The 57,671-nt window shown below is 68.3% G+C and carries 45 protein-coding genes and 3 pseudogenes (1 of these 48 only partly in view); 17 read left to right on the top strand and 31 right to left on the bottom strand.

What is annotated here, in order from left to right:
• Window positions 1-836, top strand: a pseudogene (locus CY652_RS08220) (hypothetical protein); it begins 203 nt to the left of the window's first position.
• A gap of 43 nt (window positions 837-879) precedes the next feature.
• Here CY652_RS08220 and CY652_RS08215 read toward each other — a convergent pair.
• Both CY652_RS08215 and CY652_RS08210 read right to left on the bottom strand, forming a co-directional pair.
• Window positions 880-1,764 carry a LysR family transcriptional regulator gene (locus CY652_RS08215; RefSeq protein ID WP_258002235.1) on the bottom strand — a complete coding sequence of 295 codons (885 nt, stop codon included), beginning with the start codon at window positions 1,762-1,764 and terminating at the stop codon, window positions 880-882.
• Window positions 1,765-1,896: 132 nt separating this feature from the next.
• Window positions 1,897-2,790, bottom strand: a complete 894-nt coding sequence (locus CY652_RS08210) for an amidohydrolase family protein (RefSeq protein ID WP_102130221.1) — start codon at window positions 2,788-2,790, stop codon at window positions 1,897-1,899.
• Window positions 2,791-3,134: 344 nt separating this feature from the next.
• On the opposite strand from CY652_RS08210, the gene CY652_RS08205 reads away from it, so the two are divergent.
• The 4 genes from CY652_RS08205 (at window position 3,135) to CY652_RS08190 (ending at window position 7,833) form a co-directional block, all read left to right on the top strand.
• Window positions 3,135-4,148: a D-2-hydroxyacid dehydrogenase gene (locus CY652_RS08205; RefSeq protein ID WP_258002234.1), complete on the top strand. Its 1,014-nt coding sequence runs from the start codon at window positions 3,135-3,137 to the stop codon at window positions 4,146-4,148.
• Between the two features lie 51 nt (window positions 4,149-4,199).
• Window positions 4,200-5,561, top strand: coding sequence for an MFS transporter (locus CY652_RS08200; RefSeq protein ID WP_102130219.1), 1,362 nt, complete (start codon window positions 4,200-4,202; stop codon window positions 5,559-5,561).
• A 72-nt stretch (window positions 5,562-5,633) separates the two neighbouring features.
• Window positions 5,634-6,959 carry an MFS transporter gene (locus CY652_RS08195; protein ID WP_102130218.1) on the top strand — a complete coding sequence of 442 codons (1,326 nt, stop codon included), beginning with the start codon at window positions 5,634-5,636 and terminating at the stop codon, window positions 6,957-6,959.
• Between the two features lie 85 nt (window positions 6,960-7,044).
• Window positions 7,045-7,833: a class II aldolase/adducin family protein gene (locus tag CY652_RS08190; RefSeq protein ID WP_102130217.1), complete on the top strand. Its 789-nt coding sequence runs from the start codon at window positions 7,045-7,047 to the stop codon at window positions 7,831-7,833.
• Between the two features lie 105 nt (window positions 7,834-7,938).
• Here CY652_RS08190 and CY652_RS08185 read toward each other — a convergent pair whose 3' ends face one another.
• The 4 genes from CY652_RS08185 to CY652_RS08170 form a co-directional block, all read right to left on the bottom strand.
• Complete coding sequence (locus CY652_RS08185) at window positions 7,939-9,231, bottom strand: MFS transporter (RefSeq protein ID WP_102130216.1); 1,293 nt, start codon at window positions 9,229-9,231, stop codon at window positions 7,939-7,941.
• Window positions 9,232-9,464: 233 nt separating this feature from the next.
• A complete protein-coding gene (locus CY652_RS08180) occupies window positions 9,465-12,497 on the bottom strand; it encodes an FAD-binding and (Fe-S)-binding domain-containing protein (protein ID WP_102130215.1) in 3,033 nt (1,010 codons plus the stop codon).
• A 26-nt stretch (window positions 12,498-12,523) separates the two neighbouring features.
• Window positions 12,524-13,315 carry a 2-keto-4-pentenoate hydratase gene (locus tag CY652_RS08175; RefSeq protein WP_102130214.1) on the bottom strand — a complete coding sequence of 264 codons (792 nt, stop codon included), beginning with the start codon at window positions 13,313-13,315 and terminating at the stop codon, window positions 12,524-12,526.
• Window positions 13,315-14,535 (bottom strand): pyridoxal-phosphate-dependent aminotransferase family protein, encoded by a 1,221-nt coding sequence (locus CY652_RS08170; protein ID WP_102130213.1) that lies wholly within the window; start codon window positions 14,533-14,535, stop codon window positions 13,315-13,317. Before CY652_RS08170 ends, CY652_RS08175 begins: the two co-directional genes overlap by 1 nt.
• A 161-nt stretch (window positions 14,536-14,696) precedes the next feature.
• On the opposite strand from CY652_RS08170, the gene CY652_RS08165 reads away from it, so the two are divergent.
• Window positions 14,697-15,425, top strand: coding sequence for a GntR family transcriptional regulator (locus CY652_RS08165; RefSeq protein ID WP_102130212.1), 729 nt, complete (start codon window positions 14,697-14,699; stop codon window positions 15,423-15,425).
• A 143-nt stretch (window positions 15,426-15,568) separates the two neighbouring features.
• On the opposite strand, the gene CY652_RS08160 is transcribed toward CY652_RS08165, so the two are convergent.
• Both CY652_RS08160 and CY652_RS08155 read right to left on the bottom strand, forming a co-directional pair.
• Window positions 15,569-15,820, bottom strand: a complete 252-nt coding sequence (locus tag CY652_RS08160) for a BrnA antitoxin family protein (protein ID WP_102130211.1) — start codon at window positions 15,818-15,820, stop codon at window positions 15,569-15,571.
• A 34-nt stretch (window positions 15,821-15,854) separates the two neighbouring features.
• Window positions 15,855-16,115 (bottom strand): annotated as a pseudogene (locus CY652_RS08155) (BrnT family toxin); the annotation flags it as partial.
• A gap of 325 nt (window positions 16,116-16,440) precedes the next feature.
• Here CY652_RS08155 and CY652_RS08150 point away from each other — a divergent pair.
• The gene (locus CY652_RS08150; RefSeq protein WP_102130209.1) at window positions 16,441-16,965 is read left to right on the top strand and encodes a hypothetical protein; all 525 of its coding nucleotides are present in this window, start codon (window positions 16,441-16,443) and stop codon (window positions 16,963-16,965) included.
• Window positions 16,966-17,112: 147 nt separating this feature from the next.
• Here CY652_RS08150 and CY652_RS08145 read toward each other — a convergent pair whose 3' ends face one another.
• The 4 genes from CY652_RS08145 to CY652_RS08130 all read right to left on the bottom strand — a co-directional run bounded on the left by CY652_RS08145 (window position 17,113) and on the right by CY652_RS08130 (window position 20,949).
• A complete protein-coding gene (locus CY652_RS08145) occupies window positions 17,113-18,045 on the bottom strand; it encodes an acetamidase/formamidase family protein (RefSeq protein ID WP_102130208.1) in 933 nt (310 codons plus the stop codon).
• Between the two features lie 101 nt (window positions 18,046-18,146).
• A complete protein-coding gene (locus tag CY652_RS08140; protein WP_102130207.1) occupies window positions 18,147-19,016 on the bottom strand; it encodes an ABC transporter permease in 870 nt (289 codons plus the stop codon).
• Between the two features lie 17 nt (window positions 19,017-19,033).
• Entirely contained in the window at window positions 19,034-19,888 is an 855-nt protein-coding gene (locus CY652_RS08135; RefSeq protein WP_102130206.1) for an ABC transporter ATP-binding protein, read from the bottom strand.
• Between the two features lie 11 nt (window positions 19,889-19,899).
• A complete protein-coding gene (locus CY652_RS08130) occupies window positions 19,900-20,949 on the bottom strand; it encodes an ABC transporter substrate-binding protein (RefSeq protein WP_102130205.1) in 1,050 nt (349 codons plus the stop codon).
• 518 nt (window positions 20,950-21,467) lie between these two features.
• Here CY652_RS08130 and CY652_RS08125 point away from each other — a divergent pair.
• The 3 genes from CY652_RS08125 (at window position 21,468) to CY652_RS08115 (ending at window position 26,074) form a co-directional block, all read left to right on the top strand.
• Complete coding sequence (locus tag CY652_RS08125; RefSeq protein WP_102130316.1) at window positions 21,468-23,864, top strand: acetamidase/formamidase family protein; 2,397 nt, start codon at window positions 21,468-21,470, stop codon at window positions 23,862-23,864.
• A 223-nt stretch (window positions 23,865-24,087) separates the two neighbouring features.
• Window positions 24,088-25,704, top strand: a complete 1,617-nt coding sequence (locus CY652_RS08120) for a methyl-accepting chemotaxis protein (protein ID WP_308410378.1) — start codon at window positions 24,088-24,090, stop codon at window positions 25,702-25,704.
• A gap of 175 nt (window positions 25,705-25,879) precedes the next feature.
• Window positions 25,880-26,074 (top strand): hypothetical protein, encoded by a 195-nt coding sequence (locus tag CY652_RS08115; protein ID WP_102130204.1) that lies wholly within the window; start codon window positions 25,880-25,882, stop codon window positions 26,072-26,074.
• A 109-nt stretch (window positions 26,075-26,183) separates the two neighbouring features.
• Here the strand turns inward: CY652_RS08115 and CY652_RS08110 are convergent, their stop codons facing one another.
• Both CY652_RS08110 and CY652_RS08105 read right to left on the bottom strand, forming a co-directional pair.
• The gene (locus tag CY652_RS08110) at window positions 26,184-27,554 is read right to left on the bottom strand and encodes an MFS transporter (RefSeq protein WP_102130203.1); all 1,371 of its coding nucleotides are present in this window, start codon (window positions 27,552-27,554) and stop codon (window positions 26,184-26,186) included.
• Between the two features lie 435 nt (window positions 27,555-27,989).
• Window positions 27,990-29,690 carry an MFS transporter gene (locus tag CY652_RS08105; protein ID WP_102130202.1) on the bottom strand — a complete coding sequence of 567 codons (1,701 nt, stop codon included), beginning with the start codon at window positions 29,688-29,690 and terminating at the stop codon, window positions 27,990-27,992.
• A gap of 96 nt (window positions 29,691-29,786) precedes the next feature.
• Here CY652_RS08105 and CY652_RS08100 point away from each other — a divergent pair, with 96 nt between their 5' ends.
• Both CY652_RS08100 and CY652_RS08095 read left to right on the top strand, forming a co-directional pair.
• Window positions 29,787-30,731 (top strand): LysR family transcriptional regulator, encoded by a 945-nt coding sequence (locus CY652_RS08100; RefSeq protein WP_102130201.1) that lies wholly within the window; start codon window positions 29,787-29,789, stop codon window positions 30,729-30,731.
• 82 nt (window positions 30,732-30,813) lie between these two features.
• Entirely contained in the window at window positions 30,814-31,506 is a 693-nt protein-coding gene (locus CY652_RS08095; protein WP_102130200.1) for an aspartyl/asparaginyl beta-hydroxylase domain-containing protein, read from the top strand.
• Between the two features lie 49 nt (window positions 31,507-31,555).
• Here CY652_RS08095 and CY652_RS08090 read toward each other — a convergent pair whose 3' ends face one another.
• From CY652_RS08090 to CY652_RS08080, 3 genes are all read right to left on the bottom strand, one after another.
• A complete protein-coding gene (locus CY652_RS08090) occupies window positions 31,556-32,521 on the bottom strand; it encodes a D-2-hydroxyacid dehydrogenase family protein (protein ID WP_219723714.1) in 966 nt (321 codons plus the stop codon).
• Window positions 32,522-32,646: 125 nt separating this feature from the next.
• Window positions 32,647-33,633, bottom strand: coding sequence for an L-threonate dehydrogenase (gene ltnD, locus CY652_RS08085; protein ID WP_258002231.1), 987 nt, complete (start codon window positions 33,631-33,633; stop codon window positions 32,647-32,649).
• Window positions 33,634-33,812: 179 nt separating this feature from the next.
• Window positions 33,813-35,156 (bottom strand): MFS transporter, encoded by a 1,344-nt coding sequence (locus CY652_RS08080; protein WP_180970475.1) that lies wholly within the window; start codon window positions 35,154-35,156, stop codon window positions 33,813-33,815.
• A gap of 374 nt (window positions 35,157-35,530) precedes the next feature.
• Here CY652_RS08080 and CY652_RS08075 point away from each other — a divergent pair, with 374 nt between their 5' ends.
• The 3 genes from CY652_RS08075 (at window position 35,531) to CY652_RS08065 (ending at window position 38,521) form a co-directional block, all read left to right on the top strand.
• Window positions 35,531-36,400, top strand: coding sequence for a TauD/TfdA dioxygenase family protein (locus CY652_RS08075; protein WP_102130197.1), 870 nt, complete (start codon window positions 35,531-35,533; stop codon window positions 36,398-36,400).
• Between the two features lie 222 nt (window positions 36,401-36,622).
• Entirely contained in the window at window positions 36,623-37,693 is a 1,071-nt protein-coding gene (locus CY652_RS08070) for a LacI family DNA-binding transcriptional regulator (RefSeq protein WP_102130196.1), read from the top strand.
• Between the two features lie 540 nt (window positions 37,694-38,233).
• Window positions 38,234-38,521, top strand: coding sequence for a hypothetical protein (locus tag CY652_RS08065; RefSeq protein ID WP_146010046.1), 288 nt, complete (start codon window positions 38,234-38,236; stop codon window positions 38,519-38,521).
• Between the two features lie 111 nt (window positions 38,522-38,632).
• Here the strand turns inward: CY652_RS08065 and CY652_RS08060 are convergent, their stop codons facing one another.
• From CY652_RS08060 to CY652_RS25085, 7 genes and pseudogenes are all read right to left on the bottom strand, one after another.
• Window positions 38,633-39,934: an alkaline phosphatase family protein gene (locus CY652_RS08060; protein ID WP_102130194.1), complete on the bottom strand. Its 1,302-nt coding sequence runs from the start codon at window positions 39,932-39,934 to the stop codon at window positions 38,633-38,635.
• A complete protein-coding gene (phnA, locus tag CY652_RS08055) occupies window positions 39,931-41,154 on the bottom strand; it encodes a phosphonoacetate hydrolase (protein ID WP_102130193.1) in 1,224 nt (407 codons plus the stop codon). The genes CY652_RS08060 and phnA overlap by 4 nt, the downstream gene beginning before the upstream one ends.
• A gap of 29 nt (window positions 41,155-41,183) precedes the next feature.
• Entirely contained in the window at window positions 41,184-42,476 is a 1,293-nt protein-coding gene (locus CY652_RS08050; protein ID WP_219723713.1) for an ABC transporter substrate-binding protein, read from the bottom strand.
• An 85-nt stretch (window positions 42,477-42,561) separates the two neighbouring features.
• Window positions 42,562-43,407 (bottom strand): carbohydrate ABC transporter permease, encoded by an 846-nt coding sequence (locus CY652_RS08045; RefSeq protein WP_102130191.1) that lies wholly within the window; start codon window positions 43,405-43,407, stop codon window positions 42,562-42,564.
• The gene (locus CY652_RS08040) at window positions 43,404-44,315 is read right to left on the bottom strand and encodes a carbohydrate ABC transporter permease (protein WP_102130190.1); all 912 of its coding nucleotides are present in this window, start codon (window positions 44,313-44,315) and stop codon (window positions 43,404-43,406) included. Before CY652_RS08040 ends, CY652_RS08045 begins: the two co-directional genes overlap by 4 nt.
• A complete protein-coding gene (locus tag CY652_RS25090) occupies window positions 44,308-44,814 on the bottom strand; it encodes a TOBE domain-containing protein (RefSeq protein ID WP_374703638.1) in 507 nt (168 codons plus the stop codon). Before CY652_RS25090 ends, CY652_RS08040 begins: the two co-directional genes overlap by 8 nt.
• A gap of 195 nt (window positions 44,815-45,009) precedes the next feature.
• A pseudogene (locus CY652_RS25085) lies at window positions 45,010-45,402 on the bottom strand (ATP-binding cassette domain-containing protein); the annotation flags it as partial.
• Between the two features lie 340 nt (window positions 45,403-45,742).
• Here CY652_RS25085 and CY652_RS08030 point away from each other — a divergent pair.
• Window positions 45,743-46,708: a sugar-binding transcriptional regulator gene (locus tag CY652_RS08030; protein WP_102130188.1), complete on the top strand. Its 966-nt coding sequence runs from the start codon at window positions 45,743-45,745 to the stop codon at window positions 46,706-46,708.
• Window positions 46,709-46,732: 24 nt separating this feature from the next.
• Here the strand turns inward: CY652_RS08030 and CY652_RS08025 are convergent, their stop codons facing one another.
• From CY652_RS08025 to CY652_RS08005, 5 genes are all read right to left on the bottom strand, one after another.
• Complete coding sequence (locus CY652_RS08025; RefSeq protein WP_102130187.1) at window positions 46,733-47,530, bottom strand: molybdate ABC transporter permease subunit; 798 nt, start codon at window positions 47,528-47,530, stop codon at window positions 46,733-46,735.
• A gap of 1 nt (window position 47,531) precedes the next feature.
• Window positions 47,532-48,470 (bottom strand): extracellular solute-binding protein, encoded by a 939-nt coding sequence (locus CY652_RS08020; protein ID WP_102130186.1) that lies wholly within the window; start codon window positions 48,468-48,470, stop codon window positions 47,532-47,534.
• Between the two features lie 145 nt (window positions 48,471-48,615).
• Window positions 48,616-49,791, bottom strand: coding sequence for a porin (locus CY652_RS08015; RefSeq protein ID WP_102130185.1), 1,176 nt, complete (start codon window positions 49,789-49,791; stop codon window positions 48,616-48,618).
• 369 nt (window positions 49,792-50,160) lie between these two features.
• A complete protein-coding gene (gene katG / locus CY652_RS08010; protein WP_102130184.1) occupies window positions 50,161-52,338 on the bottom strand; it encodes a catalase/peroxidase HPI in 2,178 nt (725 codons plus the stop codon).
• A 397-nt stretch (window positions 52,339-52,735) separates the two neighbouring features.
• Window positions 52,736-53,590 carry an SDR family NAD(P)-dependent oxidoreductase gene (locus CY652_RS08005; RefSeq protein ID WP_102130183.1) on the bottom strand — a complete coding sequence of 285 codons (855 nt, stop codon included), beginning with the start codon at window positions 53,588-53,590 and terminating at the stop codon, window positions 52,736-52,738.
• 109 nt (window positions 53,591-53,699) lie between these two features.
• On the opposite strand from CY652_RS08005, the gene CY652_RS08000 reads away from it, so the two are divergent.
• Window positions 53,700-54,164, top strand: a complete 465-nt coding sequence (locus CY652_RS08000) for a winged helix-turn-helix transcriptional regulator (RefSeq protein ID WP_102130313.1) — start codon at window positions 53,700-53,702, stop codon at window positions 54,162-54,164.
• On the opposite strand, the gene CY652_RS07995 is transcribed toward CY652_RS08000, so the two are convergent.
• On the bottom strand, window positions 54,151-55,701 hold the full coding sequence (locus tag CY652_RS07995; protein WP_102130182.1) for a methyl-accepting chemotaxis protein: 1,551 nt from the start codon (window positions 55,699-55,701) through the stop codon (window positions 54,151-54,153). The two genes, CY652_RS08000 and CY652_RS07995, sit on opposite strands and share 14 nt — an antisense overlap.
• 563 nt (window positions 55,702-56,264) lie before the next feature.
• Window positions 56,265-57,617, bottom strand: a complete 1,353-nt coding sequence (locus tag CY652_RS07990; RefSeq protein WP_102130181.1) for an MFS transporter — start codon at window positions 57,615-57,617, stop codon at window positions 56,265-56,267.
• Between the last annotated feature and the right edge of the window lie 54 nt (window positions 57,618-57,671).

Raw genomic sequence — 57,671 nt, 5'->3', positions numbered from 1 at the left:
CGGCGGCCCGACGCTGAACGCCGGCTCGCGCACGGTCGGCAGCTATGCCGAGGCCGCGGGCACCGTTTCCTACGGGAACCATCCGACCTTCACGTTCACGCCGACGACAGGCGAAGCCTACGCGAGCGCCTACATCCGGCCGCTGTCGCCCACGCTCGTGCTGCCGCTCGCGGACAGCGGCATCCCCATCGATTTGCTGCTGCGGCTGTCGGTGCAGTCCATCGGCGGGCTGCAGAACGACACGCCGCTCGGCGGCCCCGACAGCAACGGCTCGCCCGGCTTCTTCGAGCTGCTGCGACTGCTGCGGGAACTGCAGCTTGCCGGCAAGCTCACGTTCCGCTACACGCAGAACGCCCAGCATGACGAACAGATCTTCCTCGTCATGGGCGGGCAGTCGGGCAACGACGCCACGCAGTCGAACGCCGACATGGCGCGCGTGCGCCGCCTGCTGCATCTGTCGGCGAACAGGAGCGAATACGAAATCGACTACGGCGAGCGGGCAGGACCGCGTACCGCTCGTCACGCGCTCGATCCTCGGCATGCTGAGCAACCTGGGCTCGCAGATCGAAGTGCCGCAGGTCGACATCGACAGCGGCTCGACGAAGCCGACCGTGCAGCTCGTCGGCGGCGAGACGCGCCCGACGGTCGTCGTCCGCGTCGGCCGCCAGGCGCCCGACGACGCCTACGTGACGATCCCCTACGACGGCTGGCAATACTGGATCGGGCGCACCGACTTCGATTCGAAATACGCGTTCACGGTGCTGCAAAACCTGATCGCGCTCGCGGAAGCCGACCAGGACGCGAAGGCGCCCATCGTCACGATTCCGGCGGGCTGAGCCGACGTCCTGACGGACGGGCAAAGCAAAAGCGGCGATACGTTCACGCGGCCAACAGATGCGCCATGAACGCGGCGAGCTCGGGGCCGACCTCGCCGCGGCCGCGCGTGCAGAGAAAGAACTGCCGGACGGCCCAGTCGTCGAGCAGGCGGATGGCCTTGAGCCCGTAGCGGGCGAGATAGGAGGCCGCGATGAGCTCCGGCATGATGCCGATGCCGATGCCCTCGCGAATCATGCGGCAGCGCGCTTCGTAGTTCGACACCTCGATGCGCACGTTCAGCGGCCGCGAAAGCCCCGCCTCGGCCAGCGAAAGAAAGGCCTCGTAGGAATGGCGCGGAAAGTAGCCGACGAACGGATAGTCGTTGGCCGCTTCGAGCGTCGTCTCGTCGCGGCGGGCGAGCGGATGGTCGAGCGGCACGACGAGCACCACGCGGTCCTGCTGCCAGGGAACCGAGTGGACGCCCGGCGCCGGCGTCGTCGCGTGGTAGATGCCGAGGTCCGCCTCGGCGTCGATGACGAGCCGCGGAATGTCGTAGCTGTACCGTTCCTGCAGCTCGATCTGCGCGCCGGGCTCGCTCGAGAAATAGCGGCTCAGCGCGGCCGGCAAGAACTGGATGATCGACGAGCGGTTGGCGGCGAGCCGGATCTTCGGCATGCCGCCCGAGCCGAACTCGGCCACGCAGTGCTGCGCGAGCTCGACGCTGCGCAGGATGGCCTTGGCGCGGTGATAGAGCGCGACGCCCGCCGGCGTCGGCTCGACGCCCCGGCCGTGGCGCACGAGCAGCACGGCGCCGAGGCGACGCTCCAGTTCGGTGATCCGCTTGCTGGCCGCCGAGGTGGCCAGGTTTTCGCGATCCGCGGCCTTCGAGAGGCTCTTCGACTCGATGGCGGCCACCAGCATCTGGAGACCGGGTAAATCCATTTTCATGCGCGCAGCCATCCGTGACGGGGCGGGGTCGGACGAGCGGGACAGTCCGCGCATCGTCGCGGACTCATGATACGCGAGGCCCCGCGCTCGCTCGCCGACGCGCCGCAGCCGCCAGGAACGCCTGGCGCCGGTTCAGACGGGAAAATCGTAGAGCCGGGCCGGGTTGTGCACGAGCACGGCTTCGCGCCGCGCGGCATCGGGCACCGCGCGCACGAAGTGCGCGAAGAGCGCGCCGTCGTCGGGCATCCGGGCAGCCTCGAAATAATTGACGTGCGGCCAGTCGCTGCCCCACACCACCTGCTCCGGATTGGCCGCGAGAATCGCCGCCTCGAAGTCCGTCACGTCGTCGTAGGGCGCGCCGGCTTCCGAGACGCGGTCCGCGCCCGATACCTTGGCCCAGGCCGAGCCGTCGGCCAGCATCGACAGCAGGCACTGAAAACCGGCGTCGGCCGTGCCGCGCGCCACGCTCATGCGGCCCATATGGTCGATCACGAGCCCGATCGAAAGCGCGCGCAAGACCGGCGCGAGTTCGGGCAGATCGGGCGCGTGCACCCAGATCTGCGCGTGCCAGCCGCGTGCCGCGAGGCGCGGCGCGAGCGCGCGCAGATCGTCGAGCCCCGAGCCGTTGCGATAGACGTTGCGGCCGTCGCGCCGGTACAGATTGAAGCGCGCGCCGCGCACGCCGCATTGCGTGAGACGGTCGAGTTCGGCCTCGGGCGTGTCGCCGGCCAGCACGGCCACGCCGCGCAACCGCGCCGGATAGCGTTGCAACGCATCGACGAGCGAACGGTTGTCGGTGCCGTAGACGCTCGCCGTCACCGCCACGCCGCGCGCGAAGCCCATCGCGTCGAGCTGGGCGACGAAGCGCGCCGGCGGATTCTCGGGCGGCGTATAGCTGCGCTCGTCGGCCAGCGGGAAAAACCCGTAGGGACCGAATACGTGCGCGTGGCAATCGCACGCAAGCGGCGGCACCGCGAACGGCACGGCGGCGGGAGGAGGAAGCGGGCCGAGGCAGGGTCTAGTCATCGTGAACGGGTATTCAGTTGAATTGAACGAACGGCAAAAACGCTTCGTACAGACTACAACGTAAGCATGCGGGCATGCAGCGCGGCGCGCCGGACCGGTTCCCGCGTGCACGGCAGGCCACGACGGCCACGCCGGGCACGACCGTCGAAACGCCGCCTGCGCAACGGACCGTATGCAGGCATGGTAAGGACCGTTTGCCCGGCGAGCGTTCTCCAAATGGAAACGCTGCATTCGCCAAAATGCGCAGCGGCCCCGTGCGGAGGCGCCACAATTTGCGCAGGGGGGGTCTGCTTTTCCCGGCAGAGATACCCCACGATTCGAACAAGATACGGAGACAACAGGCCTTGGACATTCTGCTCTCGCGAGCGGCGGCCGAGCGCTTCGGCGACGCGGTCGCGAACGTGCTCGGCGATACCCCGCACCGGATCTTCACGCCCGGCGACGGGCCCGACCGGCAGGCCGACATCGCGTTCATCAGCCGCGACGTGACGGGCCGCTCGACCAAGGCCGCGCCCAGCGACGAACTGCTCGCCTTCTACGCCGTGCTGCGCCGCTCGACGCGCCTTCGCTGGGTGCAGGCGCACTCGGCCGGCACGGACCGGCCGATCTTCGCGGAGTTGCTGCAACGCGGCGTGACGGTGACGACGTCCTCGGGCGCCAACGCGGGGGCCGTCGCGCAATCGGCGCTCGGCGGCCTGCTCGCACTCGCGCGCCGCTTCGTCCCGCTGTACGAGGCCCAGCGCCGCCACGCCTGGCAACCGAACTTCGGCGAGGACACGCCGCGCGATCTGGCGGGCCAACACGCGCTCGTCGTCGGCTACGGCCCGATCGGCCAGCGGCTCGCCCGCCTGCTCGGCGCGCTGGAGATGAACGTGACCGTCGTGCGCCGCGAAGCGCCCCCGCCAGCGCCGGCACCGGCCGGCGAAGCGCGGCCCCCTGCGTTCGTTACGTTCGCGCAATTCGACGAGGCGTTGCCGCAAACGGACTGGCTGATCCTGGCCTGCCCGCTCACGCCGCTCACGGCCCGCCTCGTCGACGCGCGCCGTCTCGCGCGACTGCCGGCGCGCGCGCATCTCGTCAACGTGGCGCGCGGCGAAGTGGTCGTCGAAGCGGCGCTCGCCGACGCGCTCTCGCGCGGCGCGCTCGCGGGCGCCTGGCTCGACGTGTTCGAGCGCGAACCGCTCGATGCCGCGTCGCCGCTCTGGGACCTGCCGGGCGTGCTGATTTCCCCGCACACGGCGGGACATTCCGACAGCTACTACGACGCCGTCGGCCGCATCTGGCTCGACAACCTCGCCCGCTGGAAGCGCGGCGTGCCGCTCGTCAACGCGGTGCCCCCGCAACCGGCCGCAGCCTGAACAAAACGGACCACCCCCACAAAACAAGCCAATAAAACCGGAGACACCCCCATGGCGTTCAGCATCGACTCGCCTCCCGCTCCCCCCCAGGGCGCGAGCATCGGCCCGGCCGCCGCCGAGGCCGAATACGAACGCGCGCTGTACCGCAAGGTGGCGCTGCGCATCCTGCCGCTGCTGGTGTTCGGCTACATCCTCAACTACCTCGACCGCATCAACATCGGCATCGCGCAACTCGAGTTCAAGTCCGACCTCGGCTTCAGCGACGCCGCCTACGGTCTCGGCGCGGGCCTGCTGTTCGTCGGCTACGTGCTGTTCGAGATTCCGAGCAACCTGATGCTCGACCGCATCGGCGTGCGCAAGACCTTCCTGCGCATCATGCTGGCCTGGGGCCTGCTCTCGACGCTGACGATGTTCGTGCGCACGCCGGTGCAGTTCTACGCGGTGCGCTTTCTGATCGGCGTGGCCGAGGCCGGCTTCACGCCGGGCATCTTCCTCTACCTGAGCTACTGGTTCCCGGCCCGGCGCCGCGCGCGCATGACCTCGATCTTCTATCTGAGCATTCCGATCGCGGCCACGGTCGGCACGCCGGTCTCGGGCTGGATCATGCACGCGTTCCAGGGTCAATTCGGGCTGCACGGCTGGCAGTGGCTCTTCCTGCTCGAAGGGCTGCCCTCGGCCCTCTTCGGCGTGGTGCTGTTTCTCGTGCTCAGCGACCGCCCCGAAAAGGCGCCGTGGCTCGACGGCACCGAGCGCGCGTTCATCCTCGCCGACCTCGAACGCGACGAAAACCGCAAGACGCGCCGTGTCAAGCACGCGCCGTTTCGCGCCGTCGTCTCGGACCCGCGCGTGTTCTGCGCCGGCTTCACGTTCGCCTGCAGCTTCTCGCTCGGCAACACGCTCGCGTTCTGGGCGCCGGCCGTCATCCGCGACTCCGGCATCGCGCACGTGGTCAACGTCGGCGTGCTGGCGGGCATCCCGGCGTTCGTCGGCATCCTCGTGATGCTGGCCGTCGGCCGCCACTCGGACCGCACGCTGGAGCGCCGCTGGCACGCGGCCGTCTCGCTCGTCTGCGCCGCCGCGGCGCTCGCGCTGCTGCCGCTCTTTCGCCACGACACGGTCGTCGCCGTCGCGCTGCTGGCCGTCGCCTCGGCCGGGCACTATTCGTGCCTCTCCGTGTTCTGGTCGATCCCGCCGACCTACCTGCCGCGCGAGACGGCCGCGGGCGGCATCGCCCTCATCAACGTGATCGGTTCGCTCGGCGGCGCGCTCAGCACCGCCGCGCTCGGCTGGATGAGCCGCGGCGCGGCCGGCTTCGGCATCGGCCTCGTGGTGCTCGGCGCCGTCGTCTGCTGCGGCGCGGTCGTCCTGCTGGTGTCGTTCCCCGCCCGCCTGATCCGCTCGGGACCGGCTTGATGCCCGACCTGCTGCGGAACCTGACGCATGGCCTCGCAGAAAGGCCGTCCACCCTTATTCAAGGAGACAGTCATGAACGATCTTCACGCGACGGCCGGCGCCGCCGGGGCGGCCGCCGGCGAGCGCGCCGTCTCGCCGGCGCGGCGCGCGACGCGCTCGATCGTCGGCGGCTCGATCGGCAACCTGATCGAGTGGTACGACTTCCACGTCTACACGACGTTCTCGGTCTACTTCGCCGCCTCGTTCTTTCCGCGCGAAAACCGCACGATCCAGCTCCTGAGCACCGCCGCCGTGTTCGCGCTCGGCTTCCTGCTGCGCCCCATCGGCAGTTGGCTGATCGGCCTCTACGCGGACCGGCGCGGCCGGCGCGCCGGCCTCACGCTGTCGGTCGTCCTGATGTGCGGCGGCTCGCTCGCCATCGGCCTGTGCCCCGCCTACGCGCAGATCGGCCTCGCCGCGCCGTTCGTGCTGCTGCTCTCGCGCCTCGTGCAGGGCTTCTCGCTCGGCGGCGAGTACGGCGCGAGCTCGGTCTATCTGAGCGAGATCGCGAAGCCCGGCCATCGCGGCTTCTACACCAGCTTCCACTACGTCACGCTGATTCTCGGTCAACTGCTCGCGACGCTCGTGCAGGTCGTGCTTCAGGAACTCGTCTTCTCGCGCGCGCAGCTCGACGCCTGGGGCTGGCGCGTACCGTTCCTCATCGGCGCAGCGCTGGCGCTCGTCGCCTGGTGGGTACGCCGCAACATCGACGAGACGCCCGACTTCCGCCACCTGTCGGAAACGGCCAAACGCGGCGTCGGGCTCGGCGAGCTGCGCCACCACAAGCGCGCCGTCGCGCTCGTGTTCGGCATCACGACGGGCGGCACGCTCGCATTCTTCACCTACACCGTGTACATGCACAGCTACCTCGTCAACACGGTGGGGCTCAACCCCGAGCGCGCCGCGTGGGTGTCGCTCTCGACGCTCACGCTCTTCATGGTCGTGCAGCCGCTCTTCGGCGCGATTTCGGACCTCGTCGGCCGGCGGCCGCTGCTGATCGCGTTCGGCGTGGGCGGCACGTTCGGCACCTGGCCGCTGCTCGCCGCGCTCGCGCACACGCGCAGCGAAACGGCGGCGTTCGTGCTGCTCTCGGCCGCGCTGCTGATCGTCTGCGGCTACACCTCGGTCTGCTCGCTCGCCAAGGCCGAGCTCTTCCCGACGCGGCTGCGCGCGCTCGGCGTGGGCGTGCCCTATTCGATCGCCACGGCGCTCTTCGGCGGCACGGCCGGCTACGCGGGCCTCTGGTTCAAGAGCATCGGCCACGAAGCGGGCTTCTATCTGTACGCCTCGGCCTGCATCGCCTGCACGCTCGTGGCGGCCCTGTGCCTGCGCCGCGGCGACTCGAAGATGCCCGCATGAACGCGCCCGCACGCTTCGTCCATCCTTTCACCGTTCCACCCGTCCGGGCGCGCGTCGCCCGGACCCTGACCTGTAGGAGCCATCCATGAAACCGACCCCCGAGTTTTCCATCTCGTCGATGCGCGGACACTGTTCCGAAGAGGAATGGCAGATGCGCGTCGATCTCGCCGCCTGCTACCGTCTCGTCGCGCTCTACGGCATGTCCGACATGGCCGCCAACCATATCTCGGTGCGCGTGCCGGGCGAGCACGACGCGTTTCTCATCAATGCCTACGGCATGATGTACGAGGAGATCACGGCCTCTAGCCTCATCAAGATCGACAGCGACGGCCAGATCCTGAGCAAGCCCGCTTTCGTGGGCGCGGACTACGGCATCAACCGCGCCGGCTACGTGATTCACGGCGCGATCCACGAGGCCAAGCCCGAGATCGCCTGCGTGATCCATACCCATAGCTGGCCGGGCATGGCCGTCTCGGCGCTCAAGTGCGGGCTGCTGCCGGTGACGCAAACCGCCATGCGCTTCTACCGGATCGGCTATCACGAGTATCGCGGCGTCGTGCTCGACCTGACAGAGCGCGCCTCGCTCGTCGAGGACCTCGGCGAAAACAACGCGCTCATCCTGCGCAATCACGGCCTGCTGACGGTCGGCCGCACGATTGCCGAGGCCTTCAACGCGATGCACCGGCTGGAGCTCTCGTGCAAGTCGCAGCTCGCCGCCATGGCTTGCGGCGTCGAGCTCAACGAGGTGCCGGAAACGGTATTGGAAGAAACCTACCTGAACTATCAGCCGCAGACGCGGCGGCCCTACGGCGTGCTCGAATGGCCCGCGCTGCTGCGCAAGCTCGACCGTATCGACGCCAGCTACAGGAGCTGACCGCACGCGGCCCGACGTGCGCAGAGCGCGGGCCGGGCCGGCGGCGCCCGCGCGCATCGATCGAACGCCGCCGGCCCGCGCCTCGCGCCCGACGCCGCGTCCCCCTCAGACGAACTTGCCCAGCGTCGCCGTCTTCGCGCGCTCGGCGTCCTCGTCGGTCAGCATCACGCGGTCGGGGCGCATCGTGAACGAGAGCACGATGCCGACCGCCATCAGCGCCATCGAGAACGTGAACGGCAGGTTCCAGTTGCCGGTGCGGTCGATGAGCCAGCCGCCCAGCGTCGGGCTGACGATGGCCGCCAGCGCCGAGCCCGTGTTCATGATGCCGCTCGCCGTGCCCGCGTATTTCGGCGCGATGTCCATCGGCACGGCCCACATCGGCCCGATCGTCATTTCGTTGAAGAAGAACCCGGCGCTCAGGCACAGGGCGGCGAGCGTCACCGAGATGTTCGAAACGAACAGGATCGGCGCGAGCGAGAGCAGCGTGAAGAACATGCTGACGCCGACCATCGCGTTGCGCGCAAGCCGCACGCGGCCCGTGCGGCGCAGGATGCGGTCGGTCAGGGCGCCCCCGAGCCAGTCGCCGAGCACACCGGCAAAGAACACGCCCGAGGAGAACAGCGCCGACTTGCCGAGCTGCATGTGGTAGTTGTGCAGGAAATACTGCGGAATCCAGCCGAGAAAGAGCCACAGCACCCAGCCGTAGCAGAAATAGACGAGCGTGACGGGCGCCATGCGGAACGACAGGCGCCGCCACGGCACCGGCGCGCGCTCCTTCACGCCCGAATAGGTGGCGAGCGCAGCGCACTCGCCATCGGTGATGCGCGGGTGGTCGCGCGGATCGTCGCGGAAATACCAGATCCAGACGAGCGCCCAGAGGAAGCTCGCGATCCCGGTCGCGATGAACGAGCCGCGCCAGCCCGTCGTCAGCATCAGCCAGACGATGAGCGGCGGCGCGACCGCGTTGCCGATGCGCGAGGCCGCGTGCGTGATGCCCTGCGCGAAACCGCGCGTCTCGGCCGGCATCCAGTTCGACATGGCGCGCGTGGCGGTCGGGAACGTGGCGCCCTCGCCGAAGCCGAGCAGCAGGCGCGCGACAATCAGCGAGACGAAGCCGCCCGAGAGGCCGGTCATCACCGTCGCCCCGGCCCAGATGATCGAGCAGAGCGCGAGCGTGCGGCGCGGCCCGAAGCGGTCGCCGACCCATCCGCCGATAATCTGGAACACGAGATAAGGCCACGCGAAGGCGGAAAACACGAAGCCGACCTGGGTGTGCGACAGGTGCAGCTCGGGGCCGAACTGGCTGGCCGCCGTGCTGACGTTGACGCGATCGACATAGGTGATCATGTACATCGCGCAGAGCAGCAGCAGCACGCGCGTGGTGGCTCGACGGAACATCTTCGTCTCCTCTCATGGATACGTTCTTCGACGGGGTCCGCACCGGCGTGCGGCGCTTTTTTCTGCCCGGCCGGGGAGCGGCCCGCTCTGCGGCCGGTCTGTCCCGCCGTACGGAAAGCGTCAGGGAACTGCGCGTTCGTACGTTCGTATCGTCATGTCTGTCTCCGTAACGGCGGATCTGTCGTCCGCCTTCGGGTTGGTCGATTTTCGATTCGTTCTGCTTTAGAGTGTTTTTACCTCAACGCCGACTCCAGCACGCGCGCCACGTGCAAAGCGGATCGCGCCGCGCCGTCCGCGATCTGATGCCGGCAGCTCGTGCCGTCGGCGACGATCAGCGCGTCGGGCGCCTCGCGCACGGCCGGCAGAAGCGAAAGCTCCGCCATCGCCTGCGAGGCCGCGTAGTGCTCGGCCTCGTAACCGAAGCTGCCCGCCATCCCGCAACACGACGATTCCACGACGCTCACCTCCAGTTGCGGAATCCAGCCGAGCACGGTCTCGACGGGCCGCAGCGCGTCGAACGCCTTCTGGTGGCAATGGCCGTGCACGAGCGCCTTCCGCCGGTCGATGGGCTTGAGCGGCAGGTCGAGCCGCCCGGCCTTGTGCTCGCGCACGAGGAATTCCTCGAACAGGAACGAAGCCTGCGCAAGACGCCCAGCCGCTTCGCCGTAACCGTAGCCGAGAAACTCGTCGCGCAGCGAAAGCAGGCAGGACGGCTCGAGCCCGACGATCGCCACGCCGCGCTCCACATAGGGCATCAGCGTGTCGAGCGTGCGGCGCGCCTCGGCTTTCGCCTCGTCGACGAGCCCGGCCGAGAGGAACGTGCGGCCGCAGCACAGCGGGCGCTCGCCCGCCTTCACGTTCAGATGCACCGTGTAGCCCGCGGCTTCGAGCACGCGCCGCGCGGCGCGGGCATTGTCGGGCTCGACGTAGTTGTTGAACGTATCGACGAAGAGCAGCACTTCCTTCGCGGCGACGGCCGCCTGCGCGCCCGATGCCGCGGCCCCGCGCGTCGTCGCCGGCAGGAACGGCCGGCCGAGGCGCAGGAAACGGCGGCCGGCGGCGAGGCCGAGACGCGCCTTGAACCACGCCGCGACGCGCGGCACGCGCTCGACGGCGTCGAACAGGAACGGCACGCGGCTCGCGAGCGGCGCGTAGCGCGGCAGATAGGCGACGAGGCGCTCGCGCGTGCGCAGGCCGTGACGCGCGCGCCAGGCGGCGCGCGCCTCGATCTTGATGCGGGCCATGTCCACGCCGGTCGGGCAGTCGCGCTTGCAGCCCTTGCACGACACGCACAAATCGAGCGCCGCCTTCACGTCCTCGCTCGCGAGCCCCTCCTCGCCGAGCTGGCCGGAGATCGCGAAGCGCAGCGTGTTGGCGCGGCCGCGCGTGACGTGCTGCTCGTCCTTCGTCACGCGATAGCTCGGGCACATCGTGCCCGCGTCGAACTTGCGGCAATGGCCGTTGTTGTTGCACATCTCGACGGCCTTGGCGAGGCCGTGGCTGTGGTCGCCGGCCGAGCCCGGCGCGCCTTGCGTGCCGTCGAGCGGGTCGCGCGTCACGTTCCAGGCCGACCAGTCGAGCTGCGGCCTGAAGTCGATCTCGCGGTAGCCGGGCGCGAAGCGGAAGTTCGTCGCGTCGTCCATCTTCGGCGGGCGCACGATCCGGTCCGGGCTCATCCGGTTCTCCGGATCGAACAGCGCCTTGATCCCGGCGAACGCCGCGTTCAGCTTCGGTCCGTACTGCCAGGCGACCCACTCGCCGCGGCACAGCCCGTCGCCGTGCTCGCCCGAATACGCGCCCTTGTACTCGCGCACCATCGCCGCCGCTTCTTCCGCGATGGCCCGCATCTTCTGCGCGCCGTCGCGGCGCATGTCGAGAATCGGCCGAACGTGCAGCGTGCCGACGCTCGCGTGCGCATACCAGGTGCCCTCGGTGCCGTGCCGGTGGAACACCTCGGTCAGGCGGCTCGTGTACTCGGCGAGATGTTCGAGCGGCACCGCGCAGTCCTCGATGAACGAGACCGGCTTGCCGTCGCCCTTCATGCTCATCATGATGTTGAGGCCGGCCTTGCGCACTTCCCAGAGCGCCTTCTGGCGCGCCGCGTCGGGCATCTCGACGACGCTGCCCGGCAGCCCCAGGTCGCCCATCAGCTCGACGAGCCCCGCGAGCCTCTCGACCTGCTCGTCGCGATGCTCGCCCGCGAACTCGACGAGCAGGATCGCCTCCGGCTCGCCGACGAGCGCCGTCTCGATCACCGGACGGAACGCCGGGTTCGAGAGCGCGAGGTCGATCATCGTGCGGTCCACCAGTTCGACCGCGACGGGACCGAGCTTCACGATGTGCTGCGTCATGTCCATCGCGTCGTAGAACGTCGGGAAGTTCACGACGCCGAGCGTCTTGTGCGCGGGCAGCGGCGAAAGCTTGAGCACCAGTTGCCGGCTGAACGCGAGCGTGCCCTCGGAGCCCACGAGCAGGTTCGCGAGATTCGGCTCGCCGTACGTATCGAACGCGAGCGGGCTCTGGCAGTCGAACAGGTCGAGGTTGTAGCCGGCCACGCGCCGCAACACCTTCGGCACGCGCTCGCGAATCTCGTCGCGCTCGCGCTCGGCGATGCGCCGCACGCCGTCGATCAGCTCGCGCGTGCGCGCGTCGCCCGGCATCTGCGAGAGCGCCGCGAAGCGCGCGCGATGGCCGTCGGCGAGCACGGCGTCGATGGCCTCGACGTTGTGGACCATGATCCCGTACTCGATCGAGCGCGAACCGCACGAGTTGTTGCCGGCCATGCCGCCGATCGTGCATTGCGCGCTCGTCGAGACGTCGACGGGAAACCAGAGGCCGTGCGGCTTGAGCCAGGCGTTCAGGTGGTCGAGCACGACGCCGGGCTCGACCGTGACGGTGCGCGCCCCGGCATCGAAGTGGACGACGTTGTTGAGCCACTTGCTCGTGTCGATCACAAGTGCTTCGCCGACGGTCTGCCCGCACTGGCTCGTGCCCGCGCCGCGCGCGAGCACGGCCACTTTACTGTCGCGCGCGATGTCGAGCGCGAGCAGCAGGTCGTCCTGGTCCTTCGGCACCACGGCGCCGATCGGCGTGATCTGGTAGATCGAGGCGTCGGTCGCGTAGCGCGCGCGGTCCGCGCGGCCGAACAGCACGTCGCCGCGCAACTCGCGGCTCAGACGCTGCGCGAGCGGCGTAAGCGCCGCGCGCGCGGTCGGGCTCACGAGATGGACCGGCTTGACGAGGGAGCGGGAAGTGGGCGTCAGCATCGGCGGATCGGGTCGGAAGAGAACCGTTAGACGAAGCTCACCTGCACGGGCGGCAGGCCCTCGACGACGCCGCGCGCCGTGCCCGCGCCCGCGACGGGGTAAAGGCCCGTGTACGAACCCGCGGTCAGCACGGTGCCGCGTTCGAGCGCGAGGCCGCGCGAAACGCAGTGATTGACGATCCAGCCGAGCAGGCGGCGCGGATCGCCGGCCGGATTGGCCGGCACGCCCCCGAACGCGCTCGCGCCCTCGAACGTGAACGTCATCGACGGCCGCACGAACGGCCAGGCGGCGTCGTAACGCACGCCCTCGCCGACGATCAGCGCGACGTGATTCTGCAAATCGGCGAGCTGCTGGAAACGGTCGATGTCGGGCCACTGGCGAAAGCGGCTCGACACCACCTCGATCGCCGCGTGCACGGATTCGATGGCGCCGATCACGGCCTCGTCGCTATAAGGACCGCTCTGCGGCTCGAAACGGCGGCCGAGTTTGAATGCGACCTCCAGTTCGAGCAGCGGCTTGACGAGGCGGCCGTACGCGAGCGTCGCGCCGCCCGGCAAGACGCCGTCGGCCGGCAACGGCGCGCCCTGAATCGGGCCGCCTTCGGTCGACTTCGCGCCGACCTTCCAGCCGCCGACCGACGCCGACAGCAGGCGCAGCGTGTCGTGCTGGATCGCGTAGGCCTCGTCGGCGCTCGCGGGCCGCAGCGTCGGCTCGGCCGCGTCGAGCAGGCCGCCGCTCGCGCGGCAGTCGATCAACCGCTGCGCCAGCAGCGACGCCGATGCGCCGGACCCGGCGGAAGGCTGTGCGTGGGCGTTCATCAGGCGGCCGCCTTCAGCGACGGCCGCGCGACGTGGCTCGTCAGGTAATCCATCGCCGCGCTCACGCCGCTGCCGGCCAGTTGCACGCCCGCGAGCTTGAGGCCCATTTCGCAGCCCGAAAGCGTCGCCATCAGCGAGAGATCGTTGCACTCGCCGAGATGGCCGATGCGGAAGATGCGCCCCTTCACCTTGCCGAGACCCGTGCCGAGCGACATGTCGAAGTGCTCGTAGATAACGCGGCGCACCGCGTCGGCATCCACGCCGTCGGGCGTCACGACGCCCGTGAGCACCGGCGAGAAGACGGCCGGATCGACGCACAGCACCTCGAGCCCCCAGGCGTTCACGGCCGCGCGGCAGGCGGCGCCGAGCCGCTGGTGGCGCGCGAACACGTTGTCGAGGCCTTCCTCGAACAGCATGTCGAGGGCTTCGTGCAGGCCGTAGAGCAGGTTCGTGTTCGGCGTGTACGGCCAGTAGCCCTGGCGGTTCAGCTCGATGATCTCGCCCCAGCCCCAGAATGCGCGCGGCAGCTTCGCCTTCGCGCTCGCGGCCAGCGCCTTCGCGGAGACGGCGTTGAAGCTGATGCCCGGCGGCAGCATCAGGCCCTTCTGCGAGCCCGACACCGTGACGTCGACGCCCCACTCGTCATGGCGGTAGTCGGCGCAGGCGAGGCCCGAAATCGTGTCCACGAGCAGCAGCGCCGGGTGATGGGCGGCGTCGATCGCGCGGCGCACGGCGGCGATGTCGGACGTCACGCCCGTCGAGGTTTCGTTGTGCACGACGCAGACGGCCTTGATCTCGTGCGCGCTGTCCTCGCGCAGGCGCGCCTCGATCATGTCCGGCTGCACGCCGCGCCGCCATCCCTCGATGCCGGGCAGCCCGAGGAACTCGGGCTTCAGGCCGAGGTTCTCGGCCAGCTTCTTCCAGAGCGTGGCGAAGTGGCCGGTTTCGTACATCAGCACCTTGTCGCCGGGGCTCAGCGTGTTGGAGAGCGCGGCCTCCCAGGCGCCGGTGCCCGAAGCCGGGTAGATCACGACCGGCTGCGCGGTCTTGAAGACCTTCTTGATGCCGTCGAGCACCTTGAGCCCGAGCGCGCCGAATTCCGGCCCGCGATGGTCGATGGTCGGATAGCTGATGGCGCGCAGAATGCGGTCGGGAACGGGACTCGGGCCGGGAATCTGGAGCAGGTGGCGACCGGCAGGATGGAAGTCGAGCTTCAGCATGACAGAACCTCTTTTGAATTTTGCATGCAAAATAATCTAATGCAATTCCCGGCCAATACCAAACCTTTTCGGGCCTGGGATAAACCCGGAAGGCCCGACCATTGCTAGGCCTGGCGGGGCCTACGCTACAATCGGGGTAAACGTGTCTATAGAGGCATTGCATGCAAAATCCCGACATTCCGGATGTGCAGCTCGCCCCCGTTCTGCCCCGGGTGGAGCGTCCCCGGCTGCACGACACCGTCGTCGACCATCTGCGCCGGTTCATCGTCGAGGGTCTGCTCGGGCCCGGCGAGAAACTCAACGAGCGCAAGCTCTGCGAGACGCTCGGCATTTCGCGCACGCCGCTGCGCGAGGCGCTGAAGGTGCTCGAGGCGGAGGGGCTCATCGAAATCTCGCCGAACCGCGGCGCGTCGGTCGCGCAGTTCAGCGAGACGAGCGTGCGCGAAATGTTCGAGCTCATGAGCGGGCTCGAGGCGTTCTCGGGCGAGCTCGCCTGCGAGCGGATCACGGCCACCGAGGTCATGGAGATCAAGGCGCTGCACGCCGCCATGCTGATCTGCCGCGAGCGGCACGACCTCTCGGGCTACTACGCGCGCAACCAGGAAATTCACGACCGCATCAACGAGGCCGCGCGCAATCCGGCGCTGCGCCAGGTCTACGTGTCGATCAACCGGCGCCTGCAGGCGCTGCGCTTTCGCTCGAACTTCCAGACCGCGAAGTGGGACAGCGCGATCCACGAGCACGAGGAGATGATCGAGGCGCTCGAGGCGCGCGACGGCCGGCGGCTCTCGGCGATCCTGCGCCGCCACCTGATCGCCAAGCTCGAGGCGGTGCTGGCCGAACGCACCGTGACGGCGGTCGACCGGCAGGCGGTGCCGGAAGGGAAGTGAAAACCGGCTTTCCGGTTCGAAAGGCTAACGGCGTTGCAGTCGCCTGCCAGATAGTGCGCATCCCGCGAAACGCCGTGGAAGCACGCCCTGCCGATACTGTCAAATGCCCCGCTTCCGACGTGACCCGTGGAAGACCCGGGGCATCACGCCGGCGAATGATCCTTGAGCCAGTCCTTCAGGGCCGCGTTCATGCGAGTCTGCCAGCCGTCGCCGGTTGCCTTGAATGCCTCGACGACATCGGCGTCGTAACGGACGGACAGAAGAACCTTGGGGGTATCGGCACGCGGCCGACCACGCCGCTTCATGCGCGCGAATTCCTCATCGCCCGGCACGTATGTGTCAGGGTCGGCGTCTATCCCGTGCTGGATGGCCGCCTCCTCTTCTGCCGTCGGCATGACAATCGTGCGCCCGGAGCGGGTCTTGATCGTGTTCTGCATAGCGTTTCACCTCTCTCGGATTGGCCTTGCGCAGGCTGATGACATGGAACGATTCGCTCCGCTGCGTGAACACCACGCAGAAGAGCCGGGTACTAATCAGGGCGTACCCGATTTCGCGCAGTTCACCGTAGTCCTTGCGATCATCGACACCGCACCACACTTCCGGCCAGTCGATCTCCATCGCCAGTGAGAGCGAAACCCCATGCTTGGCAACGTTTGTCACATCCTTGGCCGGGTCGAATGTGATGTCCATACATTTAATTGTAGCTACAAAAATATGAAAGCAAAAGAATATTTGTAGCTACGCAATGGGAGACTCATTCCTGGCTGTCATAAGCCGCCGAAAAGGGGCGAAACTCGCCGAAACAGAGCATTTTTTTGGGAGAAAATCGCCTGAAAATCGCCTTCTTGTCGACCGGGAGTTCTGCACGTTCGACGCACAACGGAACGTCGTAATACACGTCTGATTTTAATTCTGGCTTAAGCCTCGGCCCGCATAGTCCCGCATGACTCCCTCCGGAGTCGCAGGATTGTTTCGTTGTTGAGTCGAGCAGTGATCGATCGATGGAGGTACGAATATGCGATTTCGTTCATCTATGGCCGCGGGCGCGCTGGCGCTCGTTCCGGTACTCGCACTGGCCGGGCAGGCCGACATCCAGGCCGCCGCGCAGCCGATGTTCGTCAGCATCAATGGCCAGACCGTGCCGGTGCAGGCCGAGACGCGCGTCGTCAAGACCGCGGCCGGCCCGATGAAGGTCAGCACCTGGAGCTGGCATAGCCCCAGGGGTGGCGCGAGCTTCGAGATGCAGACGAGCACGGGCGGCCTGCCGCCCGCGGACGCGCTGCGGCAGATCCGGGCTATGGAATACCAGATGCGCGCGGCGCAGGGGCAGATGCTGGCGATGCAGCAGCAAATGCAGCGCCAGATGCTGGCGCTCCAGCACGCGGCGCTCGTCGGCTCGTTCGCGCTGCCGGCGCCGCAAGACGTCGTGTTCTCGGCGCCGCTCTGGGCGATGCCGGACCCGGTCGTCGTCGTGTACCCGGTCGAGGGCGCCGCGCCCGCCTCTGCCCCGCCGGCCCGCTCGCCGGGGCTCAGGGTCTGACGCCCGCGCGCATTCGCCGGGCCCGTTTCGGGACTCCGGCAGGCCGCAAAAACAAAACCGCCGGCGTGAGCAATACGCCGGCGGTTTTTCATTTCAAGGCCCGGAAACGGAGAAAACCCCGAACCCGGCCGTCGCGTCGCGCACCGCTCAATGCTTCGGCAGATACTTCTTCGCGACCTTGCAGACGTAGGTGAATTTCGGGTTGACCATCTGCGTGCAGCGCGCCTCGGCAATCTGCCCGAGCAGCATGTAGGCCTCCGCCGCCGGAATTTTGTACTCCTCCTCGAGCCAGTAGACCATCTCCTCAAAGGCGATGCGCAGCGCGTCGTCGAGCGGGCGGGCGCAGCCCACGGTGCAGATGTGCGTCGGCGTCTCGATGCGCGGCCAGGTCATGCGCTGCGGCGCCTTCACGAGGTCGACCTTGAGCTTCAGGTGGCCGCGAATCTCGATGGCGCCCATGCCGTTGCATTCCGCGTCGCCCTGGAGCGCGTGGACGTCGCCGAAGTACAGGTACGCGCCCTCGTGGAAGACCGGGAACATCACACGGTTGCCGTTCGTGACTTCCTGAATGTCGAGGTTGCCGCCGTGCACGCCGTTGTCGACCGTCAGCGTGCCGCCCGCCACGGGCGCGACGCCGATCACGCCGACCATCGGCTTCGCCTCGAGCTTGAGCGAGTCGCTCCAGTGCACGATGCCGTCCTTCACGACCACGTTGCGGTTCTGGATGCCGAACTCCTTCTTGCGCACCCAGTCGGGGAAAATGCCGATGCCGGGCCACAGCGCCGTGTAGCCGAGGCCGTGCACGCCGACCTCGAGCACGTCGATCACCACCATGTCGCCGGGCTTCGCGCCGCGCAGCCGGATCGGGCCCGTGGCCGGATTCACGAACGGCAGCGTGACCTGGCTCGCGTCGAGCTTGTCGTTGATGTCCGTGATGAGGTGGCCGCCGATGTTCAGTTCGGTCTCCACCTCGAAGGTCTCGCCCGGCGCCACTTCGGCGATGAAGCTGTCGGTGGCGGCGAGCGCGTACTTCAGTTCGTCCTTGCGAATGATCTGATGCTGTCGGTTCAACGTGTTCATGATTGCAGTGGTTCTCGGTGGATGGCCGGTTTCCGCGGGTTCCGTTTCCCTCGACCGCGCGCGCCCGGCCGGTACGCGCGGCGCGCGCGGCCCCCGGGCGTTCAGTCGAAGCGGTGCCAGGGCATCAGGAAGCGTTCGAGCCGCCCGACGAGAAACGAGAGGAACAGCGCGAGCGCGATCGTCACGACCACGCCGGCGAAGACCTCGGGAATGATGTAAAGGCTGCCTGCCTTGAAGATGGCGTGTCCGAGCCCGTCCGAGGACGACATGAACTCGCCGAGAATCGCGCCGATCAGCGCGAAGCCCACGGTCAGCTTCAGGCCGGCGAAGATGTCGCGCAGCGAGGCCGGAATCACGAGCTTCATGAAGATCTGCCGCTTGGCGGCGCCGAGCGTGCGCATCAGGTTGATCTGGTCGTCGTCGATGCCGGTGGCGCCCTTGTAGGCGATCACGAGCGCGACCACGACGACCGAGAGCGTCGACATCGCGATCTTCGAGGGCAGCCCGGTGCCGAACCAGATGATGACGATGGGCGCGAGCGCGACGATCGGAATCGAGCCGAGCGCGACGATGAACGGCTGCATCACCTTCGAGACGAAGCGCGAATACCAGAGCGACAGGCCGAGCACGGTGCCGATCAGGTTGCCGAGCACGAAGCCGAGCAGCGTTTCCATGCCCGTGACGCCCGCGTCGTGAAAGAGGCTGCCGTCCTGCTCCATCTGCACGAGAAAGCCCCAGATCTGCGAGGGCGAGCCGAACAGGAACGCGCTGACCGCCTGCTTCGAGGTGGCGTACTGCCAGAGGCCGAGCAGCACCGCGAGCAGACCCGCCTGGCAGACGGCGACGCCGAGCTTGCCGCGCCAGTCGCGCAGCAGGCGGCGACGCCGGCGCACGTGCTGGGCCGGCGCATCCAGCGCATCGGTCGCGCCGGCTTCGCCGGCGACGAGAGTCGGATTGCGGGAATGTTTCATGTGTCTCGCTCCTTCGGTCAGCGCTCGCCCATGCGCACGTCGAGCTGCGACCAGATCTCGCGCACGAGCGAGGCAAAGCCCGGCGCGTCGCGCATGGCCATCATGTCGCCGCGCTCGCCGGGAAGATCGATTTCGTAAATGGACTTGATGCTCGAGGGCCGGTGCGTGAGCACGATCACGCGGTCGGAGAGCGAGACGGCCTCCTCCACGTCGTGCGTGATGAGCAGCACCGAGCGCCCTTCGCTTCTCACGAGCTTCGCCATGTCGCTTTCGAGCACGACCTTGGTCTGGAAGTCGAGCGCCGCGAACGGCTCGTCGAGCAGGATCACCTCGGGGTCGGTGACGAGCGTGCGCGCGAGCGCCACGCGCTGGCGCATGCCGCCCGAAAGCGCGGACGGGTAGTAGTCGTAGTACGGCGCGAGGCCCACTTTCGAGAGCATCGCGTGCGCCTTCTTCTCGCGGTGCGCACGCCCCATGCCGCTCATCTCGAGGCCGAGCGTAACGTTCGCGAGCGCGGTGCGCCACGGCATCAACATGTCCTTCTGCAGCATGTAGCCGACGCCGCGCGGCACGCCCTTCAGGCGGTTGCCGTGCCAGGACACCTCGCCGCGCGTGGGCTGCGTGAGGCCGCTCATCAGGTTCAGCAACGTGGTCTTGCCGCAGCCGGACGGCCCGACGAGGCTGACGATCTCGCCCGCCTTGAGGTCGAACGAGATGTCGCCGATGACGGGATTGGCGTCTTCCTCCTCGCCGTAGGTCTTGCCGACGCCGCGCGCGGCCAGCGGCACGGCGACGGACTGCACGCCGGCCGCGGACTGCGCGGCCGGCCCGTCGGACGTGCGCGTCCGCGCGAGGCCTGCTTCGTCCTGCATCGAAGTACCCGTCACTTCGAGGCGACCGCGGCGGTGCCGGCCAGCTTCACCGCCTTGTCGGCGAAGCTGTTGTCGATCACCGAGTCGAACGGCACCGAACCCTTCACGTTGCCGAGGTAGGTCTGCATCGCCATCAGGTTCTGCCATTGCTTCGGCTCCACGGGGATCGTCTGCGCCGGGATCTTGTACTGCAGCTCCATGTCGATCGCGCGGTTCACGACGGCGGCGGGCACGTCGGGGAACTCGGCGCGCGCGACCTGCTTCGCGTAGGCCGGATTCGAGTAGGTGAGGCGCGCGGCCTCCTCGAGCGAATCGATGAGTTCCTGCACGACTTGCGGATGCGCCTTCGCGTAGGACGGCAGCACCATCACGCCCGTGTTGCAGAACGGGCCCATGTAGCTCGAGAAGTCGAACACGACCTTCGCGCCCTGCGCCACGGCCGCGGCCACGCTCGGCTGATAGGCGACGGCCACGTCGGCGCGGCCGGCCAGCATCGCGCCGATCTCGGTGCCCGGGTTCACTTCGATGATCTTCGCGTCGGTGCCGATCTTGAGACCCGCGTCCTGCATGAGCTTCTTCGTGACGCTATAGTTGGTGTTCGGATCGGGCGAGGTCACGAAGGTCAGCCCCTTGAATTCCTTGGGGTTCGTGATCACGTGGTTCACCGTCTTCGAGACGCCGAAGTAATGCGCGCGCTGCACGAGCGTGCCGATCACGATGCCGGGGCCGCCGCGCTCGCGCGACATTTCCACCATCGTCGGGTCGCCGACCGCGAACTGCGCGGTCCCGCCGAGCACCGCCGCGAACGCCTGGGTGTCGCCGCCGGCGGCCGTCAGGTGCAGCGCGAGGCCGTGCTTCGCGAAGATGCCGGCGTGCTCGCCCACGTAGAGTTCGATGTAGCCGAGGTTATGGACGGCCTCGGAGAACTCGATCGGCTGCAGCGGCGGCGCCGCGTCGGCTACGCCGGCCGCGCCCATGGCGAAGGCGGCGAGCGCGGCACAGGCGAGGCGCGCGAGGGCCGGACGGCGGGACGTTCGACGAGCGAGAGGCGAAGTATTCATCTTTCGTGAGGCTCCATTCAGCAAGGAAGAGAAGCGGGAAAATGATTGCGCGGCGCGTACCCGTGCTCCAGCGTGAAGCCATCATAGGAACGACAAAATAGCGGCATTTGTGCAGGGACGAACTACTTCTTGTGCAGGCGCGAAAGGCGTGCGATGAATGGCACCGCCCTCCGTGACCCAGCGCCCGGCGCAAGCGCGGCGAAAGGCGTCGCGGAACGGGGCAGGCGGCGGGCCGCCGCCGTTTGTCCGGTGAGCGGCTCAGGCCGTCGTGCGCCAGCGCGGTGCACGCCTGCACCACCGGCACAAGTTCGTGCATGGCTGCCTCGAACCCGGGCATCGCGCCGGCGGCGGCTCTGCCATGCCGTTAGCCGCCGCCGGCGCACGGCTGGCGCAGAGGTTGCTTTAATCGACTGCGCCCCGACGCGCCCGGCCCTGCCGCCGGACGCGCGCAACGGGCGCAACCGGACACCGCGGACGCTTCGCGAACGCGCGTCGTCCTCATGAATTCCGGAGGGTATGTGCAGTTGTTGCGTTTCACGACGGAGTCCTACCCCGAAGCCGAACGGCCGCGCGCCTGGCGCGACGCGCTCGGCAAGCTCGGCCTGCGCACGCGCCCGCATGCCGGCGCGCACGCATTGCACGGCACGCTCCAGTCGCAGACCTCGGTAGGCGGGCTCGACCTCGGTGTGCTCGTATCGGACGCGCAGACGCTGGAACCCGACGATTCCACCGGCGACAGCCAGTGGGTCGCGCTGAACGCGGGCGGCAGCGGCGCCCTGCTCGTCGACGGGCGGCGCGAGCGCATCGCGACGCACGACCTCGTTTATCTGCCCGCGCGCGGACGGGCCTCGCTCATCTTCGAATCGGAGTTTCGCGCCGTCCTCGTGCGCGTGCCGCAGGCGGCCATCAGCGGACGCCTGCTCGCCTCGTCGTCGCTGCACGCGCTGCGCATCGACGGCAACACCGGCATGGGCCACGTGTTCGCCGGCTTCCTCGCCTCGCTGGCCGAAAGCATCGACACGCTGTCGGTCAACGAGCTGCGCTCGCTCGAACTCGCGCTGATCGAATTTCTCGCGGCCAGCCTCGCGGCCCGCCAGCGCGAGGCGCAATACAACGGCCTGAAGCCCTCGCAGTCCGCGCTGTTCTCGCGCGTGTGCCGCAGCATCGACGCGCGGCTCGGCGACCCGAACGTCAGCCTCGCGATGATCGCGGCCGAAGAACGCGTGTCGCCGCGCTATCTGCAAAAGCTCTTCGAGACGACGGGCCAGAACTTCTCCACCTATCTGCGCGTGCGCCGACTCGAACGCTGCCGCGCCGAGCTCGTCGATCCGCTCTACGAGAAAGTGTCGATCTCCGACATCTGCTTTCGCTGGGGCTTCAACGATCCCGCGCATTTCAGCCGCGTGTTCCGCGAGCAATACCAGACTTCGCCGCGCGCGTTCCGCCACGAAGCCAGCCTCGAACTCGCGCGGCATCTCGTGCGCGACATCTCGCGCGGGCTGCCGCTCAATGTCGAGAGCCTGCCGCTGAACGCGCAGACGCGCGCGCGCGCGGCGCGAGTCGCGACGGACGAAGCCGACACGGTCGTCGCCGGCCTGCCGGTCAAGGAGCAGGAACCGACGCAGCCGGACCCGCCGCCCGCGGTCCGGCGGCCCGGCCGGCCGCGCCATCATCTGCTGCGCGCCACCGCGAACACGGTGCACTGGGGCTACTTCTCGCGCGACCTGAAGCCCGTGCTCGAAGTCGACAGCGGCGACACCGTGACGATCGAGACGCTGACCCAGAACGCCTCCGACGACTGGGCGCGGATGGTGGCGGGCGACCCCGGCGCCGAAAGCGTGTTCCACTGGAGCGCCGAGCGCAAGAACGTGAACCGGCGCGGCGCGGGCCCGATGGATGCGTCGATCTACGGACGCGGCGCCGGCGAAGGCTTCGGCACCCACATCTGCACGGGCCCGATCGCGGTGCGCGGCGCCGAGCCCGGCGACGTGCTCGAAGTGCAGATTCTCGACGTGCGGCCGAGGCCCTGCGCCAATCCGCTGTTCTCGGGCCGCGTGTTCGGCAGCAACGTCGCGGCCTGGTGGGGCTTCCACTATCGCGAGCTGCTGACCGAGCCGAAGCCGCGCGAGGTCGTCACGATCTACGAGCTCGACGCCGAACTGCCCAAAGACCGGCCCGCCTACGCGCGCGCCGTCTACAACTACCGCTGGACGCCGCAGCGCGATCCGTTCGGCGTCGTGCATCCGACCATCGACTATCCGGGCGTGCCTGTCGATCCGGCCACGATCACCGAAAACCACGACGTGCTGAAGAACGTGAAGGTGCCCGTGCGCGCGCATTTCGGGCTGATCGGCGTCGCGCCGCAGCAGGACGGTCCGATCGATTCGATTCCGCCGTCCTCGTTCGGCGGCAACATCGACAACTGGCGCCTTGCGCAGGGCGCGAGCGTCTATTTGCCGATCAGCGTGCCGGGCGCGCTGTTCTCGGTCGGCGATCCGCACGCCTCGCAGGGCGATTCGGAGCTGTGCGGCACGGCCATCGAATGCTCGCTGACGGGCGACTTCAAGCTCGTACTGCACAAGCGCGCCACGCTGGAGCGCCAGCCCTTCGCCGACCTGACCTACCCGTTGCTGGAAACGGCCACCGAGTGGGTGCTGCACGGCTTCAGTTATCCGAACTATCTGGCCGAATTCGGCACCCAGGCGCAGAGCAAGGTCTACGAGAAGGCGACGCTCGACCTCGCGATGCGCGACGCGTTCATCAAGACGCGCCGTTTCCTGATGACGGCGAAAGGCCTGACGGAGGACGAGGCGATTTCGCTGATGTCGGTGGCTGTCGACTTCGGCGTGACGCAGATCGTCGACGGCAACTGGGGCGTGCATGCCATCATCCGCAAGGAACTGTTCGAACCCTGAGGAAACCGGAAACCGGCCGTTTTTTGGGGCGGCGCGACGGGTGAAGTAAAATCCGGCCCGCGCCGATCAACAACGATTCGGGCAACGCAGCAGCAAAAAACGGCTTTCGGGCGGACAACGACGTCCCCCCATCCCGGGCAAACCGGGATGGGGGGACGTTTTTTTGGGGGCCGCCCGGAGGCAGACAAAACAGGCAGTACGGTAGTTTCGGGGACCACGAAGCATGAACGAAATGAGTTTTTCGAACTGGACGATCGGCAAGCGTCTTGCGGCCGGTTTCGGGCTGGTCATCGCGCTGATGGTCATGCTGATCGCGATGATGCTCGGCCGTTTCGGCGACATCGGCCGGATCAACGACGCGATCGTGCAGCACGAGTGGGCGAAGGCGGCGGCAGCCCAGGACGTCGACGCGCTGACCCGCGCGAACGCGGCGCTCACGATGCAACTGTTCATCACGACCGACCGTGCCGCGATCGACCGCATCGATGCGACGGTCGATGCCAACAAGAGCGCGATCACCGCCGATCTCGACACGCTCGACCGGCTGGCCGACACGCCGGACGACCGGACGCTGCTCGCGCAGATACGCGCCACGCGCTCGGCCTACGTCCAGTCGTTCACGAAGGTCCAGCAACTGCTGGCGCAGGGCCAGCGCGACGCGGCCGAGGCGCTGATGAACGGCGAGACGCTCGCAACGCTCGACGCGCTCCAGCAGTCGATCCTCACGATGGTGGAGCGGCAGAACGCGCTCGTCGCGGCGGGCGGCGAACAGGCCCGCGAGAGCATCGACTCGGGCCGCCGGACAATGTTCGGGCTCGGCGGGGCCGCGCTGCTGATCGGGCTCGCCTGCGCGTGGTCCATCACCCGCTCGATCACGAGGCCGCTGAACGACGCGGTGCGTCTCGCGCAGACCGTGGCCGCGGGCGACCTCGGCGCCCGTATCGACGCGCGCGGGCACGACGAAACGGCACAACTGCTGCGCGCGCTGAGCGCCATGAACGACAGCCTGAAGCAGATCGTCGGCGAGGTACGCAGCGGCGCCGATACGATCGCGACCGCATCGCGCGAAATCGCGAACGGGAACCTCGACCTGTCGTCGCGCACCGAGGAGCAGGCCGGCTCGCTGGAGGAAACCGTCGCCTCCATGCAGGAGCTGACGAACACGGTGAAGCAGAACGCGGAGAACGCGGCCCAGGGGAACCGGCTGGCCCAGTCGGCCTCCGAAGTCGCGACGCGCGGCGGCGCGGTGATCGCGCAGGTCGTCGACGTGATGGGCGGGATCAACGCGTCGGCGGGCCGGATCGCCGAGATCGTCGGCGTGATCGAGGGCATCGCGTTCCAGACCAACATCCTCGCGCTGAACGCGGCCGTCGAGGCAGCGCGGGCCGGCGAACAGGGCAAGGGCTTCGCGGTGGTCGCCGCCGAAGTGCGCAGCCTCGCGCAGCGCTCGGCGACGGCCGCGAAGGAGATCAAGGTGATGATCGGCGAATCGGTCGATCAGGTCGAATCGGGCAGCCGGCTGGTCCGGCAGGCGGGCACGACGATGGACGAGATCGTCGCGAGCGTGCATCGCGTGGCCGGGATCATGGGCGACATCACGGCCGCGAACCACGCGCAGAGCGCGGGCATCGGACAGATCAACCAGGCGCTCGGGCAGATGGACGAGGTCACGCAGCAGAACGCGGCGCTCGTCGAGCAGGCCGCCGCCGCGGCCGATTCGCTGCAGGACCAGGCCGGCCGGCTCGTGGAGCGGGTCGGCGTGTTCCGGCTCGAGCGCGCGCCGTCGGCCGCCGGGCAGCAGCGCGTCCGGCCCGGCCTGCCGGCGCCGATGACGGCGTAGCGGTCGATGACAGCGTAGCGGTCGATGACGGATCGATGACGTAGCCGCCGGTCGTCGCGGGCTGCAATCGGCCGGCAATTGGCCGGCAATCGGCCGACAGCCGGGCAGCCCGGCCTCTGGGCAGACCGGCCGGCGCTGCGGTACCCTATCGGGACACCACTCCCGGGGATCCAGAATGAGTCTCAAACTGACCGGCGTCACCGTCGACCGCAACGCGCATCCGCATACCGTTTTCGCCGTGCTCGAAAATCCGGCCGGCGAATCCGTCAACGTCCAGATCCGGTTCGAGGCCAGCCTCAACGTCGACAGCTTCACGCTCAGCGAAATCGAGCGGCTCGCGCACGAGGAACTGAAGCGGCTCGAGGCCTGACGGCCCCTGGCGCTTCGGGCCGCGAGTCGCGCGGCCCGAAGCGCCCTCCCTTCCGGCGTGACGGCACGGCAAGCGGTACAAGCCAACGCCCGCCCCCGTCACGCGCCGCTCACGACTCCAGCGCCTTGCGGCCGCCGCCCGCGCCGGTTCCGTTCGCCGGTGGCGCGAACGGTCCGGCCGTGCCGCTTTCGAGCGCGGTGTCGTGATGCAACAGCAGCACCGCGGCCACGCCGACGAGGCCCGCGCCCGCGAGACACAGCAGCCCGGCGCCGAAGCTGCCCGTGCTGTCCTTGATCCAGCCCACCACGTACGGCCCGAAGAAGCCCGACAGATTGCCGAGCGAATTGACGGCCGCGATGCCGCCCGCCGCCGCCGCGCCCGAGAGGAACGCGGCCGGCAGCGTCCAGATGATGGGCAGGCAGCCGAAGATGCCGAAGCCCGCGATCGAGAGCGAAAGCATCTTGAGCACGGGATTGCTCAGCGCCGTCGACACGGCGATGCCGCCCGCCGCGATCAGCAGCGCGATCGCGACGTGACGCTTGCGTTCGAGCTTGCGGTCCGAATGGCGGCCCCAGTACACCATGCCGATCACGCCGACGATGTAGGGCAGCGACGTGACGAAGCCGGTCTGCAGGTTGGAAAGGCCGAAGCTCTTGACGATCTGCGGCAGGAAGAAGCTGAGCCCGTAGTTCGTGGCGTTCGCGCCGAAATAGATGAGCGCGATGGCGAGCACGCGCCGGTTCGTCAGCGCCTCGCGCACGCTGAACGCGTGCGCGGTCTCGCGCTGCGCGCGCTCGCGCGCCTGGCGCGCGACGAGCCATTCGCGCTCGTCGGGCTTGAGCCACGCGGCCTCGGCGGGCTTGTCGGTCAGATAGAACGGCACCACTACCGAGAGCACCAGCGCCGGTACCGCTTCGAGCAGATAGAGCCACTGCCAGCCGGCGAGCCCTGCGCGGCCGTCGAGCGAGAGCAGCGCGCCGGACACGGGCCCGCCGATCACGGTCGAAAGCGGAATGGCCGCCATGAAGTAGCCGACCACGCGCCCGCGATAGGCGGCCGGAAACCAGAGCGTCAGCAGGAAGATGATGCCGGGGAAGAAGCCCGCTTCGGCGAGGCCGAGCAGAATGCGCAGGCCGTAGAACACGTGCGCGGACGAGATGCCCGTGTAGCGCGAGAGGTCGGGAATGAACGCCATCGCGCCGGCGACGATGCCCCACGTGAACATGATCCGCGCGATCCAGCGCCGCGCGCCGAATTTGTCGAGCAGCAGGTTCGACGGCACCTCGAAGAAGAAGTACGCGATGAAGAAGATTCCCGCGCCGAAGCCGAACGCGCCGGCCGAGAGCCCGAGCGCATGGTTCATCTGCAACGCGGCGAAGCCGACGTTGACGCGGTCCAGGTACGCGATGAAGTAGCAAAAAATCAGGAACGGAACAAGCCGCGCGGTCACGCGCGCCATTGCGCGCGTTTCAGTCTCCATGCCATCCATGCCTTTGTCTCCTTTCGAATCGGGTTGCGAGGCAGCCCTCGCCGATTCCTGTTTGTGCTGTGGGTGCAGTACTGCAGATACAAGCCTAGTCGCTGAACGACGCCCCGTGGGCGCGCGCAATGCCAGGCTAAACCCGAATCTGTCTTGTCTGCGCCTCTGTCGGCACCCCTGTCCGGGCCGATGCGAAATGAGGAGAAACGACGAAAAACATCGGGCAATCGCGGACTTTCCGGGCGGAGCCAGCGGCGTGCCCGGCTGCGTTGGCCGGCGGCCAGGAAGCCTGTATTTCCCGACGGGTTTGCGGCTTTTTTCGACTGGCTTGCGCGCGCGAACGCGCTTCAGGCGCGCTCGATGCGTCGCACCAACCGGCTCGTTCTTTTTTTGCAGCCGTCTATCGAGACCGGACGCGCATGGCGCACGTCCGCGTTATCGGCGCCCGGCAGTCGCGTTCGCATCGCCCGGGTTCGTCGGGCTTGCCGGCGTCGATTCGCCCGCCCACGCCGTTTCCACTCGCTCGTCCAGACGCGAAAGCGTCCAGACGAGCAGCGCGACCGCGAGCGCGAAGCCGCCGGCCACGTCGAGCGCGGCGGAGAAGCCCGCCGCGAAGCTCGCCCGCGCGGCGGCGGCCAGCGCGGGCCGCGCCGACGCGGCCATCGACGACACCGCCCGCGCCGTATCGCCGGCCAGCACGCTCGACAGAAACCGCGCGTCGAGCAGCGCCGCCGGCAACCGGCCCGCCGCCGCGGCCGCGGTCAGGCCGGCATGCGTCTGCGCGGCGAGCACCGCGCCCAGCACGCCCACCGAGGTCACGATGGCGGTGAACCGCGTCGTCGTGCTGATGCCCGAGGCCATGCCCATCCGGTGCGCGGGCACGCAGGCCATGATGGCCTTCTGCGTGTCGCCGTTGAGCACGCCGGCGCCGATGCCCGTCACGACGAGACCGAGCGCGACCACGGCATAGCGCGCCTCGCCCGCCGCCAGCGCCGTCGCCAGATTGCCCGCGCCGATGAGCGCGAGGCCGAGCGTCAGCACCGCATGGCCCGGCAGACGCGCCGAACAAATCGAGCCCACGTAAGGCCCGACGACCATCGCGATCGCGAACGGCAGCATGCCGAGGCCCGCCGCGATCGCGGTAAAGCCGAATGCGTTCTGCAGATAGAGCGGCAGAAAGGTCATCATGACCTGCGCGCACGAGGCATAGCCGAACATCGCCAGCACGGCGGCGACGAAGCGGGGCCGCCTGAACAGCGCGAGGTCGATCATCGGATGGGACCCGAGTCGGGCCTTGACCCGCTCGACGGCGACGAAGCCCGCCACGAGCAGCGCGCAACCGGCGAAGCGCAGCAGCGTCGGCGCGCTCGTCCAGCCGGCCGCCGGCGCGCCGATGAGCGCCCAGATGCCGAGCGCGAGCCCGCCGCCGAACAAAACGCTGCCGGCGACGTCGATCGGCCCCGCGTGCGGGTTGCGCGAGTCGCCGATGCCGATGCTCACGCAGACGGCCAGCACGGCGCACACGGGCAGGTTCAGCAGGAAGATGCCGCGCCAGCCGATCCACTGCGTGATCGCCCCGCCGACGAGCGGCGCGGCCGTCGTGGCGAGCCCCATGCACGTGCCCCAGAACGCCCAGGCCTTCACGCGCTCCGGTCCCGCCTGGAACGTGTGGGCAATCACGGCCAGCGCCGAGGTCAGGAACAGCGCCGCGCCGAAGCCCTTGACGGCCCGCGCGAGATTCAGCGCCGCGATCGACGGCGCGAGCCCGCAGCCGAGCGAGGCGAGCGCGAACACGGCGAGGCCGATCAGCAGCGTGCGCTTGCGGCCGACGCGGTCGGCCAGCCCGCCCGCCGCGAGCAGGCTCGACGCGAACGCGACCATGTAGGCGCTGACCACCCACTCGACGCTCGCGAAGCTCGCATGGAACGAGCGCGCGATGGCGGGCAGCGAGACGGCGACCACGTTCGTGTCGAGCACGACGAGCGCGCAGGCCGCCGAGGCGGTCAGCAGCACGAAGCGCGGCGAGCGGGCGTGCGCCGCGCAGCCGGGCAGCGCGCCGGAAGCAGAAGCAGCGATAGCAGCGGAGGAATTGGAGGAAAGGGCGCGGGCTTCGCCCGGAGCGTTCGACATGGGCATCGGTCGGCAAGCGATGAAGACGCCCGATGTTAGCCGGCCGTGAATTTCCCGTCATTCATATAGAATCGCAGAATAATTAACGCGAATGGAAACAGCATGCGGCAGCCCGAGCTTCGCCACATCCGTGCGTTCGTCAGCGTCGCGCAGCATCTGCACTTCTCGCGGGCGGCCGAGGCGCTCGGCATCGCCGCGCCCTCGCTGACGAAGCTGATCCAGGAGATGGAGCGGCTCGTCGGGGCGCGGCTCTTTCATCGGACCAAACGCTCCGTCGCGCTGACGGCGGCCGGCACGGCCTACCTCGCCGACGCGCTCGCCGCGCTCGAACACCTGTCCCGCGCCGGCGAGCGGGCTCAGTTCGCCGAGCGCGGCGAGCTGGGCCGCATCGCGGTCGGCTACGTGTTCTCGGCCGTCTATGCCGGCGTGCTGCAGGACGCCATCCGCGAGTTCCGGGCCGCGCAGCCGGGCGTGGAGTTCGAGCTGGAGGAGATCGTCATGGATCAGGTCGGCACGCTGCTTCGCAACGAGACCATCGACGTGGCCTACGTGAGGCCGCCCGTGCGCTATCCGGAGGACGTCGAGGCCGTCACGGTCCATCACGACACGTTCGTCCTCGCCCTGCCCGCCGATTCGCCGCTGGCCGCGCACGACGCCGTCGCGCCCGCGCTGCTGCGCGACGCCTGCTTCGTGCTGCCCGAGCAGGATGCCGGCACGATGGAACTCGCGCGGCGCGGACGCTTCGCCCCGAAGCTCGGCCCGCGTCCGGGCTCGCTCGCGGCCGTGCTCGCGCGCGTCGCGCTCGGCGGCAACGTGGCCGTGGTGCCGCGCACGCTGGCCGACTGCATCGCGCTGCCCGGCGTCGTCTATCGCGCCGTCGCCGGCCGGGCCATTCCGTCCGGCGTGGCGCTCGCCTTTCGCCGCCACGAGCGCGAGCCCGCCGTCCGGGCCTTCCTGCGCCACGTGCGGCAGCGCGGCACGACCGCGTCGGCACCCCTGCCCGCGCCCCTGCCGCCGTCGCTGTCCGCGCGCGCAGGCAAACCGTAAAGCGCATCTGGAACAATCGCACCGGACTCCCAACCCGCGGGCACCGCCGCCGCTCCGACCTCACCGACAAGACAAAGGAATCATGTCCATTGCCTACGACCTGGCCGCGCGGGCCCTGCGTCGCGTGTACGACCGGCGGATCGACTGCGAGGCCGTGCTCGACGCCGACGTCTGGTTTCCGGAAGCCGAACGCTTCGTCCGCGCCTGGCCGCGCATTCGCGACGAGGCGCTCGCCGTCGCCGAAGACCTGCCCCGCATCCCGCGCTTTCACGACATCATGCGCGAGCAGGCCGCCATCTCGGCCAACGACGATCGCGACTGGCGCATGTTCATCATGCAGGCCTACGGCATCCGCTTCGCGCGCAACCTCGCGCGCAGCCCCACGCTCGAAGCGCTCGCCAGGGCGATCCCCGACGTTCTCTCGGTCTCGTTCTCGTTCCTCACGCCGGGCAAGTACATCCCGCCCCATCACGGGCCGTTCCGCGGCATCCTGCGCGGCTACCTCGTCCTCTCGATGCCGCGCCGCGCCGACGGCGCGCCGGCCGCCGTGCTCAAGGTCGACGGGCGCGAATACCGGCTCGCCGAAGGCCAGTTCATGCTCTGGGACGACACCTACGAGCACGCGGTCTGGAACGAGAGCGACGAGGTGCGCATCGTGCTCCTGCTCGACATCCGGCGCCGCGGCCTGCCCTGGCATCTGCGCCTGCTCTCGTCGGCCATCATCGGGCTCGTGCGCCTCGGCGTGCGGCTGCGCGGCATCGAACTGCTGACCTGATCCGGACGCGGCGCGCGCGGCACCGCCGGGGTCCGCGCGCGTCGTCCGCTCAAAGCTCGCGCACGGGCGAGCCGTCGAGCCAGGCGCGGATCGATTCGACGATCTGCGGATACGCCTCGCGATAGGTGTTTTCGGTCACGTAGCCGATGTGCGGCGTCGCGAGCACGTTGGGCAGGAAGCGGAACGGATGGCCCGGCGGCAGCGGCTCCACGTCGAAAACGTCGAGCGCCGCGCCGCCGATGCGGCGCCGCTCGAGCGCCCCGATCAACGCGCGCTCGGACACGATGGGCCCGCGCGACGTGTTGACGAGGTACGCCGTCGGCTTCATCAGCTCCAGCTCGCGCTCGCCGACGAGGCCGCGCGTGCGCTCGCCGAGCTTCAGATGAACGGTGAGCACGTCGGCCTCGCGAAAGAGCGCGTCCTTCTCGACGCGCCGCACGCCGACTTCGGCGGCGCGTCCGGCACTGAGATTCTGGCTCCATGCCACCACGCGCATGCCGAACGCGAGGCCGATGCGCGCGACGTCGGCGCCGATGCGGCCGAGCCCGAGCACGCCGAGCGTCTTGCCGTACACGTCGACGCCGACGCCGGTCTGCCAGCCGCCCGCGCGCACGGACGCGGACTCGCCGTGCAGGTTGCGCGTCGCGCCGAGGATGAGCGCCCAGGTCAGCGCCGCCGTCGCGCCCGGATCGCCGCCCTGCGTGCCCGACACGACGATGCCGCGGGCCTTCGCCGCCGGCAGGTCGACGGCGGCGTTCCACATGCCCACGGTGACGATCAGCTTCAAGCGCGGCAGACGCGCGAGCAGCGCCGCGTCGAAGCGGGTCCGCTCGCGCATCAGCACGACGACGTCGAACGGTTCGAGCCGGGCGGCGAGCGCGTCGGGGTCGGCCACGTGATCGTGGAAGAACACCGGGTTGGCCCGGGGCGCGAGGCTCGCCCAGTCCGCGAGCGAGTGGGCGACGTGCTGGTAGTCGTCGAGAACGGCGATATGGACGGTGTCGGTCATCGACATGCGTGAGGCTCCTGTTGGGTCTGTGTGGTGTCTTTCGTGTGGCGGCGTGCGATTCGTGGCGTGCGATTCGAATTTCGAATCGGCCGGAAGGCGGGTCCGGCACAAGCGGTGCCCCGCCCCCGGGTTCAGCGCTTCGTCGCCGGCAGGTCGATGCCGGGGAAGATGCGGATCACGGCCGAGTCGTCCTCGCCGCCGTGACCGGCCGACGAGGCCATCGAGAACATCTGGTGCGCGGCCGCCGAGAGCGGCAGCGGAAACTTCGAAGCGCGCGCGGTATCGAGCACGAGCCCGAGATCCTTGACAAAGATGTCGACGGCCGAGAGCGGCGTGTAATCGCCCTCAAGAATGTGCGGCACGCGGTTCTCGAACATCCACGAGTTGCCCGCGCTGTGCGTGATGACGTCGTAGAGCACGCCGGGATCGACGCCCTCGCGCAGCCCGAGCGCCATCGCCTCCGCCGCGGCCGCGATGTGCACGCCCGCGAGCAACTGGTTGATGATCTTCACCTTCGAGCCCACGCCGTGCTCCGCGCCGAGCCGGTAGACCTTGCCCGAGATGGCCGCGAGCACGTCCTCGCAGGCGGCATAGGCCGCGGCGGGGCCCGAGGTCATCATCGTCATTTCGCCCGAGGCGGCGCGCGCGGCGCCGCCCGAAACGGGCGCGTCGAGCATCAGGAGGCCCGCGGCCTCGACGCGCCGGCCCAGCTCGCGCGCGAACGCCGGCGCCACCGTGGCGCTCGCGATCACGACGCCGCCGCGCGGCATCGCGGCCACGGCGCCGTCGTCGCCGAACAGCACGGCCTCGGTCTGCGCCGCGTTGACGACGAGCGTGAGCAGCACCTCGCACTGCGCGCCCAGCGCTTTCGGGCTCGCGCATGCCACGCCGCCTTCGGCGGCGAACGCATCGAGCACGTCGCGACGCAGATCGCAGGCATGCACGCGAAAGCCCGCGCGCAACAGCGAGCGGGCGACGCCCAGCCCCATTGCGCCGAGACCGATGACCCCGACATTTCTCGACATACGTTGTTCTCCAGGTTGAAAGCGGCTGTCTCCCGCCGCCGCGTATCGACACGCGCAGCGAACGCGCAAGCGAAACGCACGAAAAGCGCCCACAGGCGCGCGAGCCTGGCCGGCTCGCAACGGCTATTGTGCCGCCAGTCCCGACGATGGCGCCCGGAAAACGGCGAAAAAGGAACACCGCGAGAAAACGAACGGAGTGGGCGCCGCACGCCGCGCGGGCGCACTCCATGCGAAATGCGGGCGCCGACATGCAGGCGCCGGACCGGAGACGTCTACCCGCCGGCCTGGCGCTGCGCGGAAGAGGCGGGCGACGGCCCGGCATCGGGCTGCGCGCGGTGCGCCGCCGGCGAACGCCTGACCGCGAGGATCGACAGCCCGCCCACGATGCCGAGCACGCCGAGCACCGCGAACGCCAGCGAGAAGCTGCCGCCGATCTCCTCGAGCCGCCCCACCATCACCGGCCCCACGAAGCCGCCGAACAGGTTGCCGATGCCGCCCGTGAACGCGATGGCGGGAATCGCCCATTCCTGCGGCAGGATGTCGGTCGTCAGCGCCGAGATGAGCGGCAGCGTCATGAACATGAAAAAGCCGATCAGCGTGAACGCGGCCACCTCGACCGTCACCGAATGCGCGCCCGCGCGCGAGCCGAGATAGAGCAGCACGCCGACGCACAGGAGCGGCAGCCCGGCATGGAAACGCCGCTCGCGGAAGCGGTCCGAACTCCACGACACGCAGACAATGCCGGCGATGCTCGCCAGATACGGCAGCGCGCTCAACAGCCCGATGTGCCCGATGTCGGCCGTGCTGATCGCCTTCAGCGCGCTCGGCAGCCACAGCGTGAAGCCGTAATTGACCATGTTGATCAGCGAGAACGCGACGAGCAGCAGCCACACGGCCGGCTGACGGAACATGCCGCGCCAGTCCGACGACGCGCGCACCGACGCGAACTCGGCCTGCTCCGATGCGAGCCGTTTCTCGAGGTAGTCGCGATCCTCGGGCGCAAGCCACGACGCCTGGGCGATGCCGCGCGGAATCGCGCGCCACCAGACCGCAGCCCAGACCCAGGCCGGCAGGCCTTCGAGCATCAGCATGACGTGCCAGTTCGTGTAGGTCAGCACGACGCCCGAGATCGGTCCCGAAAGCAGCGCGCCGAACGGCAGGCTCAGGTTCCAGAGGCCGAACGCGCGCCCGCGCTCCGCGCGCAAAAACCATTGCGAAAGCAGCAGCGAAAGCGAGGTCCAGACCGGCCCTTCGCAGAGGCCCAGCATGAAGCGCATCGCGGCGAGCTGCTCGAAGGTCCGGGCCAGCCCGCTCAGCATTGCGAACAGCCCCCAGCCGAGCAGCGACCAGAAAATCAGGCGCTTCGCGCCGAGGCGCGGCGCGAGAAAACCGGCCGCGAGAAAGCTGATCAGGTAGCCCCAGAAAAAGACGCCGGCCGCGAGCCCGCTCTGCGAGGGCGACAGGCCGAGGTCTTTCGAGAGGCTCGGCAGCGCCATACCGATGTTGACGCGATCGAAATACGCGATCGTGTAGAGCAGGAACACGACCGGCATGATTCTCAGCCAGCGGACCCAGGTGGTGGTGGAGGCCTGTGAGTCGCGTGAAGTGCGGGACATCGTCGGCGCCTCCTTCAACGGGACGCGACGACGCGGCAACCCGCGACGTGCGCATGCATGGACGAGGCCGCGCGACGGCGCGCCCAGGACGAATCGGGCATCGTGCTGTCTCCTTGTTCGAATGATGGGGCGACGTGGCGGCCATCGCGTCATGCCGCGCGCGATGGTCGTTGACACGGACCGCTCTTTCGAAAAAGAATATCATGACTACGTAGTCTTTAATTTCGCTACGTATCGGTAATTACCCGAACCGTTGTGTTGACTACGTAGTTAAACAAGACGAATACCCGAAAAACGACCGGCGCATCCGGCCCAGGCGGGAAGGGTTTCCCTTGCCGCGATTCCGGCACGCGTTCCGGCTTCAGGAGCGAAACATGGCACCCCAGATCAGGAAGCTTCACCCGCACTTCGCGGCCGAAATGACAGGCATCGATTTGAAGAGCACCTTCGACAGGGAGACGCTCGACAGCCTCCGCGCGGCCATGGACGCGTACGGCGTCCTCGTCGTTCGCGACCAGGTGCTCGACAACGACGAGCAGCTCGCGTTCGCGCAGCGCTTCGACGGCGTGCTGCATACGAAGACCTCGGTCGCCGTGCTCGGCAAGAACCGCTTCGGCAACGAGGCGCTGACCGACATCTCGAACGTCGGCGCGAACGGCGAGATCCTGCCCGACGCCGACCGACGCCGCATGAGCACGGTCAGCAACCGGCTCTGGCACACCGACGCGTCGTTCGAGAATCCGCCGGGACGCTACTCGATGCTCTCGGCGCGCGTCGTGCCGCCCGTGCGCGCCGACACCGAGTTCGCCGACATGCGCACCGCCTACGACACGCTCGACGACGAGACAAAGGCCGCCGTCGAGGGGCTGCGCGTTCATCATTCGATCGCGTACTCGCGGCAGGTGCTCGGCTTCGAGTTCTCGGAAGAGGAAAAAGCCCGGCTCAAGGGCGCCGAGCAGCCGCTCGTGCAGGTCAATCCGCGCACGGGCCGGCGCGCGCTCTATCTCGCTTCGCATGCCGAACGGATCGTCGGCTGGCCGTTGCCGGAAGGCCGCCTGCTGCTGCACGACCTGATGCAGCACGCCACGCGTGCGCAGTTCGTCTATCAGCACGCGTGGCGGGAGCACGACTTCGTCATCTGGGACAACCTCGCGACGATGCATCGCGCGCGCCCGTTCGACGACCGCAAGTACCGCCGCGAGCTGTGCCGCACGACCACGCTCGACCTGCCGCTGCCGGCCTGAGCGGCCCGGGCGGCGAGCGGCAAGCCCGCGCGGAGTTCGGCGCCTGAGCGGCCAGGATAGAATCGCGGGCGGCACGCCTGTGCCCATCCGCGCCCGCGCCGCCCGCATGAAACGCATGAAACGGCCGGCACCCGAAGCGAGCGCGGACGGACCCGAACGGAGACCCGACCCGATGACGTTTCGACCGCGCGCCGTCTTTCGCCGCCGCGCGCCGGCCGCGCGATGAAGCCTCGCCGCGACGGCGAGCGCGCCGCCAGCGTGACGAGCCACGACGTCGCGAAAGTCGCCGGCGTTTCGCAGAGCACCGTCTCGCGCGTGCTGCGCGACGACCCGCGCGTGAGCGGCGAGGCCCGCGAGCGCGTGCTGCGCGCGCTCGCGCAAACCGGCTACACCGTCAACGCGGCGGCGCGCGCGTTCCGCACGAACCGCACCGGCGCCATCGGCGTGGTGGTCGCGCGCCTGTCCAATCCCGTCTATCCCGCGCTGCTCGAACTGATCGGCGCGCGGCTCACGGGCCTGAACCAGCGGATGACGGTCTGGAACGCCGAGCACGGCGGCGACCTGCAGGCGAGCCAGGCGATCCGCCAGGGCGCCGTCGACGGCGTCATCCTGACCGCGACGACGGCCGAATCGGCGTTCGTGCGCGAGGTCGCCTCGTCGCGCGTGCCGGTCGTGCTCGTCAACCGCACGGTCGAGAACTACCCCGCGGACCAGGTGTCGAGCGACAACCTCGACGGCGGACGACGCGCCGCCGAATACCTCGTCAAATGCGGACGCCGCCGCATCGCGCTGATCGGCGGCACGCAGCAGGCGAGCACGATACGCGAACGCGAACGCGGTTTTCGCGCCGCGCTCGCCGAAGCAGGCATCGAACTGCGTCCGTCCTGGTATCAGCCCACGCAGAGCTTCTCCCATGCGAGCGGCCACGAAGCCGTCTCACGCCTGCTCGAACTCGCGTCGCCGCCCGACGCCGTGTTCTGCGTGAACGACGTGCTCGCGCTCGGCGCGATCGACGGCGCGCGTTCGGCCGGCATGCGCGTGCCGTCCGACCTCTGGGTAATCGGCTACGACGACATCGAGCCCGCGTCGTGGGACGCCTACGACCTCACGACCGTGCGCCAGCCGCTCGGCGAAATGGTCGCAAGCGCGATCGACCTGCTGCTCGCACGCATCGCGGACCCCGCGCGCGCGCTCGAATCGCGCTGCTTCAGAAACGAGCTCGTGATCCGGCGGTCGACGGCCCGCGAACCCTGGCCCCGGCCCGATAACGCGAACGACGACGACGGCCGATAAGCGCCCGCGACGAAACACGGCAAACGCCCGGACGAACGTGCACGATGAACGACGCGACGAACAACGCGACAAGCGGCACGTGAACGCACGGACAAGCGCCGGATAAAAAAATCCCCGCCACGGGGGGCGGGGATGAATGCCGGGTCGCCATTCGGGGTGGGCGAGCCCAAGCCAGCGATTCCCTGTATAGCCATAACCGTGCCAGCAACGCACACTTCGCCGCACGACGCCGGCACAAGGCTCGCCGGCCGTTCGCCCGTCGTTCGATATCGTTTCCTCCGTTACGTCACGCCGTAACAGGGCTCTCCGTTACGGGAACACGGCCCGTCGACACGCGAGGTTACCCACAGAATCTGTTTCCAAGTCTGTGGACAACCTGCCGAAAAAGCACGCAAGCCATTGAATCGGAAAGCCCCGCCAGGCGCGACGCAAACCTGCGCAGCCGATGCGCGCGCGAGCGCCGGACGCCGTAGCAACTTATTACACCCGGGCATCGCGGCCTTCCTATAATCGGCCTACCGATTTTCGAAGGAAGGCTGAATGAGAAAAACGTTTCTATCCATGACGGCAGCCGGCGCGCTCGCGAGCGCCGTGCTCGGCGGATGCGCGGTCTACGGTCCGCCGCCGCCTCCGCAACCCGCCTACGGTTACGCACCGGGTTATGCGCCGGCACCCGCCTATGCGCCCGCGCCAACGGTATCGGTCACGCTCGGCTGGCACGGCGACCGCTATTGGGACGGGCACCGCTACTGGTCGCGTCACGACTGGGAAGCGCGTCATCCCGATCATGATCACGATCGCGACCACGATCACTGGAATCAGCCGTAAGTCTCAATCGACCGGGAAAGCGGAGCCGCGCGTCGTGGCGCGCGCGGGCGACGCGGCGTCTGCCCAGCATGTGCCGTTTTCCCCGTGCCGCGAATTCGCGGCGCCCGGACTTCAGGGCGCCGCGTCCCAGAGCGCTTTCCCATCCATGCCGTCCGTCGGCAGCCCAAGGAAGTCCAGCACCGTCGGCGCGACGTCGACGAGACCCGTCGCGCGCGCGAGCGTTTTCGCCTCGAGCCGCTCGTGCTCGACGACGAGAAACGGCCGCATCTCGTCGTCCCCCCATCCGCCATGCTCGCCGTGCCCGGCAACCTTCGTCTTGCCCGGCTCCGCCACGGTCCAGCGCGCGCCGCGCACGCCGTAGCGGTTCACGCTGTCGCTTTGGCCCATGTTGACGGCCGCCACGATGCCGTCCTCGGGAAAGAGCCCGCGTTCGCGCAGAACATCCGCGGTCTCGACCGCATCCACCCACGTTTCCTCGCGCAGCCTGTCGAGCACGCGTTCGAGCGCGGGCCGGCCCGCCGGCGTCGCGTAGAGCAACGCCGCCGTCCCCTGCCCGGCCACCGCGACGTCCCCGCTCCCGACGAGCGAAGCGAGCCCCTGCTCGCCGAGCCACGCATCCAGATCGATGCAACCGGCGATCGTCTCCTGCCCGTGGTCCGAGCCCGCAATCAGCAGCACGTCCTCGCCCGCGGCCCGCAGCTCGCGCACGGCGTTCGACACCTCGGCCACGCAGCGGTCGGCGTGGCGCAGCGCATCGAGATGCGCGGGCGAGCCGAGCGGCGCGCCGTGCAGCGTCGCGTCGGGATGCGCGAGCCACAGGATCGCCACCGCCGGCCGGCGCACGGCCAGCACTTCCGTGCAGAAGCGCTGCGTCATCGCCCAGTCGCCAGCGAAGTCCTGCGCCACGTCGAGCGCATCCCCGGCGCCGACGGCGACGCCGCCGGGCCCGTACGATCCGGCGCGATGGTAGACGTAGCCGAAGTGCTCCGGATCGAGAAAATAGGCCGCGCCCGGCGACACGTTCGAAAACGCGACGAACCCGTTCGGCCCCGGCACGCGCTCAGCCAGCGTCGGCACGCGCAGCGTCCCGCCGGTCGCGCGCCGCATGTGCTCGCGGAAATCCGGACGGCCCACGTCGCGCACGACGATGCGCCCCGCCTCGGGCAGCCCCATCCGGTTACCGTGTAGCCCGTGTCGCCCCGGATAGCAGCCGGTCGCGATCGACGCCGCGGACACGCGCGTCACCGAGGGAAACACGCCGCGATGCGCCGCGCACCAGAGCCCCGTATTCGACAGCGCGTGCAGCGTCGGCGTCGCTTCGGGATCGATCCAGTCGCGCGCCAGCGCATCGCAGCACACCATGACGACCCGTCGCCCGCGCCCCGGTTCACGCATCGGTTCGCGACTCGTCATCGGCCGCTCCGTTCAGCCGAAAGCGCGATCTCGAACGCATCGAAGTTGCGCAGTTCGCGACCCGCGAACGTGTCGTCCAGCGCGAAATTCGCGATCAGCGGCACCGGCTGCTCGTGCAGGCTGCCGTGCGAGCGCAGCGGGCGATCGAGGCCGGACAGGTCGTGCTCGGCCACGCGCGTGCCGAGCACGTGATGCTCGCCGGCCAGCACCACGAGGTCGCCGATGCGGTCGACGGGCAGTTCGAGCCGCGCGGCCGCCTGACGGCGATCGAGCACGGCGTCCACGCCGGGCAGCGCGGCGATGAAGCGGCGCGCGGCCTCGAGCGCGGCCTCCGGCAGATAGACCATCGCGAAACCGCCGAGCGCGCCGTGATGACGGACGTACGGATCGGTGATCGGCAACACGACGCGCGCGTGCGCGGCCGCCATCGCATCGTCGAGCAGGTCCGCGAGATAGACGACGTTGGGCCGGCCGAGCGTGTCGGCCTTCGCGCCCATCCCATGGTCGGCGGTCAGCACGATGCGAGCGCCGAGCGCGTCCATGTCCGCGAGATAGCGGTCGAGCATCGCGACGAACGCATCGGCGTCGGCTTCGCCGGGACCGTATTTGTGCTGCACGTAGTCCGTCGTCGAGAGATAGACGAAGCCCGGCTGCCAGCGCTCGACGATGCGTTGCCCGGCGAAGAACACGGCCTCGCTGGCCGCCGCGCTGTAGATCGAGGGCGCCTCGGCGGGCATGAAGTCCTTCACGGCTGCGCCCGCGGTCTCGACGGCAAAGCACAGGACCGACTCGCCTTCCGGCATGCCGTGCCCCAGCATGCGCCGCAGCTTGTCCTTGGCCGTCACGGCCGCGACCCGCACGCCGGCCTGCGCGAGCGCCGCGAGCACGGTCGGCACGCGCAGGAACGACGGGTCGTTCATCATCACCTCGGCGCCGGCGGCTTCGTCGTAGAAGTAGTTGCCGCCGATGCCGTGCACGGCCGGCGCCACGCCGGTGATGATCGACACGTTGTTCGGGTTCGTGTAGCTCGGCATGGCCGAGCGCGCCGCGTACAACCATCCGCGCGCGCGCAGCGACTGCAAGAACGGCGCGCAGCCGGCGGCGAAGGCCGCGTCGAGATAGCGGCGATCGAGCCCGTCCACGCAGGCGACCACGGTGGGCTGCGCCGGCAGCGCATAGCGGCGGCCATTGACTTCGACGGTACTGACTGTTTCTTTCATGCGGATCCTGTCCTTTGCTTTGCTTTGCTTTATTTCGGCAGCAGCGCCTGCACCTGTGCGGCCATCGACGCGAGCACGCTGTCGGGGTCGCCCGCGTGCTGGCCGCTCACGACGAGTTCGAGCTGGTCCTTGATGACGTCGATGATCTTGAGTCCGTTCGACCCCGGGAACGCATACCAGCCGGACGCGTAGGCCTGCTCCTTCACCGCGACGGCGAAGTTCGGATTCGCGCGGTAGAAGTCGGTCAAAAGCGGACCGGCCTTCTCGTCGGGCGGGAAATAACCGGTGAGCCGCGCGACCTCGGCCGCCTGCTGCGGCTGCGTCGCGAAGCTGACGAAGCGCCACGCGGCCTGCTGCTTCGCCGGGTCCTTCGCCGTGATCATCAGCCCGTTGCCGCCCGACGGCAGCCGCGAGACGCCGGGCGTCAGGTCCGGATACGTGCCGACCTCGATCGGAAAGCGGCCGGCCGTGATCTTCTGGATCGTCGCGAGCTGCGCCGTGGAGGTCGCGAAGATGCCGAGGCCACCCGAGGCGAACTGCTGGCGGGCCGCCGAATGGTCCAGGTACGGCATGCCGGCCTCCTTCACGAGCCGCGCGAGCAGGCCGATGGCCCACTGCCCTTCCTTGCCGTCGAAGGCGACCTTGCGCTCGCTCGCGTCGAGCATCGTGCCGCCGCGGCTGAAGACGAGCGACTGCCACATCCAGTTGCCGGTTTCGTCCCACGCGTAGAAAAGGCCGTTCGTGCCCGAGCCCAGGGCGTTGATGCGTTTGGCGAGATCGATCACGCCGTCCCAGGTGGTCGGCAGATGCGCCGGGTCGCCGCCCGCGCGCTTCACGAGGTCCACGTTGTAGTAGAGCACCGGCAGCGAGATCGCGAGCGGCAGCGCGTAGACGCGGCCCTTCACCTCGCCGGCCGCCAGCATCGCGGGATTGAAGCCGTGCGAGGCGAACCCCTTGTCCGCCGCGATGAACGGATCGAGCGGCACCGCGTCGCCCTCGTCGGAAATCGCGCGAACGCTGTTGAGCCCCTGCACCACGACGTCCGGCTGCGTGCCGGCCACCGATTCGCGCAGCACCGTCTGCAGCACCTCCTCGTATTCCGGCGCGGGCGCGCTGTAGACGATGCGGATGTCCGGGTTGGCCGCCATGAAGCGCCGCGCGAGTTCCTCCATCGCCGGGCGAAACAGGTCGGGAAACGCGTACAGCACCGTCAGTTCGGTCTGCGCGGCGTAGGCCGGGCGCGCGCCCACGCCGGCCAGCGAGGCGACGGCGAAGCCGGCCAGCGCGGCCATCTGCTTGAGATGGGTTCTGCGTGCATTCACTTTGCTGCTCCTGTGGTGAGTCCCGTAGCGGGTCCTGCGGTGGTCCTGCAATAGGCCGCGCCCGATGCGCGTGCCGGTCGTCGATTCAGCCCTTGAGCCCCGTCAGCGCGATGCCCTCGATGAAGCGCCGCTGCGCGAGCAGGAACGCCAGCACGAGCGGCGCGATGACGATCGTCGCGGCGGCCATCAGCGCGCCGTAGTCGGTGCCCGCCTCCTCGTTGCGGAAGAACGCGATGCCGAGCGGCGGCGTCAGCTTGTCGGGGGACGAAAGCACGATCTGCGGCCAGAAGAACTCGTTCCAGTGCGTACTCACCGAGAAAATGCCGAACGCGGTCACGGCCGGCAGCGAGACCGGCAGCATGAGCCGGAACACGATCGCGAATTCGCCGAAGCCGTCGAGCCGCGCGGCGTCGATCAGCTCGTCGGGAATCGTCTGGAAATACTGGCGCATCAGGTAGATGCCGAACGCGGAGACCGCGTAGGGCAAGGCCATCGCCCAGTACGTGTCGAGGATGCCGAGCCGCTGCGCGATCATGAACTGCGGAATCGCCACGGCCTGCGGCGGCAGCATCAGGCAGAACAGCACGGCGCCGAACAGCAGCCGGCGCCCACGAAACGGCACCTTCGCCAGCACGTAGGCGCAGGGCAGCGCGATCGCCAGTTGCAGCGCGAAGATCAGCGCGACGACGAGCACGCCGTTGGCGAGATAGCGCAGCATCGGCACGTTCTCGAACACCGTGGCGAAGTTCTGCCAGCCGGCGAAATGCTGCGGCAGCAGATGCAGGTCGCGGCTGAAAATCTCGTTCGCGGGCTTCATCGCCGTCGCCACCATCCAGACGAACGGGACGATCGAGACGAGCCCGCTCAGGCTCAGCAACGCGTGGCGCGCAATCGAGCCGGCCAGCCGGCGCGGCGCTCTGGTCGGCCTCATGCGGCGCTCCTGTCGGCGGAAAAACGGAACCGGACGAGCGTGAGCGCGCCGACGAGCGCGAGGAACACGACGGCGATCGCCGCGCCGCGTCCGGTGCGGAAGAATTCGAACGCCTCGCTGAACATCGTGAAGAGCAGCACCTCGGTCGATTTCTGCGGGCCGCCGCCCGTGATCACGTAGACGATCTCGAATAGCTGGAACGAGCGGATGACGGAGATCACCACGACGAACGCCGTGATCGGCCGCAGGAGCGGCCACGTGACGAGCCAGAAGCGGTCCCACGCGCTCGCGGCCCCGTCGATGACGGCGGCCTCGCGGTATTGCGACGGGATGCCGGTCAGGCCCGTCAGGAACAACACCATGTTGAAGCCGGCCGACTGCCAGACCCCGATCAGCGCGAGCGAGAGCAGCGCGGTCTTCGGGTCCTGCAGCCAGCGCGGCCCGGCAATGCCGATCTTCGCGAGCAGCAGGTTCACGAGCCCGAGGTTCGGGTCCAGCATGAACTCCCACACGACGGCAATGGCGATGGTCGCGGCCATCACGGGCAGAAAGTGGACGGTCCGGTAGAACGAGCGCAGCGCCGGACGCGCGTCGATCAGCAGCGCGAGGCCCAGGCCGAGCAGCGTAGAGACCGGCACGACGAACGCCGAATAGAGCAGCGTATTCGCGAACGAATGGCGAAACACCGGGTCGCCCGCCAGCGCGACGAAGTTGTGCACGCCGACGAACGCGAAGCCCGGCGCGCCGAGCCGATAGTCGGTGAACGCGAGCACGACGACGATGACGAGCGGCAGGACCAGCGTCGCGAGGCCGAGCAGCACGGCAGGGCCGGCGAACAGCGCGACGAGCGGCGCGCGCGACGGCGCCGGCCGGGCCGGAATCCCTCCGCTCACGAGACGCTCAGCCATGCACGACCCGCATCGCGACGCCAGGCGCGCGGCCGACGCTCTGCCCGTGCTCGTCGAAGACGACGGCCTGCGCGCAATCGGCCGTCACGCCGACCGGTTCGCCGCGCTGCCAGCCCGAGCCCCGCGCGCCGGCCACGCGCACGACGAGCCGCGCCGGCGAGGCGCCGTCCTCCGCATCGACGAGAACGTGAACGAGCGTATCGGCGCCCAGATATTCGACGTTGGCGATGCGCGCCGGCAACGCGTTGGGACTGTCGGCGCCGACGAGATGCAGATGCTCGCTGCGCAACCCGAGCGTCAGCGCCGCGCCGTCGGGCACGGCCGGCACGATCGGCCAGACCGCCGCGCCGGCGACGCGCACGCCGCCCGCCGCCGAATCGGCGCGCGCGGGCACGAGGCCGATGCCGGGCGTGCCGATCGTCCTCGCGACCTCGATGGAGGCGGGCCTCGCATACAGCTCGGCCGGCGTGCCGGTCTGCAGGATGCGGCCCGCGCGCATCACCGCGATGCGGTCGGCCATCGTCATCGCCTCGACCTGGTCGTGCGTGACGTAAAGCGTGGCGACGCCGAGCCGCCGATGCAGATCGACGATTTCACCGCGCATGCTCGCGCGCAATTCGGCGTCGAGGTTCGACAGCGGTTCGTCGTAGAGGAACACGGCGGGACGGCGCACGATCGCCCGCCCCAGCGCAACGCGCTGGCGCTGGCCGCCCGAGAGCGCCCCGGGCTTGCGTTCGAGCAGCGCGCCGATGCCGAGCATCGCGGCCACTTCGCTCACGCTCGCGTCGATGCGCGCGCGCCGCTCGCGGCTCGCCGTCGACGCGCGCCAGAGCAACGGCAACCGCTCCCAGGCGCGGAGCTGCCGCATGGCAAGCGGCGTCGCGATGTTCTGGCGAATCGTCAGGTGCGGATACAGCGCGTAGTTCTGGAACACCATCGCGACGTCGCGATCCGCCGGACCGAGCGCGCCGACGTCGCGATCGCCGATGCGGATCGCCCCGGCGTCGGGCCAGTCGAGCCCGGCGACGAGCCGCAGCAGCGTGGACTTGCCGCAACCGCTCGGCCCCACGAGCGCGACGAACTCGCCATCGCCGACCGCGAGATCGAGATGGTCCGCCGCGACGTGCGTGCCGTAACGCCGGACGACGCCTTCGAGTCGAATGCCGGCCATGCGCTCACCTCTGCGTGCGGGCAAGCCGCGGCAGACTATCCGTCGTCGAAGTGGGAAAACCGCCCATCGCACCTCTCCAGTCCCATTTGAGACCCAAAAGGTACAGATGGGAAATGACTCTTTTGTGACGCCATCAACCCAATTGTGCCGGGCGCCGCGCGGTGTTACCTTCCGGGCTGTCGGACTATCGGACCATCGGCCCGCCGCGCGGGTACGAACCGGGCACGAACGAGAACAACGCAATGGAGAGGACCGCATGAAACGTCGAAACGACGACGCGCACGCAGACGAGCTGCAATCGGCCGACGTCCAGGTCATGGCCCGGATCTGCTGGGCGTACTTCAGGGAGGGGCAGACGCAGGAGGCGATCGCGCAGCGGCTCGGCTGGACGCGCAAGCGCGTGAACCGCCTGCTGAACGACGCGCGCACGAGCGGCCTCGTGCAGATCACCATCAACAGCCCGATCGGCGCTTACGTCGAGCTCGAAACGAAGCTCGCGCAAACCTACGGATTGCGCCGCGCGATCGTCGTGCCGACGCCCGCCGACACCGCCGACGTGCGGCCGACCGTCGGCGCGGCGGCGGGACAGTACGTGTCCGAACAACTCAAGGAAGACGCCTCGCTCGGCATCACCTGGGGCGGGACGATCAACGCGGCGGCGCAGAACGTGCTGCGCCGCCAGGGCATGCGCAATACCGTCGTGCTGATGTGCGGCGGCCTCGCGAAAAGCACCCGCATCAATCCCTACGACAACGCCGCCATCTTCGCGCGGATGCTCGACGCTACCTGCTACTACATGACCGCGCCGATGTACGCGGAAACAGCCGCGCTGCGCGACGCGCTCGTCAACAGCGAGCCCGTGCGCAGCGTGCTCGACATGGCGCGGCGCGTGGACATGGCGCTGCTGAGCGCGACCGATCTGTCGGAGCAGTCCAAGATGCTCGAATACGGCGTGATTTCGCGCGACACGTGGCAGTCCCTGCGCGATGCGGGCGCGACCGGCGACATCTGCGGACACTATCTCGACGCCGACGGCCGGCCGGTCGCCCATCCGATCGTGCCGCGCACGATCAACCCGACGCTCGACGACCTGCGCGCGATTCCCGAGCGCATCCTGGCGGCGGGCGGGCTGCAGAAGATCGCGATCATCCGCAGCGCCATCCGCGCGGGACTCGCCCACGTGCTGATCACCGACGACGCTACGGCCAGCGCGCTGCTGTGAAGCACTCCGGCAGGCGCGGTCCGCTCAGGAGTAGCGCCCTTCCTGCCGCCTCAGCCACGCCGTGGCGATCGCCGCGAAAGGCAGCGTCAGCGCCAGCAGAATCCAGACGAGCACGTAGACGGACTGCACGCCGTCGTTCTGCAGATTCACGTACAGCTTGACGGGCACGCCCTGCGGAAAATACGAGAACACGGCGGCAATGCCGAACTCGCCGATCATGCGCACCCAGGTCACGATACCGCCCGTCACGAGATCGCGGAACGCGAGCGGGAGCGTGATGAGCCAGAACATCCGCCACGCCGTGCAGCCGAGGTCCTGCGCTGCCTCCTCCAGCACGGGCGGCACGTGCTCGAAGGCCGTGCGCGCCGACAGGACGAAATAGGCGAGGCCGCCGTAGACCTGCGCCAGCACGAACGACGCCGCGTTGTTGTCGAGCGAGACGCCGGCGCGCCCGAGCGCATCGCCGATCGTGCTGTAGGGACCGTAGGCCGAAACGAGCAGGATGCCCGTCGCGAGCGAGGGCGTCAGCAGCGAGAAGAGCGCGAGCGTCTCGACGGCCCGCCCGGACCACGACCGGGTCCGGGCGAGCCAGACCGAGAGCGGCGTGCCGGCCAGCACGATGAGCAGCATCGCCCAGACGCTCAGCGTCACCGAAACGTAGACCGAGTGCCAGTCGCCGTAGGCGGGCCGGAATCCCGCCAGACGGGTCTGCTGGATCAGGGCGAGGAACGGGATCGCGAAGAGCGCGAGCGCGGGCCCGAGCGCGGCCCAGCGCGCCGCGCGAACGGTCAGGCGACGACGACCCGGACGGCTGGCGCCCATGTCACTTGTCGTAGAGCGGATCGCCCTTGGGCACCCCGTAGCCGCGCTGCCTGAAAAGCGCCTGGCCTTGCGGGCTCAGCATGTAGTCGACGAACCGCGCGGCCGCCTGCGGGTTGGGCGCGTTCTTGAGCACGGCCGCATAGAAGACGAGCGGCTCCGGATGCAGCGTGCGCACCTTGCCGGACGGATCGGTCAAATCGAACGACACCGTGTCGTACCAGTTCGACGCGTCGGCGGGATTGCTCAGGTTGATCTCGTCGGGCAGCTCGACGTAGGGCAGCTTCGCGGAGATGACGGCGCTCTCGTAGCCCGACGACGCGTCGACCTGCCCGGCTTCGAGCCGCGTCAGCAGGCCGCCCTCGGCAAACACCTGCTGCGGGTTCAGCGTGTCGCCGAGAATCTTCTTCTCGAGGTCCGGCTGGTTGTAGTACTTCTGCGCGAGCATCAGCGAGAAGATGATGTTCTGCCCTTGCGGATCGCTCTGCGGATCGGTCCGGCCGAAGCGCAAGCCCGGCGTCTGCAGCACCTGCCACCACGGCGTGCCGCCCGGCTTGCCGCTTGCCGCGAGCTGGGCCGCGAAGCGGCTCTTCGGGTTGAACGCGATCACCATGCTCGTGCTGGCCACCGGCACGGCGCGATCGATCAGGTTCGCGTCCTTCAGAATCTGCATCGGCCCCGGCGTGATCGAGACGAACACGTCGGCCACGATCTTCTTCGACGCGAGCAGACGCGCCATGCCGTAAGCGCCCTCGCCCTGCCCTTCGTAGCGCACGTGCGCCTCTTCGGCAAAGGCCGGGCCCAGCGCGTGGTCCATGACGACGCCCATCGAGCCGGCATACGTCACCCGCAGCACGGGATCGGCCTCCACGCGCGGAGCGGCGAGCATCGACATCAGCGCGGCGGCGGCGGCAAAAACTTTCAGGCGGGAAAGTGCAGTCATCGTATCGTGTGGTGATCGAGAGGGAGATGAAGGGTAACGGGCAAAGCGTTCGCCGCCCCGAAGGGCGGCGAACGCTCGGTCGACCGGAACCCGCGTCGCGAACCCGGCCGGAAACCGGGCTCAGGAGCGCAGCTTAAAACGACGTTCAGAAGCGATGCCGGAACCCGACCCGGACGGCGAGCTGGCTCGACGCGCCGCTGCCGGAGTCGCCGATGAAGCTCGTGCTCGCCCCGATTTCGGCCTGCACCGGCACCACGGCGCCGTTCACGACGTTGCTGCCCGCCGCCTTCTGGTAGACGACGAGCAAGTATACGTCGGTCTGCTTCGAGAGCGCATAGTCGAAGTCGCTGTTGATCTGATTCCACTTGCCGTTGAAGCCGCCGCTCATGTCCGAGAACGTGTAGCCGAGGCCGACGCTCGAGGCCGTCGTCATCTGGTACTTCGCGCCGATTTCGTAGTTGTTCAGCGTCGAGGTCTCGCTGACGAGCGGCGTGAGCCGGGTGTGCGTCCAGTTTCCCCACACCGTCGCGTCGCCGATCCGGTAGCGGCTGCCGATGCCGAACGTGGACAGGTCACGGAGCCCGCCCGTGTTGACGTTCGCGACGCTGACGCTGAACGCAGGCGAAGCGGCGTTCGGGTAGCGGATGCTGGTATAGGCCGTGCCGAGGCCGAACGAACCGTTCTCGTAGTTGACCCCGAAGCTGTAGGTGCTCGACGAGCCCTGCTTCGTCGTGCCCGCGGTGGTGGTGGTCGGCGTCCCGGCGAAGTCGCCAGCCTCGTTCGAGAAGCCGTACAGCGCGCCGAACGTAAAGCCGTCGAAGTTCGCGCTGTCGAACTTCACCGAGTTGTTGATGCGGGAGGACGTGAGCTGATCGAGGTCGTTGATGTGGAAGGCGTAATTGCCGACGACGGTCTGATTGCCCATCGTATATTTGTTGCCGATGTATTCGGTCGAAAGCGCGTATTGCCGCCCGAACGACAGCATGCCGATGCCGCGTTTGGACAGGCCCACGAACGCCTCCCGCCCGAACAGCGCGCCGCCCTGCCCGAGCGTGCCGTTGCCCGAACTGAATCCGCTTTCGAGGGCGAAGACCGTTTTCAGCCCGCCGCCGAGATCCTCCGCGCCGCGGATGCCCCAACGGCTGCCCTGCGCGACCCCGTCGCCGTATTCGACCAGACTGCCGTGGCCGCCGCCCGCCGTCGCGGCGTGATTGACGTAGGTGATCCCCGAATCGATGATGCCGTAGAGCGTCACGCTGCTCTGCGCATGCGCCGCGCTGGCCGCGCAGCCGAGCGCGGCCATGCCTATCCACTTCTTCATTAGTTATCCTGTTTATATGCGAGAAAAAATTCGGGCGAATGAGCTCGTGTGGGCCACCCGGCCTCGCCCCTCGTTATGAATGCGTGAATATATCGATGGGAACGAGGCCGGTAAAGGCCACTGTTGCGCCAAACCCGCTGTTTTAGATAACAGTCCGATCCATAAGCGAGATGTACAGTTTCGGCCTTCGTTTCATGCGGGGGCAACTGTAAGGATCGGAGAAGAGGACGACGCCGGCCGGCTGCTTTTCGTTCTGTTTTGTGCCGTTTCGTTCTTTGCCGTTCAAATGCGAACGGCCGGTCTTGCGACCGGCCGTCCGTGCGGCTTCTGCCGCCTCAAAACGCGCCTTGCGGCGCCGGGGCTACGCCGTCATGCGAGATCGAAGCGGTCGAGGTTCATCACCTTGTTCCAGGCCGCGACGAAGTCCTCGACGAACTGCCGCTGGGCATCCCCGCTACCGTAGACTTCGGCCAACGCTCGCAGTTGCGCGTGCGAGCCGAAGATCAGATCGACCCGAGTGGCCGTCCACCTGACTTCGCCCGTCTTGCGGTCGCGTCCTTCGTACACGCCGGCGGCATGGGCGGCCGGCACCCACTCCGTGCCCATGTCGAGCAGGTTCACGAAGAAGTCGTTGGTGAGCGTCTCCGGACGCTTCGTGAACACGCCGTGCTGCGTCTGCCCGAAATTCGCGTTCAGCGCCCGCAGCCCACCGACGAGCACCGTCATTTCCGGCGCGGTGAGCGTCAGCAACTGCGCCTTGTCCACCAGCAGCGCCTCGGCCGGCGCCGTGGACCCGCCCTTCACGTAATTGCGGAAGCCGTCCGCGTACGGTTCGAGCACGGCGACGGAAACCACGTCGGTCTGCTCCTGCGACGCATCCGTGCGACCCGGCGCGAACGGCACCGTCACCGGATGACCAGCGTTCTTCGCCGCCTGCTCGACGCCCGCGCAACCGGCCAGCACGATCAGGTCCGCGAGCGACACCTGCTTGCCGCCGCTCTGCGCGCCGTTGAACTCGCTGCGGATACCCTCGAGCACCTTCAGCACCTTGTCGAGCCGGGCCGGCTCGTTGACTTCCCAGTCCTTCTGCGGCGCGAGACGGATGCGCGCGCCGTTAGCGCCGCCGCGTTTGTCCGAGCCGCGGAACGTGGATGCCGACGACCATGCCGTGTAGACGAGCTGCGAGACCGGCAGTCCCGCCGCGAGCACCTTCGCCTTCAGCGCGGCGACGTCCTGCCCGTCGATCAGCTTGTGGTCGACCGCGGGAACCGGGTCCTGCCAGATCAGTTCTTCGGCCGGCACTTCCGGGCCGAGGTAGCGCACGCGCGGACCCATGTCGCGGTGCGTGAGCTTGAACCACGCGCGGGCGAAGGCGTCCGCGAATTCGTCCGGGTTTTCGTAGAAACGCCGCGCGATCTTCTCGTAGGCCGGATCGACGCGCAGCGCGAGGTCGGTCGTCAGCATCGACGGCGCGCGGCGCTTCGAGGAATCGTACGGGTCCGGCACGCTGTTCGCGCCGGCGTCGCCCTTCGGCTTCCATTGATAGGCGCCGGCCGGGCTCTTCGTCAGCTCCCATTCATAGCCGAACAGGTTCCAGAAGAAGTTGTTGCTCCACTTCGTCGGCGTGCTGGTCCAGATCACCTCGATGCCGCTCGTGATCGCGTCGGGACCGCTGCCGCTGCCGTAGCTGCTCTTCCAGCCGAGCCCCTGCTGCTCGATCGGCGCGCCTTCGGGCTCGGGGCCCACGTGCGAGGTCGGACCCGCGCCGTGCGTCTTGCCGAACGTGTGGCCGCCCGCGATCAGCGCGACGGTTTCCTCGTCGTTCATCGCCATGCGGCCGAACGTTTCGCGAATGTCGCGCGCCGCCGCGACCGGGTCGGGCTTGCCCTCCGGTCCTTCCGGATTCACGTAGATGAGGCCCATCGTCGTGGCGCCGAGCGGATTCTCGAGCACGCGGTCGCCCGAATAGCGCTTGTCGGTGCCCATCCAGGTGGTTTCGGAACCCCAGTAGACGTCCTCGTCCGGCTCCCAGACGTCCGCGCGGCCGCCGGCGAAACCGAAGGTCTTGAAACCCATCGATTCGAGCGCGACGTTGCCGGTCAGGATGATGAGGTCGGCCCACGAAATCTTGCGGCCGTATTTCTGCTTGATCGGCCAGATCAGCCGGCGCGCCTTGTCGAGGCTCACGTTGTCGGGCCAGCTATTGAGCGGCGCGAAACGCTGCTGGCCGGACCCGGCACCGCCGCGGCCATCGCCGATGCGGTAGGTGCCGGCGCTGTGCCACGCCATGCGGATGAAGAGCGGACCGTAGTGGCCGAAGTCCGCGGGCCACCAGTCCTGCGAGGTGGTCATCAGCGCGCGGAGATCCTGCTTCACCGCCGCGAGGTCGAGACTCTTGAATGCTTCCGCATAGTCGAACGATTCGTCCATCGGATCGGACAGCGACGAATGCTGATGCAGGATTTTCAGGTTCAGTTGATTCGGCCACCAGTCCCGGTTCGTCGTACCGCCCGTATGGTTGAACGGACACTTCGTTTCAGTCGACATGAGTTTTCTCCTTTGAGCGTTTTCCATCCAACTTACCCGGCACAGGTTGATGTCCGGACACCGTCCACGAATACTAACGGCACGCTCTCGCGGACGGAAATAGGTTTACTTCATAGCGGCGTATCAAAAAATCTAACGCGTCGAACCGGAGAATATGCGATCGGGGAGAAATGTGTCTGACAGATGTCTTCCCGGCACCGGAAAGGCAAACGCGCATCGGAGGCCCGGCCCGGAGCCTCGCGATATTCGCCCTGCATGGCGGGCGCCCCGCACGATCCTTGACGATCGCGAGACGCCGGGGCCGCGGCGCGGCCAGGCGAATGTACCGTGCGCGTCGTGACGGCGGCAAACCGCGTGCGGCCGCCCGGACGATGCAAGAGAAGGCGAACGGCCCGAATCAGGCCCAAAGCGAGCGATGAAGCTCCGGCGGTCCGCCCAGCGCGTACCGGAAAGACGCGGGACGGGAACCGTCGACGTCGACGACGCCAAGACATGCGCCCAGTTCCGCGCCGATCAGCGCGCGACCGGAAAGCTGCATCCGTTGATCGGACGCGTACAGCGCGGCGACGACCCGGCCCGTGAACCGGGGCGATTCGCGCTTAGCGGTCGGCCGCACATCGGGCGGCAGGGTCTCCAGATACGCACGCGAGCGTTCCGTATCCAGCCCGCCCATCCAGATCGACACGACCGCGACATTATGCGGACGCAGCTCCTTCGCCATGTCGGCGGCCATCTTGTCCGCGCCGGCCTTTTGCGCCCCGTAGGCGGGACCATGGTGATAGCAGACGGCGCCGTAGTGCCCCGTATTGACGATCAGCCCCCGGCCGTTCGCGATCAACAGCGGAGCCGCGTGCCAGGCCGCCACGTAATGCGAGCGCAGGCCCACGGTCACGAGGTCGACAGTTTCCAGCGGCTTTTCCCAGAACCCGCCGGGCATCGTCGTGGCGACGAGTCGGGCCGCGTTGTTGACCAGGATGTCGAGACAACCGTGCGCTTGCCCGATCTGCGCGAACAACGCGGCCACCGCGTCGTCGTCGGCATGATCGACGGCAACGGCGATGCCCTTCCCTCCCGCCGCGGATACCTGCTTCGCCGTCTCGCCCACCGTGCCGCCATAAGGGGAATCGCCTTCGTCGACGCTTCGGCCCGTCACGTAAACGGTCATCCCGGCTTCGCCGAGCGCCAGCGCAATCCCCTTCCCCGCCCCGCGGCTGGCACCCGTCACGACCGCAACCCGCTCGATGTTTCGCATACCTGTCCTTTTCTCGTTTCCATCCGGATTCCGGACCGGCTATCGGCTGTTCGGCGCCCACGCCTCGCGATCTGGAATAATGGCCGGAGGCAAGTATAGGATCGACGGCATGGCTGCAAAAACGCACAAATCGGTGCCCAGGTCAGACGGACATGACCTGGGCCCGCTGAAGGACACGCGCCGGGTCAGCCGCGTGCTGGCCCGCGTCGGCGACAAATGGAGCGTGCTCGTCATCGCGCTGCTGCGGGCCGGCCCGCATCGCTTCAACGGCATGAGGCGAGGCATCGAGGGCATCTCGCAACAGATGCTCACGCGCACCCTGCGCGCGCTCGAACGCGACGGCGTCGTGTCGCGAGTCATCTCGCCGGCGAGCCCCCCGCAGGTCGTCTATGCGCTGACGGCGCTCGGGCAGTCTCTCAGCCAACCCGTCCTGGCGCTGGGCCGCTGGGCCTGCGAACACATAGACGAAATCGACGACGCCCAGCGCCGGTTCGACGCCCGCACGGCGCTCGCGGACGGCGACGCCGCCGCTGCCGGCCGGTCCGTCGAAGCGAGCGACCCTACGCCAGGCTGAACTGCGCAACGTTCGAGCGCAACTCGTCCGCCTGCGACTTGAGCGACATCGCGGCCGCCGCGGCCTGCTCGACGAGCGCCGCGTTCTGCTGCGTGACCGCATCCATCTGCGTCACCGCCACGCTCACCTGGCCGATGCCCTTGCCCTGCTCGAGCGACGCGGCGGCGATCTCGTTCATGATGTCCGTGACGCGCTGCACCGACTGCGTGATCTCGTCCATCGTCGTCCCGGCCTCGCCGACCAACTCCGCGCCGGCCTTGGCGCGCTGCACCGAGTCGTGGATCAGGCCAGTGATCTCCTTCGAAGCCGACGCGGAGCGCTGCGCGAGCGAGCGCACCTCGGCGGCGACGACGGCGAAGCCGCGTCCCTGGTCTCCGGCGCGAGCCGCTTCCACCGCGGCATTCAACGCGAGGATATTGGTCTGGAATGCCAGGCTCTCGATCATGCCGACGATGTCGGCGATCCTGTCGGAGCTGGCGTTGATGCCGTGCATCGTGTCGACGACCTGCTGCACGACGCCGCGGCCCCGCTCGGCGACGTGCATCGCCTGCGCGGCAACCTCGCTGGCCTGGCGCGCGTTGTCGGCATTCTGGTTCACCGTCGAGGTCAGTTCCTCCATGCTGGCGGCCGTCTCTTCGAGCGAGGCTGCCTGCTCCTCGGTGCGCTGGGACAGGTCCTGATTGCCCGTCGCGATCTCGCCCGTCGCCGAGGCAATCGATTCGGCGGACGCCCGAATCGCGCGGATCATGTGGGCCAGTTGCTCCTGCATGCGCTTCATCGAGTGCATCAGGCTGCCCTCGTCGCCCGACGACATTTTGACGACGGCAGTCAGATCGTTGTTGGCGATGCCGCCGGCGATCTCGACCGCGTAAGCCGGGTCGCCGCCCAGCGAACGCAGGATGCCGCGGTTCAGCCACACTACGATGCCGCCGAGGACCAGCACCATCGCGGCGAATATCCCCAGGCTCCGATAAAGCGTAACGTGCAGCTCCGCGTCGAGGTCGTCGACGTAGACGCCCGTCTGGAAGATCCAGCCCCACGGCGGGTAGGCCTCGTTGAACGAGACCTTCGGGCTGGCCTCGGTCATGCCCGGCTTCGGGAACGTATAGCGAATGAACCCCTTGCCGTCCCGGCGGACCAGATCGACCGCGTCCTGCCAGAAGCGCTGGCCGCCCGAGTCGGTAAACTGGCTCACGTTCCGGCCCACGAGCGCGGGCTCGGTGGCATGCATCAGGATGACCGGCCGCGAATCCAGAATCACGAAATAGCCCGACCCGTCCTCGCCGTAACGCATCTGGCGCACGGCGTCCATCGCGCGCTTCTTCGCCTCGTCGAGGGGAATTGTGCCGGCGGCGGCCTGATCGGCGAAATGTTTCGTGACCGCAATCGCCAGTTCGGTCGCATGAACCAGGTCGGCCTTCCGCTCCTCGAAGCGGACTTCGCGTATGCGATACGCGTCGACAATCGATATTCCCAACAGACAGACAAGGCTCAGAACGAGGGGCAGCCAGAGTTTCTGGACAAACGACAGTTTCATGATTTGCTTCCTGCTTTCGGATTAGGGTTTCGGCCAGCGGCGCGTCCGTCCCCTCCCGCTCCCTCCTGATTCAGGCGTGTTTTTATAGGCACAGGTGACGGCCCGGATATTCATCCGATTCAAAATATTCGTTTCTCGACGCCGGTAACGTTTTTAAGGCGCGGGCCTGGGCAACGGGTTTTTCATTCTTTCAACCCGCATTTCCAGTAAGGCATCCTTAAAGATATGAAGAAATGACCCGCGGCCATCGGGATCATTCCGGGCCTTTCGATACGCCATGAAATGGATGCCATCGGATACCCGATTCGGCGGAATCCGGAAAAGGTTTTCCTGACGGGTTCGACCGGATTAACGACCGGCCCAACCCATACGCGATCTTTACAATGAAGCGGGAAAACCCTTCAATAGGCCCACTTGAATGGGAAAAATAAACGACCTCTTTCCGTTATCGGCCTGAAACGGTGGATATTGATATAAGTTCGACAAAACCCGGTGCGACATATTGTCATTGGATTGATCGAGCGTCACCGGGGGAAGCGGGCGCGGCAAGCCCGGGCCGCGCGTCAGCCGGAAACCGGCGCGTCCGCATCGGCGCGCGGCTCACGGGCCCGCGTCCTCAGGAGGCCGGCCAGTCCGGCGCACAGCAATAACGCGGCCGACAGCACGTACAGGCCGCCGCGATAATCGTGGGTGACGTTGCGCACCCACCCGAGCAGAAACGGCCCCGCGAACCCGCCGAGATTGCCGATCGAATTGATCGAGGCAATCGCCGCCGCGGCCGCCGAACCGCGCAGAAAAGTCGGCGGGATAGTCCAGAACGGCGCCTTGGAGCCGAGAATGCCGACCGCGGCGATACCGAGCGCGACGATCGCATAGACGCCGCTCTCCAGCCATCCCGCACAGGCGAGGCCCACCGCCGCGATCAGCAGCGTCGCCGCGAGACAACCGCGACTACCGCTCAGCCGGTCCGCCAACGCACCGAAACCGACCATGCCGACCGAACCGGCCACGTAGGTCGCCGACGTGATCCACCCGGCGGCGGCGATCGAATAGCCTTGCTGCCTCAGCATCTGCGGCAAAAAGAACGACAGCCCGAGATTCGCGGACGTCGCGCAGAAATAGACGAATGCCAGCAGCAATACGACCGGATGCGCGAACGCAATCTTCAACGGGTGGCCGGGTTCCGGTTCGATGGCCGAGCGTTCGCGCGCGAGTTCCGCGCCCAGCCAGTTGCGCTCGGTCTCCGACAACCAGCGCGCGTCGCGCGGCGCATCCTTGAGCAGCAGGAAGGCCACGACGCTCAGCAGAACCGGCGGCACGCCCTCGGCAATGAACATCCACTGCCAGCCGTGCCAGCCCCATAGTCCGTCAATGCGCAGCAGCGCCGTCGACAGCGGCGCGCCCAACGCGAGCGAGGCCGGCAGCGCAAACATGAACGCGGCGAGAATCCTGCCGCGATAGCGGGCCGGAAACCAGTCGCCGAGATAGTAGATGATGCCCGGGAAAAAGCCGGCTTCGGCCGCGCCGAGCAGGAAGCGCAACACGAGGAAGCTGCGCTCGCCGCCGACCCAGGCCGTGGCGCAGGACAGCAAACCCCACGTCAGCAGGATGCGGGCAATCCAGCGGCGCGCGCCGTACTTCACCATCATCACGTTGCTCGGCACTTCGAACAGAAAATATCCGACGAAAAAGATACCGGCCGCGAGTCCGAATGCGCGGCTGTCGATGCCGAGATCCCGGTTCATCGTCAGCGCTGCAAACCCGATGTTGATCCGGTCGATGTACGAGACGATGTACAGCAGGACCATCAACGGAACGATCCGCGCCGCGGTCTTGCGCACCACGCGGCGCTCGAGCGCCAAGTCCGCCCATCCGTCGAGACCGGCCGCGCGGGGCGAGGCGGAGTCGTTCGCCATCGATGTCTCCCTTGTCTTGTTCTATCGATGCTGTCGTCATGCCAGCGCAATCGT

Origin of the sequence: Burkholderia sp. WAC0059 (assembly GCF_002870125.1) — a bacterium.
In the GTDB taxonomy this organism is placed as follows: domain Bacteria; phylum Pseudomonadota; class Gammaproteobacteria; order Burkholderiales; family Burkholderiaceae; genus Paraburkholderia.
The sequence above is the reverse complement of the archived record's forward strand: the minus strand, read 5'-3'. Positions and strand labels throughout refer to the sequence as shown.

Excerpts from the sequence above, each read along its gene's own strand:
- CY652_RS08215 (WP_258002235.1), bottom strand. The coding sequence starts at position 1,764 with ATGAAAATGGATTTACCCGGTCTCCAGATGCTGGTGGCCGCCATCGAG.
- CY652_RS08210 (WP_102130221.1), bottom strand. The coding sequence starts at position 2,790 with ATGACTAGACCCTGCCTCGGCCCGCTTCCTCCTCCCGCCGCCGTGCCG.
- CY652_RS08200 (WP_102130219.1), top strand. The coding sequence starts at position 4,200 with ATGGCGTTCAGCATCGACTCGCCTCCCGCTCCCCCCCAGGGCGCGAGC.
- CY652_RS08195 (WP_102130218.1), top strand. The coding sequence starts at position 5,634 with ATGAACGATCTTCACGCGACGGCCGGCGCCGCCGGGGCGGCCGCCGGC.
- CY652_RS08190 (WP_102130217.1), top strand. The coding sequence starts at position 7,045 with ATGAAACCGACCCCCGAGTTTTCCATCTCGTCGATGCGCGGACACTGT.
- CY652_RS08185 (WP_102130216.1), bottom strand. The coding sequence starts at position 9,231 with ATGTTCCGTCGAGCCACCACGCGCGTGCTGCTGCTGCTCTGCGCGATG.
- CY652_RS08180 (WP_102130215.1), bottom strand. The coding sequence starts at position 12,497 with ATGCTGACGCCCACTTCCCGCTCCCTCGTCAAGCCGGTCCATCTCGTG.
- CY652_RS08175 (WP_102130214.1), bottom strand. The coding sequence starts at position 13,315 with ATGAACGCCCACGCACAGCCTTCCGCCGGGTCCGGCGCATCGGCGTCG.
- CY652_RS08170 (WP_102130213.1), bottom strand. The coding sequence starts at position 14,535 with ATGCTGAAGCTCGACTTCCATCCTGCCGGTCGCCACCTGCTCCAGATT.
- CY652_RS08165 (WP_102130212.1), top strand. The coding sequence starts at position 14,697 with ATGCAAAATCCCGACATTCCGGATGTGCAGCTCGCCCCCGTTCTGCCC.
- CY652_RS08160 (WP_102130211.1), bottom strand. The coding sequence starts at position 15,820 with ATGCCGACGGCAGAAGAGGAGGCGGCCATCCAGCACGGGATAGACGCC.
- CY652_RS08150 (WP_102130209.1), top strand. The coding sequence starts at position 16,441 with ATGCGATTTCGTTCATCTATGGCCGCGGGCGCGCTGGCGCTCGTTCCG.
- CY652_RS08145 (WP_102130208.1), bottom strand. The coding sequence starts at position 18,045 with ATGAACACGTTGAACCGACAGCATCAGATCATTCGCAAGGACGAACTG.
- CY652_RS08140 (WP_102130207.1), bottom strand. The coding sequence starts at position 19,016 with ATGAAACATTCCCGCAATCCGACTCTCGTCGCCGGCGAAGCCGGCGCG.
- CY652_RS08135 (WP_102130206.1), bottom strand. The coding sequence starts at position 19,888 with ATGCAGGACGAAGCAGGCCTCGCGCGGACGCGCACGTCCGACGGGCCG.
- CY652_RS08130 (WP_102130205.1), bottom strand. The coding sequence starts at position 20,949 with ATGAATACTTCGCCTCTCGCTCGTCGAACGTCCCGCCGTCCGGCCCTC.
- CY652_RS08120 (WP_308410378.1), top strand. The coding sequence starts at position 24,088 with ATGAACGAAATGAGTTTTTCGAACTGGACGATCGGCAAGCGTCTTGCG.
- CY652_RS08115 (WP_102130204.1), top strand. The coding sequence starts at position 25,880 with ATGAGTCTCAAACTGACCGGCGTCACCGTCGACCGCAACGCGCATCCG.
- CY652_RS08110 (WP_102130203.1), bottom strand. The coding sequence starts at position 27,554 with ATGGAGACTGAAACGCGCGCAATGGCGCGCGTGACCGCGCGGCTTGTT.
- CY652_RS08105 (WP_102130202.1), bottom strand. The coding sequence starts at position 29,690 with ATGCCCATGTCGAACGCTCCGGGCGAAGCCCGCGCCCTTTCCTCCAAT.
- CY652_RS08100 (WP_102130201.1), top strand. The coding sequence starts at position 29,787 with ATGCGGCAGCCCGAGCTTCGCCACATCCGTGCGTTCGTCAGCGTCGCG.
- CY652_RS08095 (WP_102130200.1), top strand. The coding sequence starts at position 30,814 with ATGTCCATTGCCTACGACCTGGCCGCGCGGGCCCTGCGTCGCGTGTAC.
- CY652_RS08090 (WP_219723714.1), bottom strand. The coding sequence starts at position 32,521 with ATGTCGATGACCGACACCGTCCATATCGCCGTTCTCGACGACTACCAG.
- CY652_RS08080 (WP_180970475.1), bottom strand. The coding sequence starts at position 35,156 with ATGTCCCGCACTTCACGCGACTCACAGGCCTCCACCACCACCTGGGTC.
- CY652_RS08075 (WP_102130197.1), top strand. The coding sequence starts at position 35,531 with ATGGCACCCCAGATCAGGAAGCTTCACCCGCACTTCGCGGCCGAAATG.
- CY652_RS08070 (WP_102130196.1), top strand. The coding sequence starts at position 36,623 with ATGAAGCCTCGCCGCGACGGCGAGCGCGCCGCCAGCGTGACGAGCCAC.
- CY652_RS08065 (WP_146010046.1), top strand. The coding sequence starts at position 38,234 with ATGAGAAAAACGTTTCTATCCATGACGGCAGCCGGCGCGCTCGCGAGC.
- CY652_RS08060 (WP_102130194.1), bottom strand. The coding sequence starts at position 39,934 with ATGACGAGTCGCGAACCGATGCGTGAACCGGGGCGCGGGCGACGGGTC.
- phnA (WP_102130193.1), bottom strand. The coding sequence starts at position 41,154 with ATGAAAGAAACAGTCAGTACCGTCGAAGTCAATGGCCGCCGCTATGCG.
- CY652_RS08045 (WP_102130191.1), bottom strand. The coding sequence starts at position 43,407 with ATGAGGCCGACCAGAGCGCCGCGCCGGCTGGCCGGCTCGATTGCGCGC.
- CY652_RS08040 (WP_102130190.1), bottom strand. The coding sequence starts at position 44,315 with ATGGCTGAGCGTCTCGTGAGCGGAGGGATTCCGGCCCGGCCGGCGCCG.
- CY652_RS25090 (WP_374703638.1), bottom strand. The coding sequence starts at position 44,814 with ATGCGCGCGGGCCGCATCCTGCAGACCGGCACGCCGGCCGAGCTGTAT.
- CY652_RS08030 (WP_102130188.1), top strand. The coding sequence starts at position 45,743 with ATGAAACGTCGAAACGACGACGCGCACGCAGACGAGCTGCAATCGGCC.
- CY652_RS08025 (WP_102130187.1), bottom strand. The coding sequence starts at position 47,530 with ATGGGCGCCAGCCGTCCGGGTCGTCGTCGCCTGACCGTTCGCGCGGCG.
- CY652_RS08020 (WP_102130186.1), bottom strand. The coding sequence starts at position 48,470 with ATGACTGCACTTTCCCGCCTGAAAGTTTTTGCCGCCGCCGCCGCGCTG.
- CY652_RS08015 (WP_102130185.1), bottom strand. The coding sequence starts at position 49,791 with ATGAAGAAGTGGATAGGCATGGCCGCGCTCGGCTGCGCGGCCAGCGCG.
- katG (WP_102130184.1), bottom strand. The coding sequence starts at position 52,338 with ATGTCGACTGAAACGAAGTGTCCGTTCAACCATACGGGCGGTACGACG.
- CY652_RS08005 (WP_102130183.1), bottom strand. The coding sequence starts at position 53,590 with ATGCGAAACATCGAGCGGGTTGCGGTCGTGACGGGTGCCAGCCGCGGG.
- CY652_RS08000 (WP_102130313.1), top strand. The coding sequence starts at position 53,700 with ATGGCTGCAAAAACGCACAAATCGGTGCCCAGGTCAGACGGACATGAC.
- CY652_RS07995 (WP_102130182.1), bottom strand. The coding sequence starts at position 55,701 with ATGAAACTGTCGTTTGTCCAGAAACTCTGGCTGCCCCTCGTTCTGAGC.
- CY652_RS07990 (WP_102130181.1), bottom strand. The coding sequence starts at position 57,617 with ATGGCGAACGACTCCGCCTCGCCCCGCGCGGCCGGTCTCGACGGATGG.